The following is a 56,480-nucleotide window of genomic DNA, read 5'->3' as shown; positions in this document are numbered from 1 at the left end:
CGCTAATCACGTGGAAACCGTGGCTGGCAAAATCGAGATACTGTCCGGCCAGCGCCTCGCTGGCGGTCACGTCCAGCACGACTAAATCATCGTAAGGATGCGCACGCATCCACAGGAAAAGCGACTCTTCATCCTGCGCCACCGCTTCATCCTCAAAGAACGCCAAAGCACGGCTGGCGTCGAGGCCGTCATAGCTCAGCAGGCTGCGACGGCTGTCCACCACGCCCGCCAGCACAAATTCGAAGCCGGTGCGGGCAGAAAGGCTTTTCTGCTCACGGGCGAACAGCTCCAGCCAGCGCGAGCCGATATTGCCTTTGCCGAACAGCATCAGGCCAATGCGTTTTTCCGCGCGGAACAGCGACTGATGCAACCCCTGCACCAGATGCTGCGTCGGACCGACGCGCAGTACGGCGACCAGGCTGATGCCCTCTTCCGACTGCCAGATAAACTCCACTGGTTGATCCTTGATCTGCTGCCAGAAGCGGTGACTGTGCAGCGGATTGCGGCTAACGCCGGCGCCGACCAGCGCCACCAGCGCCAGCCCCTCGCGCAGCTGTAAATGACCCGGCAGACCCGCGTCCTGTAGCAGCTCAAACGCGCTGTTGACCACTTCTGAGGTGTAGCAAAGCTGTAACAGGCTGCGATCGCTGTGTACGCCGGTCGCCAGCGGGCGGATCTGCGCGCGCTTTAGCAGATGATCGACCTCTTTATGCAACGTTGCAAAATCATGCTGCGGCGGCACTTCAATCTCAATCAGGCAGACATCGTCATGGCTGGTGACAATCCGGGCGCCGGTGCCAGAAGCCAGCACGCGCTCAATGCGCGTTGAACCCTGCTCCGGCTGGTAGCTACAACGCAGCTGTAAATCGATATCGCTGTTGGAAACCGGCTGCAGCGTGCGGGCATGCAGCACCGGCGCGGCCAGGCGCGCCAGCTCGCTCGCTTCATCCAGACGCAGCAGCGGTAACAGGCAGGCGTCTTTTACTTTGCGCGGGTCGGCGCTGTAAACGCCAGCGACGTCGCTCCAGATGGTGACGCGGCTGACGCCTGCCAGCGCGCCAATCTGCGTGGCGGAGTAGTCGGAACCATTGCGCCCCAGCAGGACGGTTTCGCCCGCCTCGTTGCGGCAGATAAAGCCGGTGACCACCAGACGTTGATGCGCATGCTGCGCCATCAGCTGCTGCAACAGTGGCCAGGATTTGCCTTCATCCACCTGCGGCTGCGCCGCCCGCTCGGCGCGCAGAAATTCGCGCGCGTCCAGCCAGCACGCTTCCAAATCACGCTGTTGCAGCACCGCCGCCATCAGGCGCGCGGACCAGACTTCGCCATGACCGACCACTTCGGCATAAACCGCGTCGGTTATTTTGCCGTCCAGCAGCCCGGCCAGGTACTCCAGATCCTGAATAAACCGCGCCAGCAGAGGCTGCGCTAGATCCGGCGGCAGCAGACCGTTAATCAGATCGGACTGATAGCGGCGCAAGCTCTGCTGCACCTGATGTGCCGACAGCCGATCGCTCTGACTGAGCTTCAGCCAGCTAATCAGTTGATTGGTGGTGCTGCCAGCGGCGGAAACCACCATCAAATCGCCTGGCTGGCTGTAATCGGCCATAATGCCCGCGACGCGCTGATAACAACTGACATCGGCAAGGCTGCTGCCGCCAAATTTATGCAGCTGTCTGCTGGTTTGCGCGCCCGCTGCGGCTGAAATACTCATCTCTTAACCCTCGGCTGCCACCCGGAATGCATTATCCAGATCGGCGATTAAATCTTCATGATCCTCGATCCCTACCGACACGCGCAGCAATGTATCGGAGATGCCCGCTTCTGCGCGCGCTTCCGCCGACATCCCGGCATGAGTCATGGTGGCGGTATGGGAAATCAGGCTTTCTACTCCACCCAGCGATTCCGCCAGGGTAAACAGCTCCAGCGCCTTCAGAAAACGACGCAGGCACGCCTCGTCGCCATCAATTTCAAAACTTAACATGGCGCCGAAGCCGCGCTGTTGACGCACAGCATACTGGTGTCCGGCGTTTTCCGGCAAAGAAGGATGATACAGCTTTTTTACCAGCGGCTGTTGCTTCAGATACTCGACAAGCGCCAGCGCGTTACGCTGCGCCGCCGCCATACGCGGACCAAGCGTGCGCATGCCGCGCAGCAGCAGATAGCTGTCGAACGCCGAGCCGGTTACGCCGATATTGTTGGCCCACCAGGCCAGCTCGGTCGCCGTCGCCGCTTCTTTAGCGATAACCGCGCCGGCCACTACGTCGGAATGGCCGTTCAGGTATTTAGTGCAGGAGTGCACGACCAGATCGGCGCCCAGTGCCAGTGGATTTTGCAGCGCTGGACTCAGGAAAGTATTGTCCACCACGCTGACTGCGCCGACGGCGCGCGCCGCTTCACAGATGGCGGCGATGTCTACCACACGCAGCAGCGGATTGCTGGGGCTTTCCACCAGCACCAGCTTCGGCTTTTCCGCCAGCGCCGCTTGCAACGCCTGGGCGTCGCCCTGATCGACGAATTTCACACGGTAGATGCCGCGTTTGCTCTGGCTGTCAAACAGACGATAGCTGCCGCCATAGCAGTCGTGCGGCGCCACCAGCAGATCGCCAGGCTTCAGGAACAGTGTACAAACCAGATGGATTGCGGACATGCCGGTATTGGTCATCACCGCCCCAGCGCCGCCTTCCAGTTCCGCCAGCGCCCGCTGTACGACATCGCGCGTCGGATTACCGCGACGTGAGTAGTCATGGGCGCGCGGCTGGTTAAAGTCGGTGAAGTTATAGGTGCTGGAGAGGTGGATCGGCGGGACAACGCAGCCATATTGCTCGTCATCATTCAAACCGCTGCGTACTGCGATGGTTGCCTGTTTACGCGTCATGGTGCTTACTGTTCCTGAAAGGCTTGAAAGAAGGCTAACAGGATAGCATTACGTATCTGGACGTCAATACATCTGGACATCTAAATGTCTTTGCGTATAGATTGAGCAAAAGCGCAATAACCGCTAAAATTGCAGGCGATTGCTCCCGCAGTCAGGCGTCTGACCTAAACGGCAAAGTTACGTAGTAAATGCTGACTTTGATTAGTGAGACGCGGAAAGATCGGGCATAATTGGCTGATTTCCGGCACTTTCACTTTTATTAATTAAGGTAACTCATGGCTGAATGGAATGGCGAATATATCAGCCCTTATGCTGAGCATGGTAAGAAGAGCGAGCAGGTCAAAAAAATTACCGTGTCTATTCCGCTGAAAGTATTAAAAATTCTGACAGATGAGCGTACGCGTCGTCAGGTAAATAACTTGCGTCACGCCACCAACAGCGAACTGCTGTGCGAAGCGTTTCTGCACGCCTTTACCGGCCAGCCGCTGCCGGACGATGTTGATCTGCGTAAAGAGCGCAGCGATGAGATCCCGGAAGAGGCGAAGAAGATTATGCGTGAGCTGGGTAAAGACCCGGATACATGGGAATATTAATCCGTCTGTTTTGCCCATAAAAAAACCCAGCCGAAGCTGGGTTTTTCTTGCATCCGCTCCGTCGAAAAACGGTCGCGTCTGCCGGGAAACTTATTTGCTGCCCGGGATGCTGAAGCGTTTGTTGAAGCGCTCAACACGACCACCGGTATCAACAACACGCTGTTTGCCGGTGTAGAACGGGTGGCATTTACCGCACACGTCCAGGTTCAGATCGTGACCCACGGTAGAGCGGGTTTTGATCACATTACCGCAAGAACAAGTTGCAGTAATTTCAACATATTTAGGATGAATACCTTGTTTCATGGGATAACCTCAGTAAAGGCCGTGTCGCTCTCCCGCGCCAGGTAAAACCTGCGCCGGCACCACACGCGGATTAAAAATTCTGGTGATTTTTGATGCGCTGTTTTGCACCAAAGGCGGCGAACTATACAGAAAATAACCGGCTGATGCAATCGAATCCGCACAATGATGGCGACACAGTGTACACTACGCCGTCCAACTCTTTTTACGGATAACGTCATGCCCGTTGCTCAGGTCGCGCTGCCCGTTCCGCTCGCACGCCGGTTCGATTATCTGCTCCCCGCCCATTTGCGCCCCGTTGTCGGCGGGCGCGTGCGCGTGCCTTTCGGCAACCGCAAGGCGATCGGCGTCGTTGTGGGATTCAGCGAGCAAAGCGATCTGCCGGAAGCCCAGCTGAAAAACGTGCTGGAAGTCATCGACGACGAATCCCTGTTTCCCCCGTCTCTCTGGCGCATCCTGCACTGGGCCGCTGATTACTATCACTATCCGCTGGGCGAAGTGCTTTTTCACGCCCTGCCGGTGCTGCTGCGTCAGGGAAAGCCGGCGCAGGAAGCGCCGCTCTGGCAATGGTTTATTACCGAACTGGGGCGCGAAACCGCGCCGGAAAGCCTGAAGCGCGCGCCGAAACAGCAGCAGGCGCTGGCGATTCTGCGCCAGCAGCCGCTTTATCGACACGAGATCGCGCAGCATGATCTGGCCGATCAGGCGCTGCAGGCATTACGGGCGAAAGGGCTTTGCGATCTGCGCGAGCATCTGCCCGCACGTGAAGACTGGCGCGCCAGCTTTAGCATCAACGGCGAGCGGCTGCGGCTGAATACCGAACAGGCGATGGCGGTCGGCGCTATCCGCAGCGAGGATGAGGAGTTCGCGCCCTGGCTGCTGGCGGGCATTACCGGTTCCGGCAAAACGGAAGTTTATCTCAGCGTACTGGAAAATGTGCTGAGCCGCGGCCGACAGGCGCTGGTGCTGGTGCCGGAAATCGGGCTGACGCCGCAAACTATCGCGCGTTTCCGCGCGCGCTTCAATGCGCCCATCGACGTGCTGCATTCCGGCCTCAACGACAGCGAACGCATGGCCGTCTGGCTGCGCGCGCGTCAGGGAGAAAACGCCATCGTCATCGGCACCCGATCCGCGCTGTTTACGCCCTTTGCCCGTCCAGGCGTCATTATTATCGATGAAGAACACGACAGCTCTTATAAACAGCAGGAAGGCTGGCGCTACCATGCGCGCGATCTCGCCGTATTCCGCGCGCGCGAAGAAAATATTCCCATCGTGATGGGTTCAGCCACGCCTGCGCTGGAAACGCTGCATAACGTACAGAGCGGCAAGTATCGTCAGCTCAACCTGAGCAAACGCGCCGGCAACGCTCGCCAGGCGACGCAGCAGCTGATCGATCTCAAAGGCGTTCAGCTGCAGGGCGGTCTTTCTCCGGCGCTGATCCAGCGCATGCGTCAGCATCTGCAGGCGGATAACCAGGTGCTGCTGTTTCTTAACCGCCGCGGCTTTTCGCCCGCGCTGCTGTGCCACGACTGTGGCTGGATAGCCGAATGCCAGCGCTGCGATCACTACTACACGCTGCATCAGCAACAGCGCCAGCTACGCTGCCACCACTGCGACAGCCAGCGGCCGGTGCCGCGCCAGTGCCCGCAGTGCGGCTCCACGCATCTGGTGCCGGTGGGATTAGGCACCGAGCAGCTGGAGCATAATCTGCAAACGCTGTTTCCCGGCGTGCCGCTGTCGCGCATCGACCGCGACACCACCAGCCGCAAAGGCGCGCTGGAGCAGCATCTGGCCGACGTGTTTCGCGGCGGCGCGCGTATTCTGATCGGCACGCAAATGCTGGCGAAGGGCCATCATTTTCCTGATGTGACGCTGGTGTCGCTGCTGGATGTGGACGGCGCGCTGTTCTCCGCTGACTTTCGCGCCGCCGAACGTTTTGCCCAGCTCTATATTCAGGTGGCTGGCCGCGCCGGCCGCGCCGGTAAGCAAGGCGAAGTGCTGTTGCAAACTCATCACCCGGAACACCCCCTGTTGCAAATATTGCTGCATCAGGGATATGACGCCTTCGCTGCTCAGACGCTAAGTGAACGCAGAAGCGTTCAGCTGCCGCCTTTTACTAGTCACGCCCTGTTTCGCGCGGAAGATCATGATAACCAGCAGGCCGCCGCGTTCCTGCATCAGCTGCGCAATTTGCTGGAGGCGAGCCCGCTGCGCGACGAGGCGCTGTGGATCATGGGCCCGGTGCCGGCGTTGCAGGCAAAACGCGGCGGGCGCTATCGCTGGCAATTGCTGCTTCAGCACCCTGCCCGTCTGCGGCTGCAACAGCTGCTGAAAACGACGATGCCGTTGATCTCTACGCTGCCGCTATCGCGGAAGGTGAAATGGACGCTCGACGTCGATCCGACGGAAAGCTAAAGACGGCTAACGCAAAGGTTTGCGAGCTGGATCTAAAAACATCGAATAAGTCACACTTTTCATGCAAATTGAGTAACGGCGCCTTCTGCAATCTGATAAAAATGTGATGAACGTCAGCTTTGACCGCAACAGGCGCAGCATGACGAAACATGGCAAATAGTCGGGCCGGTACAACCCGTGCGAGGAGGAAAGCGTTGGAGCAGAACCAGGAGTCGACGGCAGCTACGATGAAACATGTGGCTGAACGTGCGGGAGTCTCAACCGCCACCGTATCCCGCGCGCTGATGAATCCAGAAAAGGTCTCAGCGGCGACCCGCCAGAAAGTAGAACAGGCGGTTATTGACGTCGGCTATTCTCCGCATGCCCTGGCGCGCAATGCTAAGCGCAGCGAATCACGCACCATTCTGGTAATTGTCCCCGATATCTGCGATCCCTTTTTCAGTGAAATTATCCGCGGCGTGGAAGTGACCGCGGCGGCGGAAGGCTATCTGGTACTGATTGGCGACTGCGCTCATCAGAATCAGCAGGAAAAAACCTTTCTCAGTCTGATGCTGACGCGCCAGATCGACGGCATGGTGCTGCTTGGTTCGCAGGTGCCCTTCGATACCGGCGTTGAAGAACAACGCAACCTGCCGCCGATGGTGATGGCGAACGAATTTGCGCCGGATTTGGAACTGCCGACGGTCCATATCGATAACCTGACGGCGGCTTTCGAAGCGGTGAATCACCTCTGGCAACTTGGGCATCGCCGCATCGCCTGCATTGCCGGGCCAGAAGAGATGCCGCTCAGTCACTACCGTTTGCAGGGCTACATTCAGGCGCTGCGTCGCCACGGACAGGAAGTAGAGCCGCGCTATATCGTCCGCGGCGATTTTACCTTTGAAGCGGGCGCCGCGGCCTTCAAGCGTCTGATGGCATTGCCGAAGCCGCCTGAGGCGCTGTTTTGCCATAACGACATTATGGCGCTGGGCGCGATGTCGCAGGCGAAAAGCATGGGGCTGCGTATTCCTCGGGATCTCTCGCTGGTGGGTTTTGATGATATTGAACTCGCCCGCTACAGCGATCCGCCGCTGACTACGGTGGCGCAGCCACGCTTTGCGCTGGGGCGGGAAGCGATGCTGCTGCTGCTGGAGCAGCTGCAGGGGAAAATCGTCCGCAACGGCTCGCGTCTGCTGGAGTTTGAATTAAAACTGCGCGGAAGCACAATACACGCCAGCTAAGCCGGAAAATGCCGTGTATCAGGCAATTTCAGCAGATTCTTAAACGACTCCCTGCTGGTCAAACTTCCAGCCCTTGAGTAACATGGCGGGCTGACAGCCGGATAGCTGCGCCGCCGCCCTCACTCAGCGCCCTCTTATCCGGCAGGCATTTTCTTCTTTGAATTAGCGGAACGATTAGTGGCACAAAAAGATTATGTAGGCCGCGGGCGTTCGACAGGGACGCGTCGCAAGAAAAGCAATAGCCGCAGCAAAAAGCGCAATGGCAGCTCCGGTGTTTCTAAAATTATGATAGGGCTGGCGGTTGCGGTGCTGGTGACTTTTGTTGGCGGGCTGTGGTTTATCGCTCACCATAAAAAAGAAGAAACGCCTGTTATCCCCGATCATAAAGTCAGCGGCAACGGTTTGCCGCCTAAACCGGAAGAGCGCTGGAAATATATCAAAGAGCTGGAAAACCGGCAGATCGGCGTACCGGTGCCGAAAGAACCGTCCGCCGGCGGGGAAGTCCATTCTCAGACGCAGCTTACCGATGAACAGCGCCAGCTGCTTGAGCAGATGCAGGCCGATATGCGTCAGGCGCCAACGCAGCTGAACGAAGTGCCGTGGAACGAACAGACGCCGGTGCAGCGTCAGCAGACGCTACAGCGTCAACAGCAGCAACAGATGCAACAACAGCGCGCCCAGCAACAGCTGGAGTTGCAGCAGCAACAGCAAATGCAGCAGCAGCGCGTCCTACAGCAACAACAGCGCGCACAACAGCAGCAGTTACAACAGCAGCGCGCTCAGCAGCAATATAATCCGCCTGCGCAAACGCAGCATATGCTGCCGCAAAACGCGCCGAAAACGCAGGATAACAACCGGGTTAAACAGCAGGAGACGGCGAAAGCCAAAGCGGTGGAAAAAGAGAAGTCTCAGCGCTGGATGGTGCAATGCGGCTCCTTTAAAGGCAGCGATCAGGCGGAATCGGTGCGTGCGCAGCTGGCGTTTGAAGGCTTTGAAAGCCGCATCACCAGCGGTGGCGGCTGGAACCGCGTGGTTATCGGTCCGTACAACAGCCGCGCCAGCGCCGACAGCACATTAAAACGCCTGCGCAGCGCCGGTCACTCCAGCTGCATTCCTCTCGCCCTTGGGGGTTGAAACCCTCTAAACCTGCCCCATATCTTGTTGCATTAGGCTCCGCGTCACGCTGCGCGGAGCTCTTTTTCCACTGTAACAAGGGGTCTGCCCGTGACAACGATAGTAAGTGTACGACGCAACGGCCAGGTAGTGATTGGCGGTGATGGCCAGGCTACGCTCGGTAATACCGTAATGAAAGGCAACGTCAAAAAAGTGCGTCGTCTCTACCATGATAAAGTGATTGCAGGTTTTGCCGGCGGCACCGCAGATGCTTTTACCCTGTTCGAACTGTTTGAACGTAAGCTGGAAATGCATCAGGGCCACCTGGTCAAAGCCGCGGTGGAACTGGCTAAAGACTGGCGCACCGACCGTATGCTGCGCAAGCTTGAAGCGCTGCTGGCGGTGGCGGATGAAAACGCGTCCCTGATTATCACCGGCAACGGCGATGTCATTCAGCCTGAAAACGATCTGATCGCTATCGGTTCCGGCGGTCCGTATGCCCAGGCCGCCGCCCGCGCGCTGCTGGAAAACACCGAGCTGAGCGCGCGCGACATTACTGAAAAAGCGTTGGGTATCGCAGGTGACATCTGCATCTACACCAACCACAATCTGACTATTGAAGAATTAGCGTCCAAAGCGTAAGGATCGAAATTATGTCTGAAATGACTCCGCGCGAGATTGTCAGCGAACTGAACAGGTTTATCATCGGCCAGGATGGCGCCAAGCGAGCTGTGGCGATCGCCCTGCGCAACCGCTGGCGTCGTATGCAGCTGGAAGAAGATCTGCGCCATGAAGTTACGCCTAAAAACATTCTGATGATCGGCCCAACCGGCGTGGGTAAAACTGAAATCGCCCGTCGTCTGGCCAAGCTGGCAAACGCGCCTTTTATTAAGGTTGAAGCGACCAAGTTCACCGAAGTCGGCTACGTCGGTAAAGAAGTGGATTCCATTATCCGCGATCTGACCGATGCGGCGATGAAAATGGTGCGCATGCAGGCGATTGAAAAAAATCGCTACCGCGCCGAAGAGATGGCGGAAGAACGTATTCTTGACGTGCTGATCCCGCCAGCGAAAAACAACTGGGGCCAGCCGGAGCAAAGCGCCGAGCCGTCCGCAGCCCGCCAGTCGTTCCGTAAAAAGCTGCGCGAAGGCCAGCTGGACGACAAAGAGATTGAAATCAATCTGGCCGCCGCGCCGATGGGCGTTGAAATTATGGCGCCTCCGGGCATGGAAGAGATGACCAGCCAGCTGCAGTCGATGTTCCAGAACCTGGGCGGTCAGAAGCAGAAGCCGCGCAAGCTGAAGATCAAAGATGCGATGAAGCTGCTGATCGAAGAAGAAGCGGCCAAGCTGGTTAACCCGGAAGAACTAAAGCAGGAAGCAATCGACGCCGTCGAACAGCACGGCATCGTATTTATCGATGAGATCGATAAAATCTGTAAGCGCGGCGAGACCTCCGGCCCGGACGTTTCGCGTGAAGGCGTACAGCGCGATCTGCTGCCGCTGGTGGAGGGCTGCACCGTCTCCACCAAGCACGGCATGGTGAAAACAGACCATATTCTGTTTATCGCCTCCGGCGCTTTCCAGGTCGCCAGCCCGTCAGACCTCATCCCGGAACTGCAGGGTCGTCTGCCGATCCGCGTTGAGCTGCAGGCGCTGACCGTCAATGATTTCGAGCGCATCCTGACCGAGCCAAACGCTTCTGTGACCGTACAGTACAAGGCGCTGATGGCGACCGAAGGCGTTAATATCAGCTTTACTGACGATGGCATCCGCCGTATCGCCGAAGCCGCCTGGCAGGTTAACGAAACCACGGAAAATATCGGCGCGCGTCGTCTGCACACCGTACTGGAACGTCTGATGGAGGATATCTCCTATGACGCCAGCGACCGCAGCGGCGACAGCATTACCATTGACGCCAATTATGTGTCTCAACATCTGGATGAGCTGGTGGCGGACGAAGATCTCAGCCGCTTCATTCTGTAACCGGCGGCTTTATCTTTCTAAGGAGGCTTCGGCCTCCTTTTTTATGACCGCTTTTTAACCCTCCTGCAATTTGACGAAGATTAAGGCGTCTGACAGGGTGCCGCCGTAGACTTCATCTACCCCTTTTTAATTAGAGTCGGCTGCGGTTACGCTTATGGAATATATTCAACGAATAACCACCTTTCATTTCCGGGGCTGGCTGGAAAGCCTGCGTTTGCGCACGCTGCCGCTGGCGTTCGCGTCTATTCTGACCGGCTCGGCGCTGGCGTGGTGGCAGGGTCAGTTCAGCCTGACCGTCGCCCTGCTCTGTTTCCTGACCAGCGGTCTGTTACAGGTGCTCTCTAATCTGGCCAATGACTACGGCGACGCGGTGAAAGGCAGCGACGGCAGCAACCGCCTCGGCCCGCTGCGCGGCATTCAAAAGGGCGCCATCACGCTGTTGCAGCTGCGCGCGGGCATTATCGCGGTGACCGGACTGGCGCTGATTTGCGGCGGCGTGCTGATCCGCTACGCGTGCCATACCATCGGCGACGTAGTGAGTTTTCTGCTGCTGGGCGCGCTGGCCGTCATTGCGGCGATTGCCTACACCGTCGGCAAAAAGCCTTACGGCTATCTTGGGCTGGGCGATCTCTCGGTGCTGATCTTCTTCGGCTGGCTGGGCGTCAGCGGCAGCTTCTATCTGCAAAGCCACAGCGTTCAGCCGTTAGTGCTGCTGCCCGCCACCGCCTGCGGCCTGTTGGCGGCGGCGGTGTTGAATATCAATAATTTGCGCGACATAGAAACGGATCGGCAGTGCGGCAAAATGACGCTGGCAGTGCGGCTGGGCGCAGACAATGCGCGACGCTACCATCTGCTGCTGCTGAGCGGCGCGCTGCTCTGTTTCGCCGCGTTTGCGTGGACCGGTCAGCACGGCTGGGGACGCTGGCTATTTTTGCTGACCGCTCCGCTGTTCTGGCGCCAGGGCCGCTATATTTTTCGTGAAAAGTCCCCCGGCGCCATGCGGCCGATGCTGGAGAAGACGGTAAAGGCGGCGCTGTTAGCTAACGTGCTGTTTTCTCTTGGCGTACTGCTTTGATCGTCTTATAGCTGATATAACGCAATTTTTGCGGGTTGATGATTTTGCCAACAACTTGAATAAAGCGATATACTTACCGCTCCTGTGGCAAACAGACGAAAATCCTATGAAATACGACACTTCCGAACTCTGCGACATCTACCACGAAGATGTAAACGTGGTTGAACCGCTCTTCTCCAATTTTGGGGGTCGCACCTCGTTTGGCGGCCAAATCACGACGGTAAAATGTTTCGAGGACAACGGCCTGTTATACGATCTGCTGGAAGAAAATGGCCGGGGTCGTGTGCTGCTGGTAGATGGCGGCGGTTCGGTGCGGCGCGCGCTGGTAGATGCGGCGCTGGCTCAGCTGGCGGTGCAGAACGAATGGGAAGGTATCGTCGTATACGGCTCCGTGCGTCAGGTCGATGACCTGGAAGAGCTGGATATCGGCATTCAGGCGATTGCGGCGATCCCCGCAGGCGCGGCGGGCGAAGGCATTGGCGAAAGCGACGTGCGCGTCAACTTCGGCGGCGTCACCTTTTTCTCTGGCGACCATTTATACGCCGATAACACTGGAATTATTCTGTCAGAAGATCCGCTGGATATTGAATAGCGCTGAATGTGATGCTCTTGCGCTGAGGCGCGAAGAATCACGTCAGCAAAAACGGGTGCCTGGGCACCCGTTTTTTATGGTTGATGAAAGCAGCATCCCAACGGATTACACTTCTTCCATCTTACCTAACAAAGCCCGCAGGCGATCCTGCCACTGCGTTTGCTCTTCTTTCAGCTGCTGGTTTTCACGAACCAGCGCTTCGCTGTTTCCCGAGGCCTGCTGTACCTCATGCTTCAGAGTATTGTTCTGCTCTTTCAGCTCTTCGATTTCCATCTGCAGCAAGGTGATGGTATCAATCGCCTGCTGTACTTTCGCTTCCAGTTTCTCGAATACTTCAAATGACATTCTATGACTTCTCCTAATCGCAAGGCGTTGATGATGCCAGCCGCAGACGACGAGACATCACAAAACTCCGTTAAAAACCGTAACACACCGATTGTAAGTAGCCGCACAGCCCAAGTCCAGCGGCGAACAGCGGTGAAGCGCAGTCTGTAACAATTTTCAGCTTATGCCGAAAGCGCTCAGGGCGCCGAATGGCCGATAATCGCGCTTTTGTTAATAAAATGAGCGTAACGCGATGCTTCCGTCGCCAAAAATGATGTTTAAGGAACAGTAAAAGACGCGAAAACGCGCATTTTTTTGATGGAGCACACAGATTTCAATTTCGCTATTTCTCGTTTATGCGCGTTAACGATAAATTTACAACAGCCCCACATTTGTTCGGGCGGTTCAATGGAATGAAAACAACGATTGATAAAATTTAACCTCGCCTTCAGGAATTTCATTATGAGTCAGACAGCAACTAGCACACTTAAAGGTCAGTGCATTGCCGAATTTCTCGGAACCGGCATGATCATCTTCTTCGGCGCTGGCTGTGTTGCCGCAATGAAGTTGGCTGGCGCCGCGTTCGGTCAGTGGGAAATCTGCATTATCTGGGGCCTGGCTGTTTCCATGGCTGCCTATATGACAGCGGGCGTTTCAGGCGCGCACCTGAACCCAGCCGTTACCGTCGCGCTTTGTCTTTTCGCCAACTTTGAAGGGCGTAAAGTCGTGCCTTACATTGTGGCGCAGGTAGCTGGCGCATTTAGCGCCGCAGCGCTGGTTTACGGGCTCTACTACAACCTGTTTATCGACTATGAAGCCAGCCATCAGCTGGTGCGCGGCAGCGTGGAAAGCCTTGATCTGGCCGGTATCTTCTCGACCTATCCTAACCCGCATATCAGCGTAGGTCAGGCGTTTTTAGTCGAGATGGTGATTACCGCCGTTCTGATGTCGGTGATTATGGCATTGACCGATGACGGCAACGGCGTGCCGCGCGGCCCGCTGGCCCCGCTGCTTATCGGTCTGCTGGTTGCCGTTATCGGCGGCGCGATGGGACCGCTAACCGGCTTCGCCCTGAACCCGGCGCGCGACTTCGGCCCGAAAATTTTTGCCTGGATGGCAGGCTGGGGCAGCGTCGCCTTTACCGGCGCGCGTGATATCCCTTATTTCCTCGTGCCGATTTTTGGCCCGCTGGTCGGGGCCTGTCTTGGCGCATGGGGATATCGCTCACTGATTTGCCGTCACCTGCCCTGTAACCTTAACGTGACGCAAAAAACCGAAGCCGATAAGCCCGTCGCGCGAGCTGAACAGCGTAAAGCGTAACCGTGTTCAATCTTTGCACATCAGGAAATGATTATGTCTACAGATAAAAAATATATTGTCGCGCTCGATCAGGGTACAACCAGCTCCCGCGCCGTTGTTCTCGATCATGACGCCAACATTATCGCGGTTTCCCAGCGCGAATTTACCCAGATCTACCCGAAAGCGGGCTGGGTTGAACACGATCCCATGGACATCTGGGCTTCGCAAAGCTCCACGCTGGTAGAAGTGCTGGCACATGCGGATATTCGCTCCGATCAGATCGCCGCAATCGGCATTACCAACCAGCGCGAAACGGCGATTGTCTGGGATAAAGAGTCCGGCAAGCCGATCTATAACGCTATCGTCTGGCAAGATCCGCGCACGGCGGACTACTGTGCGAAACTGAAGAAAGAGGGCCTGGAAGAGTATATCCAGCACACCACCGGCCTGGTAATTAACCCCTACTTCTCTGGCACCAAAGTAAAATGGATTCTGGATCATGTCGAAGGTGCGCGCGAGCGGGCGAAACGCGGCGAACTGCTGTTCGGCACCGTCGATACCTGGCTTATCTGGAAAATGACGCAGGGTCGGGTGCATATCACCGACCACACCAATGCGTCACGCACCATGATGTATAACATCCATAAGCTGGAGTGGGATCAGCGCATGCTGGATATCCTCGATATTCCGCGTGAAATGCTGCCGGAAGTGAAATCTTCCTCCGAAGTCTACGGCCAGACCAACATCGGCGGTAAAGGCGGCACCCGTATTCCTATCGCCGGCATCGCGGGCGACCAGCAGGCGGCGCTGTACGGCCAGCTGTGCGTGCAGCCGGGAATGGCGAAAAACACTTACGGCACCGGCTGCTTTATGCTGATGAACACCGGCACCGAAGCAGTAACCTCCACGCACGGCTTGCTGACCACTATCGCCTGCGGTCCGCGCGGTGAAGTGAACTATGCGCTGGAAGGTGCGGTGTTTATCGGCGGCGCCTCTATTCAGTGGCTGCGCGACGAGATGAAGCTGATCAGCGATTCCGCCGATTCAGAATACTTCGCGATGAAAGTGAAGGACTCCAACGGCGTCTATATGGTTCCAGCCTTTACCGGCCTTGGCGCGCCCTACTGGGACCCGTATGCCCGCGGCGCGCTGTTTGGCCTGACGCGCGGCGCCAATGCCAATCACATTATTCGCGCTACGCTGGAATCGATCGCTTATCAGACGCGCGATGTGCTGGAAGCGATGCAGAACGATGCCAATACTCGCCTGCAATCGCTGCGCGTTGACGGCGGCGCCGTAGCTAACAACTTCCTGATGCAGTTCCAGTCCGATATTCTTGGCACGCGTGTTGAGCGGCCGGAAGTACGTGAGGTAACCGCGCTGGGCGCCGCTTACCTGGCGGGTCTGGCGGTCGGTTTCTGGGAAGATCTGGATGAGGTGCGCGCAAAAGCGGTGATTGAACGTGAATTCCGCCCCAGTATCGAGACCACGGAGCGTAATTATCGCTACGCTGGCTGGAAAAAAGCCGTGGCCCGCGCTCAGGCATGGGAAGAACACGAGGAATAACGCTTCAGGCCCGCGTCGCCATCCGGCGCGGGCTTTTCTCCCGCCCTCCCCCGCTGTGATACACTTTCGCCTCATTTGTTTTCTTCAGAGGCTGGTCATGAAACGAGAACTCGCCATTGAATTTTCCCGCGTTACCGAAGCGGCCGCGCTGGCTGGCTATAAATGGCTGGGCCGCGGCGATAAAAACCAGGCGGACGGCGCGGCGGTCAACGCCATGCGCATTATGTTGAATAAAGTCGATATCGACGGCCGCATTGTTATCGGCGAAGGCGAAATCGATGAGGCACCGATGCTCTATATCGGCGAGAAGGTCGGCACCGGCAACGGCGATGCGGTGGATATCGCGGTTGACCCTATCGAAGGCACGCGAATGACCGCCATGGGACAGGCCAATGCGCTGGCGGTGCTGGCGGTCGGCGACCGGGGCACCTTTCTGCACGCGCCAGATATGTATATGGAGAAGCTGATCGTCGGCCCAGCGGCAAAAGGCCATATCGATCTGAACCTGCCTCTGGAAACCAACCTGAAAAACATCGCCGCCGCGCTGGGCAAATCCCTTAATGAACTGACGGTAACGATTCTGGCCAAGCCGCGTCACGATGCGGTTATCAAACAGATGCAGCAGCTGGGCGTGCGTATTTTCGCTATTCCCGATGGCGACGTCGCCGCCTCTATCCTGACCTGTATGCCCGACAGCGAAGTAGACGTGCTGTACGGCATCGGCGGCGCGCCGGAAGGCGTGGTGTCAGCGGCAGTTATTCGTGCGCTGGATGGCGATATGCAGGGCCGTCTGCTGCCGCGTCATGAAGTTAAAGGCGAAAGCGAGGAAAACCGCCGACTGGGCGAAGATGAGCTGGCGCGTTGCCGGGAGATGGGCATTAACGCCGGCGAACGGCTGACGCTGGAGATGATGGCGCGCAACGATAATGTGATTTTCGCCGCCACCGGCATCACCAGCGGCGACCTGCTGAAAGGGATCACGCGTCAGGGCAATATCGCCACCAGCGAAACCCTGCTGATCCGCGGCAAATCGCGCACTATACGCCGTATCCAGTCGATTCATTATCTCGACCGCAAGGATACGGCGCTGCATCAGTGGATTCTGTGATGGTTAAACCGCCTGCGGCTGCGGGCCTTTAGAAAGCGGCCACCAGCAGAACAGCATCAACAGGGCGGTGGCGCACATCAGCATGCCGAGACTGAACTGGCTGTTCTGCGGCAACTGCGCCGAAAGCCAGGCCACCAGCCCTGAACCGAGATTTTGCAGGCCGCCGATCAGCGCGCCGGCGGTGCCCGCCAGCCAGGCGTAAGGCTCCATCGCGCCGGAGGTGGCCAGCGGAAACATCATACCCGCCCCGAAGAAGAACAGAGACGCGGGCACCAGAAGCGTCCAGATATTCATAATGCCGAACCATGACGGCAGCCACATCAGCGCCGCCGCCAGCAGGCAGCTGTTCACCGCATACCACATCAACGTATGAAAGCTTTTATCATCCCGGCCCGCAAACCAGGCGCCGAAGAAAGCTGCCGGGATCGGCAGGATAAACAGAATGCTGATCGTCATCGCATCGAGACCCAGCACGCCGCCCATTAACACGCCGCAGCTTGATTCATACACCGCGATGCCCGCCAGCGCGCCAATCAGCATCAGCAAATAGCGCACAAAGATGCGATCGCTCAGCAGCGGTCGATAGCGGGAAAACAGCGGGCGCGTTTCGCTAACCGGCGGACGCGTTTCCGGCAACCAGCGCGCCATCGCGCCGGTAACTATCAGACAGAGCAGCAGCAGAAAAGCGAAGCAGGCATGCCAGCCAAACAGGCGCGTCAGCATCGCGCCGATCAGCGGCGCCACCAGCGGGCTGAACAGGATGCCCATATTCAGCAGGCTATTCGCCTGACGCAGCGCGCTACCGGAATAGAGATCGCGCGGCATGGTACGGGCCATCACGCCCGCTACGCCGGTGCCGAGCCCCTGTACCGCGCTCGCCGCCACCAGCCAGTCGATCGACGGCGCAAACAGCGCGCCAAGCGCGCCCACCATAAAGACAATCATGCCCGCGAGGATCACCGGCTTGCGGCCGATGCTGTCTGACAGCGGGCCGTAAAACAGCTGCGAGCCGCCGTAGGTCATCAGATAAGCCGCCATCACGCACTGCATCACGCCGTCGCGCACGTTAAACGCTTCAGCAATGGTGGCCATCGCCGGGACATAGATGGTTTGCGCCATTTGCCCAACCGCCACCAGAACGATAAGCATCAGCAACAGATGTCCGTTTTCTAATTTTTTCATAGCCACTTAGATGAAAATTACAGAATGAAAGCCTGCCGTTTAGCGTTTGAACAGCAAATCAGCAGGCGAAACAGGATTGATGGCGGCAAAAATAGCAGTTCGCGTAGAGAAAGAAATGACAGCGCAATAAAGATTTTTAGCCATTCTGTCAGCAGAAATTGACCTTCTTTGTAAAACTAACTGTACGGCAGCACAAAGTGCCGCCCCTTTTTGTCGCCCAGAGCTTTCGGATAACGCGCGGGCTGGAAAAAGCGCGCCCAAGTGACGAAGATAGGCACTACGTTAATGAGGTGGAGGAAGCGCAATGGCTGAATGGGTTAATGGCAACGTAAGCGAGGTCACGCACTGGACGGAGAATTTATTCAGCATCAAGGTACATGCTCCCGTCGCGCCTTTTATTGCCGGCCAGTTCGCTAAGCTGGCGCTGGAAGTAGAGGGTGAACGCGTTCAGCGCGCCTACTCTTACGTTAATGCGCCCGCCAGCCCCGATCTGGAGTTCTATCTGGTGAATGTGCCGGAAGGCAAGCTCAGCCCGCGACTGCACGCGCTGAAGCCTGGCGACAGCCTGATGATAACGAAAGAGGCCGCCGGTTTTTTCGTGTTGGATGAGATCCCTGAATGTCAGACGCTATGGATGCTGGCGACCGGCACGGCAATCGGCCCTTACCTTTCCATTCTGCAACAGGGAGAGGGCATGGCGCGCTTCGAACATATTGTGCTGGTGCATGCGGCGCGTTACGCCGCCGATTTAAGCTATCTGCCGCTGATGCAGCAGCTGGCGGAACGCTATAACGGCAAGCTGCGCATCCAGACAGTGGTAAGTCGTGAAACGGCGCCCGGCGCGCTAACCGGACGCGTGCCTGCGCTGATTGAAAGCGGCCAGCTTGAGCAGGCGGTGGGCCTGCCGATAACGGCGGAAAACAGCCATATTATGCTGTGCGGCAACCCGCAAATGGTGCGCGACACCCAGCAATTGCTGAAAGACACGCGAGAAATGCGCAAGCATCTGCGCCGCAAACCGGGCCATATCACCAGCGAACACTACTGGTGAGTACTATTCCCTGTGCCGCGCTTGCCGAAATAGTTCACCGGCTGCGCGGGCTGGCCAAAGCGGTTAGCGCCTGACGATCCGGTTAGCAGCCCCGACTCGATCAGTATCGCCGCCAGAATCAGCGTCGGCGCTAAACGGCCCAGCGCCAGCTGCCAACCCGACCCCAGCACCGCCCAGTTTCCCGCCAGCAGCATCCAGGCGACAATCAGCAGCAGCGCCCAATAGCCGCGGCGATTGCGATCGTGCAGCCGTTTCACCAGCACGGCGCTGGCTGGCCACAGCAAACACACCACGCCAAACGCCGCCATCTGCGTATCCAGCAAATCATTTCCCGCGAGGACGAAAAGCGCGGTCATGGTCAACAACCAGACTAACTGCCAAATCCAGAAATCTCGTCGCCCCAGGCGGCCGCGATAGGAGAAACACCATTGCTGTAGCGTCATTTTTTCGTCCCGAGGAAAACTATAAAATGGTTGCCGCAGTTTTTGACTTTGGCGGGTAAAAACCGTTCTAATCTTGGCTGAGTTTACTGGACAGGGCAGAAAAAATGAAGAAAGCGCCAGGCACTTTGCTGACGCCGCTGCTGTTACTGCTTGCGCTACTGACGAGCACGACGGCGCGAGCCGACGAGACGTCAACGCGTAGCGATGCAATGCCCACAGCGCCTTATCTGCTGCCGGGAGCGCCGACGTTTGATATGACCATCGCGCAGTTTCGGGAAAAATATAATGCGGCGAATCCTGATCTGCCGCTCAGCGAATATCGCGCCGTCGACAGTCGGCTCGATAAAAGCAATCTGACGCGCGCCGCCAGCAAAATCAGCGAAACGCTTTATGCCTCCACCGCGCTGGAGCCCGGTACCGGCAAAATAAAAACGCTGCAAATTACCTGGCTGCCGATTCCTGGCCCGGAAGAAAAGGCGGCGCAGGAAAAAGCGCAGGCCTATATGGCGGCAATGCTGCGCTTTTTCTCGCCGACGCGCTCGCAGGAAGAGAGCGGCAAGCGGCTGAGCGAGCTGTTAAACAAGGGCAAAGGATCGCGCTATTACGCCCAGACGGAAGGCGCGCTGCGCTTTGTGGTAGCGGATAATGGTGAAAAGGGGCTAACTTTCGCTGTTGAACCGATTAAGCTCGCGTTGTCAGCACCCTGAACATCGCGGCAAAAATGACGAAAAGCAAAGCCATTCAGGTTCAAGATCTCTATACTGTCTGGCAGACATCGCTGCCCGGCGGGCAGTGTACTTTACTGGTATAGCGTTACACGTGGAGGATATGATGCGACATCCGTTAGTTATGGGTAACTGGAAGCTGAACGGCAGCAAAAAAATGGTCAGCGAGCTGATCGACGGGCTGCGTAAAGAGCTGAACGCCGTTCAGGGCTGTGGCGTCGCCATCGCCCCACCAGTGATGTATCTGGATCAGGCGCAGCAGGCGCTGGGCGACAGCCAGATCGTACTGGGCGCCCAGAACGTTGATGTGAACCTGTCCGGCGCGTTTACCGGTGAAGTGTCTGCCGAGATGCTGAAAGATATCGGCGCGCGCTACATCATTATCGGCCATTCAGAACGTCGTACTTACCATAAAGAGAGCGATGAATTTATTGCGAAAAAATTCGCCGTTCTGAAAGCTGCGGGCCTGATCCCGGTGCTCTGTATCGGTGAGACCGAAGCGGAAAACGAAGCGGGTAAAACCGAAGAAGTTTGCGCGCGTCAGATCGACGCCGTGCTGGAAACTCAGGGCGCAGAGGCTTTCAACGGCGTTGTTATCGCCTATGAGCCAGTCTGGGCAATCGGCACCGGCAAATCTGCTACTCCGGCGCAGGCGCAGGCGGTGCATAAATTCATTCGCGACCATATCGCGAAGAAAGACGCGAAAGTGGCTGAGCAGGTCATCATTCAGTATGGCGGCTCTGTTAACGATAAAAACGCCGCGGAGCTGTTCGCGCAGCCGGACATCGACGGCGCGCTGGTCGGCGGCGCCTCGCTGAAAGCTGACGCCTTTGCCGTTATCGTGAAGGCAGCAGCCGCAGCGAAAGCCTGATGTTTCACGGGCGGTGAAGACGCCGCCCGTTTCTTTTCCGCTATGGCGATAACATCGCGCAGCGATGATCCTGCAACTCTTCCGCCGAACCCCGATTCAGTGCTAACCAGTTACGCTTAATCGCCATAAGCGCCAGTCTTCCGTCCGGCAACGACGCCAACGCCAGACCATATTTCCCCATCTCCTGCTGCGCCTGTGGCACTTCCTGCGACAAACGGATAAAACTGCTCTGCTGCGTCAGTTCGGCTGGCGTTAACGTGCGGATCAGCCAGCGATGCGCCGTCAACGTATACGGCCGCCACTGCCGATCAAGCTGCGGAGCAAGGCTGTCCAGCGCCTGACGCACGTCCGGGCGCAGGCAGGAGATATGAATATGCAACTGGTTCTGCGTGCGGCCAAATTCAGAATTTATGGTAAGCGAAGCCACGCTATCCGGCACCGCCGCGCCGTGCCGCATTGAAAGCAAACTACGTTGTTGCCAGGCGAGCGCGAAAAAGTCAGGCGTGGCGGCATCGAGCAGCGCCGGGCTCTCAATGCCGCTGATGCGCGCCACCGGCATGAGCAGATATTGTAAAGGGCCATTGCGATCTTTCAGCGTGACGAAACCCTGCGCAAAATCGACGCGCTGGCAGGGGCTGGGGTTATTTTTACTTTGCTGTCCGGGAATACACTGCTGACTAATCATCCGCCAGAGCGCATCGCCATTTTTATGAAAACGCCAGGCGGCGACGCCCAGCGCGATACAGAGAGAGACTACAACAACCGTAACGATCTTCAGAGCGCGTGCAGCAGTCGGCATAGCGGCTATTCCCTTGATGACTCGTGACAATCCTCGCCGCTTCCGCAAGCATTGTCACGTGAATCATTCAAGACGCTTTGCTTAACGCTTCATAATTTGATCGTACGTACCGCCATCGGCAAAGTGGGTTTTCTGTGCCGACGTCCAGCCGCCGAATTTATCATCAACGGTGAACAGCTTCAGCGGTGAAAAGACGTTGGCATATTTTTTCGCGACTGCCTCATCGCGCGGGCGATAGAAGTTCTGCGCGGCGATATCCTGTCCCTCCGGCGAATAAAGGTATTTCAGGTATTCAGTGGCCACTTTACGCGTGTCACGTTCGTCCACCACGCGGTCGACGACGGAAACCGTCGGCTCGGCCAGAATCGATTCGCTGGGCGTGACGATTTCAAACTGATCTTTGCCCAGCTTGTTCACCGCCAGATACGCTTCGTTCTCCCAGGCGATTAACACGTCGCCGATGCCGCGTTCAACGAAGGTGTTGGTGGCGCCGCGCGCGCCGGAATCCTGCACTTCCACATTTTTAAACAGCGATTTGACGAACGCCTGCGCCTTCGTCTGGTCGCCCTTGTTCTGATCGAGCGCATAGCCCCAGGCCGCCAGGTAGTTCCAGCGCGCGCCGCCAGAGGTTTTCGGGTTTGGCGTAATGACCGACACGCCGGGCTTCAGCAAATCAGGCCAGTCGTGGATCTGTTTAGGATTGCCTTTACGCACCAGGAAAACGATGGTTGACGTGTAGGGAGCGGAGTTCTCGGGTAGACGTTTCATCCAGGCTTTATCAATGCGGCCGCGCTCGGCGATAGCATCCACGTCTGACGCCAGCGCCAGCGTCACTACGTCGGCGCGAATGCCGTTGATTACCGAAGTAGCCTGTTTGCCGGAGCCGCCGTGCGACTGGCGGATCACAAGGTTATCGCCCGTTTCCTGCTTATAATGGGCGCTGAACGCTTTGTTATATTGTTCGTACAGCTCACGCGTCGGATCGTAAGAGACGTTCAGTAGCTGAATATCCTTCGCCAGCACGCTGGTTGACGCCAGTAAAACAGCCAGCCCTACACTCCACTTATTCATTGCATGCTCTCCCCAATTTAATTAGCGAAAGCGTGACATAAAGCGAGCAGCGATTTAAAGAATTAAAAATAAGAGTTTATTACTTTATAGAATATAGCGAGGAGATAAAAAGGCGCTGACGGTACAGCGCCCTGAAGAGCATCAGTAAAGTTTTTTCGCCGTTTCCAGCCAGTCGCGTTTAAACGGACGCTTCATGTTTTCAATCGCGTCAATGATGTCGTGATGCACCATTTTTTCGTTCTGGATGCCGACGCAGCGGCCGCCGTAGCCCTGCAGCAGCAGCTCAATCGCATAAGCGCCCATACGGGAAGCCAGAATACGGTCATAGGCGACCGGCGCGCCGCCGCGCTGAATGTGGCCCAGCACCGTGGCGCGGGTTTCACGCCTGGTTTCAGCTTCGATATATTTCGCCAGCTCATCAATGTCGCAAATATGCTCTGTGATAGCGACGATGGCGTGCTTTTTGCCTTTCGCGATGCCCGCTTTAATCTCTTCAACCAGCTCTTCGCGGGTATAAGGGATTTCCGGCAGCACGATAAATTCACAACCGCCGGCAATCGCCGCCGCCAGCGTCAGATCGCCGCAGTAACGTCCCATCACTTCAACAATAGAAATACGCTGATGCGAAGAGGAGGTATCACGCAAACGGTCAATGGCCTCAACCACCGTTTCCAGCGCGGTGAAGTAGCCGATAGTGTAGTCCGTACCCGCCACGTCGTTATCAATGGTGCCTGGCAGGCCGATGCACGGAAAGCCCATTTCCGTCAGTCGCTTCGCGCCCATATAGGAACCGTCGCCGCCGATCACCACCAGCGCGTCAATACCGCGCTTTTTCATATTCTCGATAGCTACCTGACGCGTTTCTTCATTACGAAATTCAGGAAAACGCGCGGAGCCCAGAAAAGTGCCGCCGCGGTTAATCATGTCAGAAACGCTGTAGCGGTCGAGGTTGATCATACGGTCTTCATACAAGCCGAGATAGCCATCATAAATGCCAAAAACTTCCAGGCCTTCACTCAGGGCGGAGCGGACTACACCGCGAATAGCTGCGTTCATCCCTGGGGCGTCGCCGCCGCTTGTCAGTACACCGATTTTCTTGATCATGGCTACCTCTGGACTCAATACTTGATGATGAATTCGTTACGCCGGAAAGTTTCGACGCCCGCTCAGTGTCCGATCTTACCGACTCATATTGGCAAATAGTATATCAAAGCCCTGATGCTGAATTGATTCAGGTCAGACTAGTTTCTGGAAAATCTTTCACGCAACCCGGTCTGGCGCTTTGCTCAAAGCCAGGCCGATATTATTTCACAATTTCGTCTATAAAAAACCCTGCGGCTCGGTTCGCGCCACGGAACACGGGTCCTGATGAATGATGATGTCAGAACCAGGGAACTGCTTTAACAGCGCCTGTTCAACCTGCTCGGCAACCCGATGCGCCTGGAATAGCGGCAGGCTGTCATCCAGTTCCAAATGTACCTGAATAAAGCGGGTAGGACCGGACTGACGGGTGCGTAAATCGTGCGCGCCCTGCACGCCGGGCCAGGTAGTGATGATTTGCACGATCTGTTGCCGCTCCGCATCCGGCAGCGCGCGATCGAGCAACGACTGTACGGCATCATAGCCCATACGCAGCGCACTAAACAGAATCCATGCGCCGATAGCTAACGCAAAAAGCGCATCGGCGCGCGCAAAGCCATACCAGCTCAGTGCCAGCGCCAGAAAAATCGCGCCGTTCATCAATACATCGGACTGATAGTGCAGCATATCGGCACGTATCGCCTGGCTCTGCGTCTTACGCACGACCCAACGCTGAAAAGTGACCAGCAGCAACGTGGAGAGCAACGCAATCAACGTCACCGCCATGCCGACCAGCGGCGCATGCAGCGTTTCCGGGCGCGCCAGATGTTGCAGGCCAGTAAGAAACAGGAACAGGGCGGAACCGGAGATAAACATGCTCTGCGCCAGCGCCGCCAGCGACTCCGCTTTGCCGTGGCCGAAGGTATGCTCCGCGTCGGCAGGCTGCAACGAATAGCGCACCACCAGCAGATTCGTTAGCGAAGCGGCGGTATCTACCAGCGAATCCACCAGCGCTGCCAGCACGCTCACCGATCCGGTATACCACCAGGCGAAGATTTTAATCAGCAGCAGCAGCAGCGCCAGTACCGTTGCCGCCAGCGCGGCCCGGTTAACCAGCCGCGCATAGGAAGCCATCATGCGCACCCCACGAAAGGTAAAAGCTAAGTATAAGAGCAGTATGGCAAAAAGGGGTGTCGCGGATCTAACCTAATCATCGATGGCGTAAGTAAGCTGACGCAACGGAACGCGCTTACCGCAGAAGAAAGGAAAAACAGGCAAAAAAAACCCCCGCATCATGCGGGGGAAGACAGGGATGGTGTCTATGGCAAGGAAAACAGGGATACTATGTTACTGGTTACTGCCGGTACTGCTCGCGTCATGCAGCGATGGAACCTGCTGCAGATTCGTTAGCTTGCGCAACTCATTCATGCGTTGCTCATGCCTTTGCTGCAAAACAGCCTGTTGCTGCGGCGTTAGCAGGTGATACATCTGGTTGCGGATACGGGACATTTCGACCTGCCGCGCAACCTGCGCCTGTGCTAACTTTTCTGCCTGAGCCCTGACGGCTGCTTCATTAAATTCTTCTGCAATCACTAAATTATGCAGTGTCTCTAAGTCTTTCACGTTGACGGGCGGACGCTCATATTGCGTTTGCTGCATCAGATCGCGCATCTGCTGACGCTGCTGTTCCGAAAGCTTAATGCCGTCAAACATATGGCTTTGCGGATTTTGCGCTATGCTGCCAGTCATCGTTTCAACCGGCTGATGCACCCCGTCAATCGTCGTAACGTCTGCTGCCCATGCGCTGGAGTAACTAAAAACCACCGAGGCTGAAGCAAAGACGACGGCGGTTACCTTGCGCATCGTTTACTCCCACATTCGTTTGCGTCATTTGATTTAACGAAGTCCAGACTACAGAGATAGCTGCAAACTAGCGTCAGGGGGTGTAAAACTACGTAAAGCGATGGAATGGGGTGTGCGATCACGCTATTTTGCCTGCGGAGGGCTTAAGAAAATGAATAAAATCCTGTTGGTAGATGATGACCGCGAATTAACTTCGCTGCTTAAAGAACTGCTTGAAATGGAAGGGTTTAATATTGTCGTTGCCTCTGATGGCGAACAGGCTTTGAACCTGCTTGACGACTCGATCGACCTGTTATTGCTCGATGTGATGATGCCGAAGAAAAATGGTATCGATACCTTAAAAGAGCTGCGCCAGCAGTACCAAACGCCCGTCATTATGCTGACCGCGCGCGGCAGCGAATTAGACCGCGTGCTGGGCCTGGAACTGGGCGCGGACGACTACCTGCCGAAACCTTTCAATGACCGTGAACTGGTGGCGCGCATCCGCGCGATTTTGCGTCGTTCCAGCTGGAGCGAACAGCAGCAGCAGCATGACAACAGCTCCCCCACGCTGGAAGTTGACTGCCTGCGTCTGAATCCAGGACGTCAGGAGGCCAGTTTCGATAACGTGACGCTGGATCTGACCGGCACCGAATTCACCCTGCTCTACCTGCTGGCTCAGCACCTGGGACAGGTGGTATCCCGTGAGCATCTGAGCCAGGAAGTGCTGGGCAAACGCCTGACGCCCTTCGACCGCGCTATTGATATGCATATCTCCAATCTGCGTCGTAAACTGCCTGAGCGCCGCGACGGCCACCCCTGGTTTAAAACGCTGCGCGGCCGTGGATACCTGATGGTTTCCGCATCATGATAAGCAGTTTGACCACCCGCATCTTCGCCATCTTCTGGTTAACCCTGGCGCTGGTATTGATGCTGGTGCTGATGCTTCCTAAGCTCGACTCGCGTCAGCTTACGTCGCTGCTGGAAAGCGAGCAGCGACAGGGCACCATGATTGAGCAGCACGTTGAAGCGGAACTGATGCAGGATCCGCCAAACGATCTGATGTGGTGGCGTCGGCTGTTTCGCGCCATCGATAAGTGGGCGCCGCCGGGGCAGCGTCTGCTGCTGGTCACCAGCGAAGGGCGCGTGATCGGCGCGCAGCACAATGAAATGCAGATTATCCGTAACTTTATCGGACAGTCTGACAATGCCGACCACCCGCAGAAAAAGAAATATGGCCGCGTCGAGCTGGTCGGTCCGTTCGCCGTGCGTGACGGCGAGGATAACTATCAACTCTACCTGATGCGTCCAGCCAGCAGTTCGCAGCTCGACTTTATCAACTTGCTGTTTGACCGTCCGCTGCTGCTGTTGATTGTCACCATGCTGATCAGTTCTCCGCTGCTGTTGTGGCTGGCGTGGAGCCTGGCGAAGCCGGCGCGTAAGCTCAAATACGCGGCGGATGAGGTGGCGAGCGGCAACCTGCGTCAACATCCAGAGCTGGAGGCGGGACCGCAAGAGTTTCTTGCCGCCGGTTCCAGCTTCAACCAGATGGTCAGCGCGCTGGAACGGATGATGACGGCGCAGCAGCGTCTGCTGTCCGATATCTCGCACGAGCTGCGCACGCCGCTGACGCGCCTGCAGCTGGCGACGGCGCTCATGCGGCGCCGTTATGGGGAAGGCAAAGAGCTGGAGCGCATCGAGCTGGAGGCGCAGCGTCTCGACGGCATGATCAACGATCTGCTGGTGCTGTCGCGCACTCAGCATAAAAATGCGCTGGTCAGCGAAGCGATGAAGGCCAACCATCTCTGGAACGGCGTGCTGGAAGACGCGAAATTCGAAGCGGAGCAGATGGGAAAAATGCTGGAAGTGCCCTATCCTCCGGGGCCCTGGCCGCTGTACGGCAACCCGCATGCGTTGGAAAGCGCGCTGGAGAATATCGTCCGCAACGCGCTGCGCTATTCGCACTCCCGTATCTCGGTCAGCTTCTCCGTTGATAATCAGGGCATTACGGCGCATGTGGATGATGATGGTCCGGGCGTCAGCGCGGAAGATCGCGAGCAGATTTTCCGTCCCTTCTACCGTACCGATGAAGCGCGCGACCGCGAATCAGGCGGGACCGGTCTGGGCCTGGCAATTGTGGAAACAGCCATTCAACAGCATCGCGGCTGGGTAAAAGCGGATGACAGCCCGCTCGGGGGCCTGCGCCTGACTATCTGGCTGCCGCTGTACTCTGTGCGCTAATTTGGTATGCTTCGGCCCTCGTTATCGGGGGCCTTATGCTGAATATCGTCTTATTTGAACCTGAAATACCGCCTAACACCGGCAACATCATCCGCCTGTGCGCCAATACCGGCTTCCAGCTGCATCTGATTGAGCCGCTGGGCTTCGCCTGGGATGATAAACGTCTGCGCCGCGCCGGACTGGATTACCATGAATTTACTGCGATTAAACGCCACGCCAGCTTCGAGGATTTCTGCCTCAATGAGAAGCCGGAACGTCTGTTTGCGCTAACCACCAAAGGCACGCCCGCCCACAGCGCGGTCAGCTACCAGGTGGGCGACTATCTTCTGTTTGGCCCGGAGAGCCGCGGCCTCCCGGACACCATTCTGGGCGCCCTGCCGCCGCAGCAAAAAATCCGTATTCCAATGCTGGCACAGAGCCGCAGCATGAATTTGTCGAATGCGGTTTCCGTGGTGGTATACGAAGCATGGCGGCAGCTGGACTATAGCGGCGCGCTGTTAAAAAGCTGACAGCGCGTTCTGAGTCGATTAGATGCCATCGCCGAATTCAAATCCCGGCACGGTGCCGTTAAAGTGCTGATCCATATCCATTGAGGGCTTTTCACTGGCAGGTTTGCCGACAATACGCGCCGGCACGCCAGCGGCGGTGGTATGCGGCGGCACCGGCTGCAACACCACCGAACCGGCGCCGATTTTCGCGCCGCGTCCGACTTCAATATTGCCCAGAATCTTCGCGCCCGCGCCGATCATGACACCTTCACGAATCTTCGGATGACGATCGCCGCTGGTTTTGCCGGTTCCGCCCAGCGTTACCGACTGCAAAATGGAGACGTCGTTTTCTACTACCGCCGTTTCGCCAATAACGATGCCGGTGGCATGATCGAGCATAATGCCGCAGCCAATGCGCGCCGCAGGATGAATATCCACGGCGAAAGAGACAGAAATTTCGTTTTGCAGGTAGACCGCCAGCGCCCGACGGCCTTCATTCCACAGCCAATGGCCGATGCGATAGGCCTGTAGAGCGTGGAAGCCTTTCAGGTAAAGCAGCGGCGTAGAATATTTATCAATCGCCGGGTCGCGCAGCAGCACGGCCTGAATATCGCGCGCGGCGGCGGCGATCATGGAAGGGTCCTGACGGTAAGCCTCTTCAACGATTTCGCGGATGGCGATGGCTGGCATAATGGCGTTAGCCAGCTTGTTCGCCAGCATATAGCTCAGCGCGCCTTCCAGATTTTCATGCTTGAGCAAAGTCGCATGGAAAAAGCTGGCCAACATCGGTTCACAATCCGCAAGGGCTCGCCCTTCTGCTTTGATGTTATTCCAGACCATGTTCAGTTCATCATCCGACATTGCTCTCTCCCGATAAAAAAATAGCGTCCGGTTAGCCCGGAACGCCACAGGTACGACAGCCGGGACTCCGCCTCAGCGACTGCTGTTTTCATCCTTACGGGCACGCCCCAGCAAACTCAATGCTGCCTCGCGCGGTGATTTTTCGCAATACAATACCTGATAAATTTGCTCGGTTATTGGCATTTCGACGCCGTAGCGCGCCGCCAGCGCTTTCACCTCTTTGGTGTTGCGATAGCCTTCGACCACCTGTCCGATCTGCGCCTGCGCGCTTTCCACATCAACGCCCTGGCCCAACATCATGCCGAAACGACGATTGCGCGACTGGTTATCAGTGCAGGTCAGCACCAGATCGCCCAGCCCCGCCATGCCCATAAAGGTGGTAGGATCGGCGCCCAGCGCCTCGCCAAGACGGCTCATCTCCGCCAGACCACGCGTAATCAGCGCGGTGCGGGCATTGGCGCCGAAGCCGATGCCGTCTGAGATGCCAGCGCCGATAGCGATAACGTTTTTCACCGCCCCGCCCAGCTGTACGCCGATAAAATCAGGGTTGTTGTAAACGCGGAAACTTTTGCCACAGTGCAGCAGCTGTTGCAGATCGTCGGCGAACTGCGGATCGGTGGCGGCCAGCGCAATGGCGGTCGGCAGGCCAGCGGCCAGTTCCTTAGCGAAGGTGGGACCGGAAATGACCGCCAGCGGCAGCGCATCGCCCACGATTTCGCGCGCAACATCCTGCAGCAGGCGACCGGTTTCACGCTCAAGCCCTTTCGTAGCCCAAACGATGCGCGAATCGGGACGCAGATGCGGCTTAATCTGGGCCAGCACCTCGCCAAATACATGGCTTGGCACCACAATCAACAGATCGCGGCTGGCGGCGACGGCGTCGGCCAGATCGGGGTCAGTCGAAAGGGTATCGGGGAAAGGCACATCCGGCAGAAAAGCGGCGTTGCAGCGATCGGCTTCCAGCTGCGCTAAATGTTGAGGATTATGACCCCACAACAGCACCTGATGGCCGTTGCGGGCTAAGGTAATGGCCAATGCGGTGCCGTAAGATCCGGCACCCAGCACGGTAACTGACGCGTTACGCTTATTCATCAGGCATCCTGACGAGGTTCGCCGCCTTCTTGCTGCTGCAGGTAGTTCATAAACAGCGCATCGAAGTTGACCGGCGCAAGGTTAAGCTGCGGGAAGGTGCCGCGAGAAACCAGACTGGTGATGCACTCACGGGCGTACGGGAACAAAATGTTCGGGCAATAGGCGCCGAGGCAGTGCGCCATCTGGGTGCCTTCAATACCGGAGATAGTGAAGATACCCGCCTGCTGCACTTCGCACAGGAAAGCGGTGTCGGTGCCGACGGACGCCGTCACGGTCACGCGCAGCACAACTTCAAAGACGCCTTCGGCCAGCTGGCTGGATGCGGTATCCAGATCCAGTTTCACTTCCGGCTCCCACTCTTTCTGGAAAACCTGCGGCGCGTTAGGCGCTTCAAAAGAAATATCTTTCGTATAGATACGCTGGATCTGGAATGACATTTCGCTGGTGTTTTGTTCTGACATTATTATTGAGTCCTGTTAGTTAAAAAAATCCATCGGTACGCCAGTGGCCATTACTTCAGCAGAGGATCAAGCCCTCCGCGGCTGTCCAGCGCGTAAAGATCGTCGCAGCCGCCAATGTGCTGCGCATCGATAAAAATCTGCGGTACGGTGGTACGGCCGCTGCGCTTGATCATCTCTTCGCGCTTGTTCGCATCGCCGTCAATCGGGATTTCCTCGAAAGCGACGCCTTTCTGGGTCAGCAGCGCTTTTGCCCGGTGGCAATAAGGGCAGGTTGCTTTGGTATAAATCTCTACGTTAGCCATATTCAGCACCTTATGAAGTTATTTGCCGCGCACCAGCGGCAGATTTTCACTGCTCCAGCCTGCGACGCCGTCTTTCAGCACGCTGACCTGTTCAAAACCCGCCGCACTCAGCTGAGCCGCGGATTCGAATGCGGAATTACCCGTCGCGCAAACTACAATTATGGGCTGGGCTTTATGCTTTTCCAGTTCGCTGAAGCTGCCCTTTTTAATATCCGCCGCCAGAATATTATGCGCGCCGGAAATGTGACCTTTACGAAACTCATCGCGGGAGCGGATATCGACGACAACCGCATCTTCCTTGTTAATCAGGCGTGTGGCTTCCCCACGGCTGATGGTTTTAACTTTGGAAAACATGCCTTTAAAGGTGGTCACGATTACCAAAACCAGCAACACGACCCATGCCATACACAGAATGGGGTGATTGCTTGCGAATTGCATAATTTCTTGCATGAGGGGTAACAACTCCCGACAGGGTTAATAAGCGAAAATGAGGTTTCTGAGTATACCTGCGCCACTTCTCATGTACAGTCGTGAAGCGGGCAGAGTGTCGTTTTCTGCGGCATAAAGAGGAAAAAAATTGCCGTGGCGCAAACCGGAAGGAAACCAAACGCGCAAAAGAGGCGGCAGAGCACATAATTATCCGCTAAGGTCCTTTTGACAGAACGAACGGCCTGTTTTTAACAGATATTGCGTGGTTAAAGCGCCAGCTTTGACATGAACAGAAACGGAAAAGCGCGGCCGATTGCTGGCAAGCCGCTATTCATCGTGGAATAATCGGTTCCTTATGAGGGAAAAAGCATCAGTTTCACACACATGGACTCCAGGTAACTTTATGCCCTGTTACGCGCCGTTACGCAGCAGTTTGTCCGCGCTTTCCGTCAGCCTGTTATGTGCTGGCGCGCTGCTGTTGCCGCTTTATGCTGGCGCGGCGGACGACAGCAAATCCCAGCTGAAATCTATTCAGCAGGACATTGCGGAAAAAGAAAAAAGCGTCCGTCTACAGAAGGAGCAGCGCAGCAGGCTGCTGGATCAGCTGCAAAGCCAGGAAAAAGTCATTGCCGAAGCCAGCCGCAAGCTGCGCCAGACGCAGCAGCAGCTGACGCGCCTGAACAAAGATATCGACGCCCTTACCCGCTCTATTGAGCGGCTGCAAAAGCAGCAGGCTCAGCAGGAAAAGCTGCTGGCGCAGCAGCTTGACGCCGCTTTCCGCCAGGGTAAGCACAGCGGCTTACAGCTGCTGCTGAGCGGCGAAGAGAGCCAACGCAACGAACGCATCCTTTCCTATTTCGGCTACCTTAACGAGGCGCGCCAGAAAACCATCGGCCAATTACAGCAAACGCGCAGCGATCTTGCGGCGCAGAAGGCCGATCTACTGAATAAGCAGAACCAGCAAAAGTCGTTGCTTAGCGAGCAGCAAACCCAGCAGGCGCGTCTGGAAGAGGCGCGCGCCGCGCGCAAGAAAACCCTGGCTACGCTGGAAAACGCGCTGGAGAAAGACCAGGCCGACCTGGTAGAAATGCGCCAGAACGAAAGTCGGCTACAGGACAAAATCGCCCGCGCCGAGCGCGAAGCCAAAGCGCGCGCCGAACGTGAAGCGCGCGAGGCGGAACAGGTGCGTAAACGTCAGGCGCAGGCGAAAGCGAAAGGCTCCACCTATAAACCGACCGAAAGCGAACGCTCGCTGATGTCGCGCACCGGCGGCTTAGGACGTCCTGGCGGACAGGCATTCTGGCCGGTGCGTGGCCGTATCGAACATCGCTTCGGCGAAACGCTGCAGGGCGAGCTACGCTGGAAAGGCCTGGTGATCGACGCGCCCGAAGGCGCAGAAGTCAAAGCGATCGCCGACGGCCGCGTGCTGATGGCCGACTGGCTGCAGGGATACGGGCTGGTCGTCGTGGTCGAGCATGGTAAAGGCGATATGAGTCTTTATGGCTATAACCAGAGCGCGCTGGTCAGCACCGGCGATCAGGTAAGAGCCGGGCAGCCGATTGCACTGGTCGGCACCAGCGGCGGACGCGGCACGCCGTCGCTTTATTTTGAAATCCGTCGTCAGGGACAGGCGGTCAACCCACTCCCGTGGTTAGGAAGATAGTTTTGTTCTCAGTAAAAAAAATTGCCGCCGCGCTGGGCGGCCTGCTGCTGGCCGCTTCGGCAAACGCCGGCAAACTGGCGATCGTGATTGATGATTTCGGCTACCGCCCGCAGCAGGAAAACCAGGTGCTGCAAATGTCTAACGCCATTTCGGTCGCGGTGCTGCCGACCGCCCCGCACGCGCATGAAATGGCCACCAAAGCCCACCAGCGCGGCCACGAGGTGCTAATCCACCTTCCGATGGCGCCGCTTAGCAAGCAGCCGCTGGAGCGCGATACGCTGCAACCGGAAATGAGCCAGGAGGAAATCGCGCGCATTATCCGCAGCGCGGTGGCGAACGTGCCCGGCGCCGTGGGCATGAATAACCATATGGGCAGCAAAATGACCTCCAGCCTGCCGGGCATGGTGAAAGTCATGCAGGTGCTGGATCACTACAATCTCTACTTTCTCGACAGCATGACGATCGGCAACAGCCAGGCGACGCGCGCGGCGGCGGGCACCCAGGTGAAGGTGATCAAGCGCCGCGTTTTCCTTGACGATAATCAGAACGAAGCGGAGATCCGCAAGCAGTTTAATCGCGCGGTGCATCTGGCGCAGCGCAACGGTTCCGCGATCGCTATCGGCCATCCTCATCCCACTACCGTGCGCGTGTTACAGCAAATGCTGCCGAACCTGCCCGCGGATATTACGCTGGTGCGTCCCAGCCAGCTGCTGAACGAGCCGCAAATCGATCGCCCTGCGCCTGCGCCGTCAACCCCCACGACGCCGAAGCCGAAGCCGCGTAATCCGTTCCGCGGCCTGGCCGTTTGTCAGACGCCGCAACCGGTCGCGCCGGTGCCGGCAACGCGCGCGCTGTCGGTCATCGCCGACAGTATTCAGCAGAGCGCGCTGGTGAAAAAAATAGGCAGCCTGTTCTGATCGGTTGCCCATCGTCAGGGCGGCCGTAAATCACTATAATGCCGCCCTGATATTTCACCTTCCGTGAGCGTAAGGACAGAGCGCGATGACGCAACCTCGACAAAAAATCCTGTTACTGGATAACGGCAGAGAATGGGGCGGCGGCACGAACAGCATGCTGGAGCTGCTCAGGCGCATCGATCGCGACCGTTTCGATATTACCTGCTGCTTTTATTACAACTATCAGCGCGGCGAAGGTGAAACTATTGAGTCGGTGCTGACGGAGCTTGGCATTCCGGTCATCTTTATTCCGCAACGCAAGCAGCCGCTTTCTGCCAAGCTGCAGAAAGAGCTGCTGCGTTCGCTGCTGTTTTTCAGCCGTCCGCTAAAAAAACGCGCCACGGATGCAGTTGATCGTCGCTGGCGCGTGGAGCCGAATGCCCGCAGTCTGCGCGCGCTGCTGCAACAGGGCGGCTATCACACGCTTTATATGAACAACCAGCCCAGCACCAACGTTGAAGGCTATCTGGCGGTAAAAGATCTGCCTGTTGGACTGGTGCAGCATTGCCGTATCGAACCGCAGCTGAATCCCGCGCTGGTGAAGATGATCAACCAGCGCGTCGACGCCATTATCGCCGTTTCTCACGGCGTCAATCAGACGCTGCGCGCTAACGGAGTCGATGCCGCACGCTGCTTTACGGTATCCAACGCGATTGATATTTATCAGCCGCTGCCCGATCGCGTGACCGTGCGTGCCCGGCTTGGCCTGCCGACCGACAGCTTCCTGTTTGGCAGTATCGGCTCGCTAATCGCGCGCAAGGCGACGCATCACACGTTACAGGCGCTCAGCGCCTTCCGCCGCGCCTGTCCGCAGATAAACTGGCATATGGTGGTGGTCGGCGCCGGTCCGGAACGGGAGAATCTGCAACAGCTGGCGGCGCGGGAAGGCATCGCCGATCGCGTAATCTTCACCGGCTTTCGTAATAATGCGCTTGATTACCTGGCGGCAATGGATGTCTTTGTGCTGGCGTCACGCAGCGAAGGCCTACCGCGCGTCGTGCTGGAAGCGATGCTGGTTAATACCGCCGTTATCGGCTCGCGCGTCGTGGGCACCGCCGAACTGATTGATGACGGACGCACTGGCCTGCTGTTTGACTATGGCGATACGGCGCGTCTCTGTGCGCATATGCAGGCGCTGTGTCAGAATAACGCGCTGCGCCAGCAGCTGATTTCACAGGCGAATGCCAACGTTAAAGCCCATTACGCTATCGAACATTATGTCGCAGGCGTCGAAGCGCTCCTGCAGAGCGTGGCAAAGGAACCCCTACCGCATGTTTAACTTTCTTAATCCGCAATACCGTTACATTACTTCTCGCCATAATATCCCTTACGCCCAGGCGGATGTGCAGGGCGAGGTGCCGGTTACCTCTGTGGTCATTCCCTGTACCGGCGCAGATTTTATTGAAGAAGCGGAACTGAGCGCGCTGTTCGCCGCTCGCTACGCCACGCAGGCTGAAGAGATCGTGATCGTCAGCGACCAGCCCGCCGAGCTGTTCCGTCAATTGCCGGAAAAAACCCGTGTGGTCACGCTGGATGTGCCGCAGCGTGAAGAAAATTACCGCTATAAGCAAATCTACCGCAGCCGCCTGATTAAGCTACAGGCGCCGTTGCAGGCACAGACTGACGGCATTTTGATGATCGATTCCGATCTGAATCTGCTGCAGATGCCTGATATCCGCATGAAAGAAGGCCACATTTACTCCAGCTTCCGTCAGGGGAAAATGATCGCCAAACTGGATAAGGCCGCGCCGGAAAAGCGCCCTGCTTACTATGCGCGCACTATCCGTCCTTTCCTGGTCGATCACGTTAACGGCGCATTTTTGGCAGCCACGCGCCAGACATGGAAACGCATTTGCCCGCTCTGGCTGACGCTGTTTCAGGATACATGGGAACTGATGGATGATTCACAGCCGCCGACCGATCAGCTGCCGCTGGCCGCCCTGCTGGATATGCTGGATATCAAAACCATCAACCTTGGCGAATGGATGAACTGGCCGGTTTCCAAACGGATTGGCGGCCAGGAGGCGGTGATTCCAAAAGAGGTGGTCGGCGCTCATGGCGGCTTTCCGCTATCGGAGTGGCAGAAATACCTCCAGTCCGCTGATGCTCCGCTGCTGTTTAAAGGCCAGGACTACACGCGTAAAGTGCGGTACCTGACCGACGCCGAGAAGAAAAAGCAGTAAACGTTCTACAGCCCGCAACGTCCGTTGCGTTGCGGGTAAAAATACAGCAGAGTTAATCCCAGCTCAGTACGACCTTGCCTGAACGGCCGGACCGCATCTCGTCGAAGCCCTGCTGAAACGCATCGATATGATAGCGATGAGTAATGATCGGCGTCAGGTCGAGCCCTGACTGAATCAGCGCCGCCATCTTATACCAGGTTTCAAACATCTCTCGTCCATAGATCCCTTTGATAAACAGACCCTTGAAAATTACCTGATTCCAGTCAATCGCCATATCTGACGGCGGAATGCCCAGAAGCGCAATGCGGCCGCCGTGATTCATCGCCTCCAGCATCGCGCGGAACGCCGGCGGCGCGCCCGACATTTCCAGACCGACATCAAAGCCTTCGGTCATGCCCAACTCGCTCATCACCTGTGACAGCGATTCACGACTGACGTCGACGGCACGCGTTACGCCCATCTGACGCGCCAGCTCAAGGCGGTAAGCATTCACATCGGTAATCACCACGTGGCGTGCGCCTACATGTTTACAGACCGCCGCGGCCATAATACCGATCGGCCCCGCGCCGGTAATCAGCACATCTTCACCGACCAGATCGAACGAGAGCGCGGTATGCACCGCGTTGCCGAAGGGATCGAAAATGGCCGCCAGCTCATCAGAGATATTTTCCGGGATCTTAAAGGCGTTAAAGGCAGGGATAACCAGATATTCGGCGAAGCAACCCTGTCGGTTTACACCGACGCCGACAGTATTGCGACAAAGATGGGTGCGTCCGGCACGACAATTACGACAGTGGCCGCAGGTGATATGCCCTTCGCCGGAGACGCGATCGCCGACAGAGAAGCCCTTCACCTCCTGCCCCATCGCCACCACTTCGCCCACATATTCATGGCCGACAATCATCGGAACCGGGATGGTTTTCCGCGACCACTCATCCCAATTGTAAATATGAATATCGGTGCCGCAGATAGCGGTTTTACGGATTTTAATCAGTAAATCGTTATGGCCAGGTTCAGGGATCGGCGCATCCGTTACCATCCAGATGCCTTCCGTCGCCTTGAATTTTGCAAGTGCTTTCATGACCGTACCCCTCAGGCAATCACGCCCAGCTGTTTGCCAATACGCGTAAACGCATCCACCGCCCGTTCAAGCTGCTGATGCGTATGCCCCGCTGAAATTTGCGTGCGGATGCGCGCTTGCCCTTTCGGCACCACCGGATAAAAAAAGCCGGTGACGTAAATGCCTTCGTTCTGCAATAAACGCGCAAACTCCTGCGCCACCTTCGCTTCTCCCAACATCACCGGAATAATGGCGTGATCGGCGCCGGCCAGCGTAAAGCCCGCCTTTGTCATCGCCTCGCGGAAATAACGTGCGTTCTCCCACAGGCGCTGCCGCAGCCCGTCGCCTTCGCTCAGCAGATCCAGCACCCGCAGCGATGCGCTGACGATAGCGGGCGCCAGCGAGTTAGAGAACAGATAAGGACGGGAACGCTGACGCAGCCACTCCACCACCTCTTTTTTCGCCGCCGTATAGCCGCCGGAGGCGCCGCCCAGCGCCTTGCCCAGCGTGCCGGTAATGATGTCGACGCGCCCCATCACGCCGCAGTACTCATGAGTGCCGCGCCCACCGGCGCCGACGAAACCGACCGCATGGGAATCATCCACCATCACCAGCGCGTCAAACTCGTCAGCCAGATCGCAAATGCCCTGCAAATTGGCGATCACGCCATCCATAGAAAAGACGCCGTCGGTAGCGATAAGGATATGACGCGCATCGGCCGCGCGCGCCTCTTCCAGCCGCGCACGCAGCTCCGCCATATCGTTATTGGCGTAGCGGTAACGGCGCGCCTTGCAAAGGCGAACGCCGTCAATGATGGAGGCGTGATTCAACGCATCGGAAATGACCGCATCCGCCGGCCCCAGCAGCGTTTCAAACAGGCCGCCATTGGCGTCGAAGCAGGAAGAATAGAGAATGGCGTCTTCCATGCCGAGAAAATCGGCCAGGCGCTGCTCCAGCTGTTTATGGATATCCTGCGTGCCGCAGATAAAACGCACCGAAGCCATGCCGAAACCGTGGCTATCCATGCCCTGCTTCGCCGCCAGCACCAGCGCCGGATGGTTGGCCAGTCCCAGGTAGTTATTGGCGCAGAAGTTGATCACGTCCTGGCCCGCGCCGATGCGGATATCGGCCTGTTGCGCCGAGGTGATGATACGTTCCTGTTTAAACAGGCCTTCCTGCTGCGTCACTGCCAGCTGTTCATTGATTTGACGATAAAAATCTGCAGGCATTTTTATTCTCCGTTACCGTCTTAGAGTCGGCACATCATACTGAACGGCCGCCGGTCAAACGATAATCGGCGCAACAGAATGTCAATTTTGCAGCATATATCACGCCTGCCTGGTTAGTTACATTCCGTTACGGACTCCTCTGGCTGCCTGCACGCCGATGAAATGTTATGATAATGGGTAATTAGGCGCGGAACCCCCTGTTCCGCCTCACTGTTTAAGGTTAAGTACATGATTATTGTGACTGGCGGCGCCGGCATGATCGGCAGCAATATTGTCAAAGCTCTGAATGAACAAGGCATTACCGATATCCTGGTGGTGGACAACCTGAAAGATGGCACCAAGTTCGTCAATCTGGTCGATCTCGACATCACCGATTACATGGATAAAGAAGACTTCATCGCCAGCGTGATGGCGGGCGACGATCTGGGCGATATTGAAGCGGTGTTTCATGAAGGCGCCTGCTCCGCAACGACGGAGTGGGACGGCAAGTACATGATGGACAATAACTATCAGTACTCCAAAGAGCTGCTGCATTTCTGCCTTGAGCGCGAAATCCCGTTCCTGTACGCCTCTTCCGCCGCCACCTACGGCGGACGCAACGATAACTTCATCGAAGAACGCGCCTACGAGCAGCCGCTGAACGTTTACGGCTACTCAAAAATGCTGTTCGATCACTATGTGCGTCAGATACTGCCGGAAGCGAACTCGCAGGTGTGCGGCTTCCGCTATTTCAACGTTTATGGACCGCGGGAAGGCCATAAAGGCAGCATGGCGAGCGTCGCTTTCCATCTGAACACGCAGCTGAATAACGGCGAGAACCCTAAGCTATTTGAAGGCAGCGATAACTTTAAACGCGACTTCATCCACGTCAGCGACGTCGCGGCGGTCAACCTGTGGTTCTGGAAAAACGGCGTTTCCGGCATCTTCAACTGCGGCACCGGCCGTGCGGAATCTTTCCAGGCGGTAGCGGACGCGGCGCTGGCTTATCATCAGAAAGGTCAGATCGAATACATTCCGTTCCCGGATAAGCTGAAAGGCCGCTACCAGGCTTATACCAAAGCGGATCTCACCAAACTGCGCGCCGCAGGCTACGACAAACCGTTTAAAACCGTGGCCGAAGGCGTGGCTGATTATATGGCCTGGCTGAACCGCGACGCATAACGAAAAGGAAGACGTACCGGCATGAAGATACTGGTAATCGGCCCTTCCTGGGTCGGCGATATGATGATGTCGCAAAGTCTCTATCGCACGCTGAAGGCCGAGCATCCTGATGCCGTGATTGATGTGATGGCACCAGCCTGGTGCCGCCCTCTGTTGTCGCGCATGCCGGAAGTCAACGAAGCGCTGGCGATGCCGCTGGGACACGGCGCGCTGGCATTGGGCGAACGTTATCGCCTGGGAAAAGCGCTGCGTCAGAAAAACTATCAGCGGGCCTGGGTATTGCCCGGCTCGTTTAAATCGGCGCTGGTACCCTTCTTTGCTGGCATTCCACTGCGTACCGGCTGGCGCGGCGAGATGCGCTACGGCCTGCTGAACGATCTGCGCGTGCTGGATAAACCCGCGTTTCCCCTGATGGTCGAGCGCTATGTGGCGCTGGCATACGACAAAACGCGCATCCGCAGCGCGCGCGATCTGCCGCAACCCTTACTGTGGCCACGTTTGCAGGTTGAGGAACAGGAAAAAATCGATACCGCTGCGCAGTTCGCGCTGACCGCCGACCGACCGCTTATCGGCTTCTGTCCCGGTGCGGAGTTCGGCCCGGCCAAGCGCTGGCCGCACTATCACTATGCGACGCTGGCGCAGCAGTTGATCGCGGCGGGTTATCAGGTGGTGCTGTTTGGCTCCGCTAAAGATCATGCTACCGGCGAAGAAATTCGCCAGACGCTGAGCGAGACGGACCGCCTCCACTGCCGCAATCTGGCGGGCGAAACCCAACTGGAACAGGCGGTGATTCTGTTAGCGCACTGCGACGCGGTAGTCACCAACGATTCCGGCCTGATGCATATCGCTGCCGCGCTCGATCGGCCGCTGGTCGCGCTTTACGGCCCCAGCAGTCCTGACTTCACCCCGCCGCTGTCACAGCGTGCGCGCGTTATTCGCCTGATTACCGGCTACCATAAAGTGCGTAAAGGGGATGCGGAGCAGGGTTATCATCAAAGCCTGATCGATATTCAGCCAACGCGCGTAATGGAAGAACTGCACGCCCTGCTGGGCCAGCGGGAGCATATATGAAGGTATTGATCGTAAAAACGTCCTCCATGGGCGATGTCCTTCATACACTGCCGGCTTTAACCGACGCAATGCGCGCGATCCCCACGATTCGCTTCGACTGGGTGGTTGAAGAAAACTTTGCGCAAATCCCGTCGTGGCATCCGGCGGTGGATCGCGTTCTGCCGGTGGCGATTCGTCGCTGGCGCAAGCACTGGTTTGGCAGTCAGCAGCGTGAAGAGCGTCTGCGTTTCAAACAGGCTTTGCAGTCACGTGAATATGATGTGGTGATCGACGCGCAGGGGCTGATTAAAAGCGCCGCGCTGGTGACACGCCTGGCTAAGGGCGTTAAACATGGTCAGGATAGCCGCAGCGCGCGCGAGCCGTTCGCCAGCTGGTGGTATGACAAACGTCATGAGATCAATAAACAGCAACATGCGGTAGAACGTACCCGTGAGCTGTTTGCCAAAAGCCTGGGCTATCAGAAGCCGCAAACGCAGGGCGATTACGCCATCGCGTCGCATTTTCTCGCCCGTCCGCCTGCGGACGCCGGTCGCTACCTCGTTTTCCTGCATGCCACGACGCGCGACAACAAGCACTGGCCGGAAAGTCACTGGCGCGAGCTGATTTCGCTGCTTGAACCTGGCGGCCTGCGCATTAAACTTCCCTGGGGCGCAGAACATGAGCATCAGCGCGCCCAGCGTTTGGCGGCCGGTTTCACTCACGTTGATGTCCTGCCAAAACTGACGCTGGAGCAGGTCGCCCAAACGCTGGCGGGCGCGAAAGCAGTAGTCTCAGTGGATACCGGCCTGAGCCACCTGACCGCAGCGCTCGACCGGCCAAACATTACGCTTTACGGCCCAACCGATCCCGGTTTGATTGGCGGCTATGGGTTGAATCAGCAGGCGCTGCGCGCGTCGGAAAAGGGTGATATGGCAACCATCAGCGCAGCTCAGGTCAATGCTGTGTTACAGCTATTATTAAGCACGGAAGCGTAATAATGATGCCGCCTCGTCTGAGTATTATTGTTACCGCTCATAACTGCGCAACCTGGTTACAGGATACGCTCGACAGCATCGTCGCCTCGGCAGGTAACACATTATCCAGCTGCGAGATCATTCTTGTTAACGATGCTTCAGAAGATGATACGCAGGCGATTATTGAGCGTTTCGCCGCCGTTTATCCCCAGACCCGACATCAACAAACCTGGCTGCGCAATATTGGTCAGGTTCGCAACCACGCCGTTGCGCAGGCGCGGGGGGATTATATTTTAATGGTCGATGGCGATGACAAAGTGTTACCTGGCGCTATAGCCGATCATCTGCCTCAGCTGGAAGCACAGAGACCGGATATCTATTTAAGCAAAATTATCGAAAAACGCAGCGCTGATATGAACCCTGTCCCCCCCTGGCATGCTGGAACGCCTGTCGTTTTAGCGCGGGATGAGGCGATTACGCGTTTTTTGATCCATCGTGATTTCCAGGCGCATTTTATCGGTCAATACTTCCGTCGCCATTTGCTGCAGGAAAACCCCTTCCCCTCTTTCATCTGCTACGAGGATGCCTGGCTTTTTCCGTTACTGCTGACCAAAAGCGAAAAAATCCTTTATTCAACCTGCGGCTTTTATCTCTACAGAAAGCATGCTGCCAGTCTCTCAACCACTATGCAGCCCGAAAAAATTGTCTGCTTGCTGGCTGCGACACAGCATATGGATGAGGTATTGCCGACACGTTTTCAGACTCTGATTACCTGCCACTGGCTGGATATCGTTAATCGGCATAGCACCGAACTGAAAAAGCAGGGGGTATGGGAACAGGTTAAAAAGCGTATCCACCAGCAGAGCCTGTGGGCATTCCTGCTTAATGGGAAGATACGGGTCAGCTATAAACGTAAGATGCTGAAGCTAAGGCGGCTAAACTAGCCGCCTGTAAACTATTATGGCTGAGGCGAAGACGCCGCGACAGGGCTTTTCCACATCACACATAAGATCAGCAGAAGCGAAATACAGATAGTGATTTCACGGCTGATAAATAACACGTCTGTCAGGCCGCTTACCACGGTCACCAGAATAACGGAAAGCAGCAACGCATTATTTTTACGCAGCGCTCTGAGTATTAGCGCTAAATAAAATGCCAACACGATCACCATTCCTGGAATGCCCTGTAGCGTTGCGCTGTCGAGCAATTCATTGTGCAAATGAATCGAAACAAACTCTAAGGCGCTGGCGTCACGGTGGTTTTCCTTCACATAATGCTTAAACCAAGCCGTTCGCTGCTCCATATTCATTCCCAACGGATTCGCTGCGAAGCAGGCGGCGCCAATATTCCACATCGCCAGCCGGCTGGTCAACGAACCGCTTTTATTCCCCTCCGCCTGTTCATATCGCGTGAGCTCCGCCATTGAAGCATCGATTCTGGGCTTAATCATCGGTTTATAGCACGCGGCGATTAATAAAACGATAGCGGTTAAAATGCCCAGCGCAGCTTTCCAGCCTAAATGACGAAAGCGTAGCAGCCCAACGAAAAAGATAATTAAGGGAAACGCGGCGATCATATTGCGAGTGCCCGTCTGGATGATAATAAACCAGGCGATGACAAATACGCCAAGGCATAACAACAGCTGGCTGGCGCTATGTCTTTTTGCTGCCAGCATAAACAGCGTTGCCGCAGCCAACATCGCATAACCATAGGCGGAAAGCGTAGCGCGATCGAGCGCAAACTCAACGCGCCGGGCACCATTTGTATATTGGTAAAAACCGTAGACCGTTGCGCCGACAAACGCGACAATCAATCCCCATTCAACCATACGGCGAGTTAGCTGAGGCAATCTTTCCTGCTGACTAAACAGGTAATAACCGATTACGGCCGCGATTAGCAGACGTTTACCCGCGTTCAGATAATCATTATAAGGGTCAAAATGGGGTTGTCCCAGATAATCCCAGTAAAACCAAACGACTTTACTACAGCCCAGTAACGCCAACCATCCTGCCAGCCAAAAATGGCGACGATTAACAGGACGCAAGTGGGTAATAATCCCTAAAAGGGAAAAATAAAAAGCCCAGTAAAAAGCAACCTTCGCCGTCTTTTCATGGATAAAGGTAAACATAACGGCCAGCAATACCGCCGTCAGCGCTAAAAGATAAAGCGCGTTGCGCCAATGAGTTTTGATCAGCGCGCTATTCATCCAGCCTGGGTAAGAGATATCCCTGTTCATTTTTATCGTGCCTGAAAGTATTGATAATATTCCGCCAGCGTCATGCCCTGCGTACGTGTTTGCAGCCAGCTAAACAGCGCCTCTAAATCCTGGTACAGTCTTTCAATATCCGCTTCGTTTTTAAAGGTCGGGCTGCCGTCCGGCATAAATTCTGAGGAGTGAAGCATAAACTCGACATAATCATTGCCTTCCGCCAGGCTCATCTCCGCCACGCGCTTCATCGCAGCCAGGTTGCCGCCTGAAGGCCGTAGCCAGTGAACGGAAGGCCCGCGTTTTTTACCGCGCAGGCGATCGTAGCCCTGCTTCAGGCGATTCATCAATGCGGTGTGCTTGTACTGAATGCTCATCGGTACTTCCAGCAATCCCGAATCGCCGCTGCGCGAGATATCTTTTGGATCAAGAAAATAGGCGTGATGCGGGAAATGCGTATAGTCTGTTCCGCCCTTTCCCTGCGGCGCGCCAGGCGAATTGCGCCAGCTTACCCGCGGCGTCACCGAGCAATCGACCTGATAGCCCAGCTCGCGCAGCACCGTCGCGTAACGCTCATCAAAGGCCCAGCGTCCGGCACGATGGCTCAGCATTTTCGTCTGGAAGGTTTCCTCCAGGAGATCGGTCATAAATTTAACTTTTTCACGCAGCAGATTATCTGGGTATTCAATCAGATAAGGCTGCCAGCGCCAGTCATCATCCGTCAGCGGCGCTTCCGGCGGGCTGTTCCAGGCGTGCAGATGCATGCCAACCTCCCCCTGACCGCGTGCAATAACATCTCGAGCGAACTCGACATAGGCAGGATCGCTGGCCATCTCATAGTTAGTCAACCAGGTCGGTTTAAAGCCATATTTTTCACAGAGCGCCTGAAAACGCGGCAAAAAAAGCGTATTGCGGGTAGTGATGGTACGGCGATTGCGCCACAGATTGTCGCCTTCAGTATCAATTGTGATGAGAAAAGCCGGTTTATTCATCTTCTTTCCAACGCTCCACTGGATGTCGCCGGTATGTTACGCAGGCGCTTTCTTAAGGGCAAAATAATTTCATTCCGATAAATCTCCTTCTTTTACTTTTCATGGCAAACTAAGCTTCGCTTGATTAAGCTCTTATACAGGCGTTGCCCGTTTCGTTTACCGGATGTCGTGAAGCGCGACGCCGATGAAAAAGGAAAGGTCCGGCACACAGCCTTATCGATATTAAAAGCGATAAAAAACTTAATTCCCAACAAAATAGCTTTTACACTTTTGCCAGTGGCCTTGCTGCACACATAAGGATTTAAACATTGTCCAGGCGTATCTTGATGATCATTGATGGCTTACCTGGAGGCGGCGCAGAAAAGGTAGTGCTGACGCTGGCGAAGGGGCTGTTGTCGCTGGGGCATCGCGTTTCGCTGTTCTCATTACGCAGCGTATGCGATTACCCACTTCCGGCAGGGCTGGACTATCAGGTGCTTCAGGATCGCTGCCGCAAACCGTGGCGTAAGCTCACAGAGCTACAGCGTCGCGCGTGTCAGTTGGATCGCGCCATTATCAAAGCCGAGCAGCAGAGCGGCGCGTTTGATTTAATCATTTCCCATCTGCATAAAACGGACCGAATCGTGAGTCGCTGTCGACATCTCGACCCGGCAAAAACCTGGTACTGCCTGCACGGCGTTTTCTCCGCGTCTTATCTGGCGCGACGCAAAGGCTTTTCCCGCTGGCTGAAGATTCAAAAAACCCGCCGGGTTTACCAAAATCGCAACGTTATCGGGGTGTCGCAGTTCGTTATTGACGATTTGAAGCAGCACTACAGCATCCAGCCGGCGCGCGAAGCGGTCATCTTCAATCCGTTCGACGCTGAACTGATTTTACAGCAGGCCAGCGAAGCGTGTGAGCTGTCTGGTCAGGACTATCTGTTGCACGTAGGCCGTTTCCATCCAACCAAGCGCCACGATCGCCTGCTCCAGGCCTATGCACGCAGCGGATTGCAAGCGCCGCTGGTGCTGATAGGCCAGGGCGATGCCGCGCGTATCGCCGCGCTGAAAGCGTTAGCTGACGAACTGGGCATTGCCGACCGCGTAATTTTCAAAGGTTTTACCCATAATCCCTATGCATGGATAAACCATGCACGTATGCTGATCGTCAGCTCAGACAGCGAAGGCTTTGGGAACGTACTGGTTGAAGCATTGTTCTGCCAGACGCCGGTGGTCAGCACTCGCTGTCCCGGCGGCCCGGAAACGATTCTACAAGGTGAACTGGCGCGCGGACTGGCGGAAATGTCCAGTGAATCACTGGCGGAAAAAATAAAGGACATTTATCATCAGCCCCCCGAACTTCATCAGCTCGATCTTTCGGCCTACCATATTGAGGCCATCTGTCAGCGCTACCTCGCGTTGATTGAGCGCTGATTACCATGCGCAACAATGGAATAATACTTTTTGCAGGGGATGGTTATGCTTTGCCCCGTTGCCAGACCGCTGAGGAAACGGTGTGAACTATATTTTTATTTTTATCTTACTACTGCCGCTAAAGTGGGTAAGAAAGCTTTTCCGTAAGAAGGAAGGGCGCAACCTGGTGATCCAGACCGCCAAGATCGGCGATTTTATTAATATCACGCCGCTGCTGGCGCATTTGCAACGCAGCGATGCGCTGCTGAGCCGTACCGTCGCGCCGCTGGCACGGCATGACGATACGCTGCAACACATCTGGTATATCGAAGATTATAAATCCGGCCTGCTGGCGAAAATTCGTCTTGCGCTGCAGCTGATGAACCGCTACGACAACGTCTACCTACTGCATCCTAATAACGTCAATTTGTTCTATGCGGCCTGCTGTAACGCCAGCAATAAGCAGTTCCTTTCCAACTACCGCCGCAAGTGGTATCAGGCGCTGTTCTACTGGACGGCCAGCGGCGTTGTGCAGCATGAGAAGAATACACTGACGCTGGAAAATTACCTCAAGCTGGCGGATCCGCAGCTGACCAAAGAGAGTTACCCAAAGCACGCCACCCGTCCGCTTTATCCCCTGGCCCCCGTTCCCGCCGCACTACAACGCCAGGATGGGATTAAGATCGGTTTAAGCATCTCCGCAGGTAATCAGGCGAAAACCATTCCCCCAGCCATCTGGAAAGATCTGTTTGATCGGCTGGCCGACCTGCCCTGTCTGTTTTATGTATTTGGCGCGCCTTCGGAAATGGATCGCTTGCAGGATCTGTATAAACTCACAGGGGAACGTGAAAATATTATCAGTATGATTGGCAACATTCCGCTGGAAGGCTTGCCGCATGCTATCAGCATGATGGATTTTTACGTTGCTTCCGATTCCGGCAACGTTTATATCGCCGACGCTGTCGGCGTACCGGTTATTTTAATTTACGGCCCCTGCTGTGTTGAAGAACAACGGCCTCTAGGTGATGTGCTGTTGATTGGACCGGACCATATTGCGCCTTCATCGTTTGTATTCGCCGCGCTTTATCAGTTCCATCATCCCGCAGAGCAGCTTTACGCACTGGATAGCCGCAAACTCGACGATATTCACGATTTTATTGCCGCACGCCAGCCGGAACGGCTGCGCCAAACCAAGCCCCATTAACATGACACAACACGCTGACACCGCTTCTCCTTTACTGAGCGTTATCATTCCGATGTATAACGCCGGCAGTATGTTCGATACGTTTATGGCGTCGCTTCTGGCGCAAACTTTTACCGATCTTGAAGTCATTATCGTTAACGATGGCTCGACGGACGGCAGCGCCGAGCGCGCGGCGGACTATGCCGCGCGTTACGCGCATATCAGCGTCATCAACCAGCAGAACGGCGGCGTTTCACGGGCGCGCAATGCAGGCCTGACGGTCGCGCGCGGCAAATATGTCACCTTCCCGGACGCCGACGATACGCTGTCGCCTGAGATCTATCAGACGCTGGTCGGGATGGCGGAACAGGACGATCTCGATGCGGCCCAGTGCAACGCGGAATGTTTTTATACCGGCAGCCAGCGCGTCAGAACGCTGATCCCGCACGACAGGCTGACCTCAACCGGCGTGCTGGACGGCGCCGCCTGGCTGAGCAAGGCGCTGGCGACCCGGCGCTATCTGCATGTCGTCTGGATGGGCATTTACCGTTTATCCGTGATCAAATCTCACGAACTGATGTTTGAACCGGGCCTGCATCATCAGGATATTCCCTGGACCACCGAATTTATGCTGAACGCGCGCCGGGTGCGCTACACCGACACCCCGCTCTATCGCTATCACGTTCACGATCAATCGATCAGCAACCGTAAACGCACCGGGCAGCGCAACGTAGAGTATCAGCGTCACTACCTGAAAATTGCGCGGATGCTGGAAGAGATAAATCAGCGCTACCGCGGCAAAGTGAAAATCTATCCGCAGTTTCACTATCAGATTACGCACGAGGCGCTTAGCGTCTGTCATGCGGTGCGGCGCGAGCCGGAAGCCGATGCGCGTCAGGCAATTATCGCCGATATCTTCTCGACGCAAACCCATCGTCGTATGCTGCGCAACGCGCGCGGCGTGAAACAGTGGTATCAGCTGCTGCTTTGGCTGAGCCGCCTTTACCGCTGGCGTCAGCGCTAACCGGGCAAAGCCGGGGAAGAAGCGGCATGCGACGCTTTTCCCCCTGGCGGCTTTGACCTAAAATCGGCTCACTTCTTTCTGAGACAGGTTTTGTATGGCAAGTCAGATCCCTGCATCTTTTACACCACGCAATATTCTGGTGATCAAACTACGTCATCACGGCGATATGTTGTTGACCACGCCGGTTATCAATGCGCTGCATCAGCGCTATCCCGGCGCCGCGATCGATGTGTTGCTCTATCAGGAAACGCGTCCGATGTTACAGGCGCATCCCGCGATTCGTCGGCTGCATCTGATCGATCGGAAATGGAAAAAGCAGGGCGTCTGGCGTCAGCTAAAGCATGAGCTGGCGCTGGTGAACGCCATTCGGGACAGTCATTACGACCTGGTGATTAATCTGGCCGATCAGTGGCGCAGCGCGCTGATAACTAAACTTACCGGCGCGCCGGAGCGCATCGGTTTCGCCTATAACAAGCGCGACAGCCATTTCTGGCGCGCCTGCCATAATCACCTGGTTTCAACGGCGAATTTTAGTCAGCTGCATACCGTCGAACAAAATCTGCTGGCGCTCTCGCCGCTTGATGTGCCGATGGAGAATGCGCCCGTTACGATGTATTACGCGAATGAAGACTGGCTGGCCGCCGAACAACAGCTTCAGAAGCAAGGCGTTACCGGCCCTTATATTGTGATTCAGCCCACCTCGCGCTGGACATTTAAATGCTGGGACGACGATAAGGTCGCCGCCTTAATCGATCGGCTTAATCAGCCCGGCCAGCATATCGTGCTAACCGCCGCCCCGGACCGTAAAGAGCTGGCGATGATTGAGCATATTCTTTCGCTCTGTAGTAACCCGCAGGTTGCCACTATTGCCGGGCAGCTCAGCCTGACGCAGCTGGCGGCGCTTATCGATCATGCGCGGCTGTTTATCGGCGTCGACTCGGCGCCGATGCATATGGCAGCGGCGCTGCAAACGCCCTGCGTGGCGCTGTTCGGCCCGACCAAACTACAGCAGTGGCGTCCGTGGGGCGCCCGTAACCGGGTCATTTGGGCAGGCGATTACGGCCCGCTGCCGACGCCCGATTCTATCGATACGAAAACCGAGCAGCGCTATTTAAGCGCCATCCCGGTTGACGATGTGGCCGCCGCCGCGAGGAGTTATCTGGATGCGTAATATCCGCCTGGCGATTGTGCGCCAAAAATACCGTCCCGACGGCGGGGCCGAGCGCTTTATTTCACGCGCGCTGGAAGCGCTGAACAACGAGCGGCTCGATCTGAATATCATCACCCGCAGCTGGCAGGGCACGCCGAAACCAGACTGGCATCTGCATATCTGCAACCCGCCAAAATGGAGCCGCGTGTCGCGCGAGCGCGGGTTTGCCGCGGCGGCGCGCGCCTGCTGGGAGCGCGAGAAATTCGACATCGTTCAGAGCCATGAACGCATCGCCGGCTGCGATATTTTTCGCGCCGGCGACGGCGTACATCGCGTCTGGCTGGAGCAACGCGCGCGCATCGTTTCACCGATGCAGCGTCTCAGCGCCTCGCTCAGCCCCTGGCATCGCTATGTACTGCGGGCGGAAGAGGAGATGTTTCACTCCGCCGCGCTAAAGAAAGTGATCTGTAATTCGGAGATGGTGAAGCAGGATATTATCCGCTGCTTCAATCTGGCGGATGATCGCATCACCGTGATCTATAACGCTATCGATTCACAACGCTTCCAGCCAGCGACAGAAGCCACGCGCCATGCGACGCGGCGGCAGCTCGCGATACCGGAGCAGGCGGTCGCGCTGATTTACGTCGGTTCAGGCTTTGAGCGTAAAGGTCTGAAGGCGGCGATTCAGGCGATCGCTAATAGCGATCGCTATCTGATCGTGGTGGGTCAGGATAAACATCAGTCGCGTTATCAGCAGCTGGCCAATCAGCTTAACTGCCTCGATCGTCTACGTTTCGTGGGCGTACAGCAGGATGTGCAGCCGTTTTATCACGCCGCCGACGGCTTAATTCTGCCAACGCTATACGATCCCTTCCCCAACGTGGTGCTGGAGGCGATGGCTTGCGGCCTGCCGGTGATCACCAGCACCGGCTGCGGCGGCGCGGAATTTATTGTGGAGGGGCAGCAGGGGTTTGTCTGCGATGCGCTGGATATCAAGGCGTTGCATGAAGCAGTGCAGAACATTCCCGCTAAAGTGCAGGAGTCGTCGATGGGCGAGGCGGCGCGCGCCAGAATTATGCCTTATACCCCGCAGCGGCTGGGCGCGGAGTTACATTCCCTTTATCAACAGCTACTTTCAGGCGCGGCGGAAGATAGATGAGTGCAGGAGAGTTATCTGCTAACATGCCGCATTCCGCATATTTTGCTTAGGTTTGACGCATAAGTGTCGTAAAGATCGGTATGACGACGATTTACACCGCCCTGCTTTACCTTATACAGCCTCTGATTTGGCTGCGCCTCTGGCTGCGCGGCCGCAAAGCGCCTGCCTATCGTAAGCGCTGGGCGGAACGCTACGGTTTTTGCGTCGGCAAAGTAAGCCCAGGCGGAATCCTGCTGCATTCGGTTTCCGTTGGGGAAACGCTGGCGGCGGTGCCGCTGGTGCGGGCGTTACGTCACCGCTATCCTACGCTGCCAATCACCGTCACCACCATGACGCCGACCGGATCGGAGCGCGCCCAGTCCGCTTTCGGCAAAGATGTGCATCACGTCTACCTGCCCTACGACCTGCCCGATGCCATTAACCGTTTTCTGAATACGGTCGATCCCAGACTGGTGATCATTATGGAAACCGAGCTGTGGCCCAACTTCATCAAAGCGCTGCACGATCGGCAGGTGCCGCTGGTTATCGCCAACGCGCGGCTGTCGGCGCGCTCGGCGAAAGGCTATAAAAAGCTGGGTAAATTTATGCGTCAGCTGTTGCAGCGCATCACGCTTATCGCCGCGCAGAATGAGGAGGATGGCGCGCGCTTCGTCGAGCTGGGCCTGAAGCGCTCCCAGCTGGCGATCACCGGCAGCCTGAAATTCGATATTTCCGTGACGCCTGAGCTGGCGGCGCGCGCGGTAACGCTGCGTCGTCAGTGGGCGCCGCGCCGCCCGGTCTGGATCGCCACCAGCACCCATGAAGGCGAAGAGAGCATTATGCTGGAGGCGCATCGCCGTCTGCTGGCGCACTTCCCCGACCTGCTGCTGATTCTGGTGCCGCGCCATCCTGAACGTTTTGAAGACGCCCGTGAAATGACGCAGAAAAGCGGCTTCAGCTATACGCTGCGCAGCAGCGGCGAAATTCCATCCAGCAGCACCCAGGTAGTGATCGGCGATACCATGGGCGAACTGATGCTGCTCTACGGCATCGCCGATCTGGCGTTCGTCGGCGGCAGTCTGGTGGAGCGCGGCGGTCATAATCCGCTGGAGCCGGCCGCGCACGCGATTCCGGTGCTGATGGGCCCGCATACCTTCAACTTCAAAGATATCTGCAGCAAACTGAAGCAGGCCGACGGCCTGATTACCGTGACGGACACTGCCTCGCTGGTGCATGAAATCGGTAACCTGCTGGTGGATGATGACTATCGACGCTATCACGGCCGCCACGCCGTTGAGGTGCTTCATCAGAACCAGGGCGCGTTGCAACGTCTGCTTCAGCTGCTTGAACCTTACCTTCCGCCACGGAATCATTAAATGACCGAACGCCAACGTCTGTCAGTCGTGATGATCGCCAGGAATGAAGCTGAGCTGTTGCCCGACTGCCTGGACTCCGTCAGCTGGGCCGACGAGATTATTCTGCTCGATTCCGGCAGTGAGGACGCCACGCTCTCCATTGCGCAGCGATATGGCGCGAAAGTGTTTCAGTCTCACTCCTGGCCGGGCTATGGCAAACAGCGCCAGCAGGCCCAGGCGCATGCCAGCGGCGATATGATTTTGATGATCGATGCGGACGAGCGGGTCACGCCGGAACTTCGCGCCGCGATTGAGCAGGTGCTGAACGGCACGCCGCAGGCGGATAAGGTTTACAGCCTGGGACGGCTCAATCTGTTTCTCGGCCGCTTTATGCGGCACAGCGGTTGGTACCCGGATCGCGTGGTGCGTCTCTATCCGCATACCTACCGCTATAACGATAATCAGGTGCATGAATCGCTGGAAACCGGCACGGCGCAGGTGATTGCGCTGCCGGGCCATCTTCAACACCTCACCTGTCGCGATTTCTCCGCTTTTCAGCGCAAGCAACTCGCCTATGCCGAAGCCTGGGCGCAGCAGCGCCATCAGCAGGGTAAACGCTGCGGCGTTTTCTCCATCTTCAGCCATACGCTGGGCGCGTTCTGCAAAACGCTGCTGCTGCGCGCTGGCTTTCTTGACGGCCGACAGGGCTGGATACTGGCGATGGTGAATGCGCAATATACTTTTAATAAGTACGCGGCGCTGTGGGCGCTCGGTCAGTCAGCTACCGGAGGCAAATCATGAGTACCAGAGCTATCTACCCCGGCACCTTCGATCCGCTGACCAACGGTCATCTGGATATTTTAAGCCGCGCCGCGGTGATGTTTGACGAAGTGATTCTGGCTATCGCCGCCAGCCCAGGTAAGAAGCCGATGTTCAGCCTGAACGAGCGCGTGGCGCTGGCGCAGCAGGCGACGGCGCATTTAGCCAATGTGGAAGTGGTCGGTTTTAGCGATCTGATGGCTAATTTCGCCCGCGATCGTCAGGCGAACGTGCTGGTTCGCGGTCTGCGCGCGGTATCAGATTTCGAGTATGAGCTACAGTTGGCGCACATGAACCGGCACTTGCTCCCCTCGCTGGAAAGCGTGTTCTTAATGCCTGCGGAAAAGTATTCCTTTGTTTCTTCTTCGCTGGTGAAAGAGGTGGCGCGCCATGGGGGAGAAGTAGAAGCTTTCCTGCCTGAGCCTATTTACCAGGCGCTGCTGGCGAAGCTGTCCGCATAAAGCGCAGCCTCAGAAAGGCACGTATTCTGAGGCTATAGACGAAGCCAATTTAATCGCTACTTCTGGCAACTGCGGCAAAAAAAGGTGCTGCGCTGTCCATGCTTCGCGCTTTCAATCGGCGCGCCGCACGCGCGACAGGGCTCTCCGGCGCGACCATACACCTGCAGCTCCTGAGCAAAATAGCCCGGCTTGCCGTCGCTTTGCAGAAAGTCTCGCAGCGTCGTACCGCCCTGCTCAATAGAGCGCAGCAGCACCGCCTTGATGGTTTTCACCAACAGCGCAGCCTCTTCATGCGTCAGCGACATCGCCGGACGATCGGGCAGGATCCCAGCGGCGAAAAGCGACTCGCTGGCGTAGATATTGCCCACGCCAACCACCAGCTTATTATCCATCAGCCAGGGTTTTACGGCGGTACGCTTGCCGCGCGATTTTTCAAACAGATAATCCGTATTAAACTGCTCGCTAAGCGGCTCCGGCCCAAGATGCGCCAGCACATTGCTGCCCTGCAGGTCGCTGCTCCATAGCCAGGCGCCGAAACGACGCGGATCGGTGTAGCGCAGCACTTTGCCGTTGCTCATCACCAGATCGACATGATCGTGTTTCGCCGCCGGGATCTCTTCCGACAGTACGCGCAGGCTGCCTGACATGCCCAGATGAATGATGATCCACCCCTTCGGCAGCTCCAGCAGCAGATATTTCGCGCGCCGCTGGACGCTCAGCACCGGCTGATCGCTCAGGGCGTGAATCTCCTGAGAAACGGGCCAGCGCAGGCGCGGATTACGCACCACCGCGTGCAGAATCGTCTCTCCCACCAGGTGCGGTTCAATGCCGCGACGGCTGGTTTCTACCTCAGGTAATTCAGGCATGGCAGCTCCTCACGTTTTACGGTTTCATAAAAAACAAAAAACCCGGCCGGAGCCGGGTTTTTCATGGAAGCCGCAATTATTTAATTTTAGCTTCTTTGTACATCACATGCTGACGCACAACCGGATCGAACTTTTTCAGTTCCAGTTTTTCCGGCTTAGTACGTTTGTTCTTCGTGGTGGTATAGAAGTGACCTGTACCAGCAGAGGAAACCAGCTTGATCTTCTCACGAATACCTTTAGCCATGATTCAGTTCCTTAGTACTTCTCACCACGGGCACGCAGATCGGCCAGAACCGTATCAATGCCCTTCTTGTCAATTACACGCATACCTTTAGCAGATACGCGCAGAGTAACGAAACGCTTCTCGCTCTCAACCCAGAAACGGTGAGAGTGCAGGTTCGGCAGGAAACGGCGTTTCGTCGCGTTCATTGCGTGGGAACGGTTGTTACCGGTCACCGGACGCTTGCCAGTTACTTGGCAGACTCGTGACATGTCAATTCTCCAAAAATCAAATCAGCTCGAGCTTTAAAAATTAGGTTTTGGCCGCCTCGTCAGGCTTGTAGCCCATCCAGGCGAGTTCCATGCGAACCCGCTGAGCAGGCCTAAACGCCAAACCCGAGATTCTCAAAGGTGGCGTAGTATACGCCTTGTCGCGCCAGCGCTCAAGTCCCGAACAGATAAAGATCCCAGGGGATCGCCGAAACTGTACAGAAAAGAGCCGTTTTTCTTCTTACAGCCAGCCTCTTTCGGCAAAAGAAACGTATTCGCCCTTTCCAATGACCAGATGGTCAAGCAGACGAATGTTCATCAGCTGGCAGGCCTGGCGGATCTGCTGGGTAATATCGCGGTCGGCGGCGCTCGGCTCGGCGCAGCCGGAGGGGTGATTATGCGCCAGGATCAGCGCCGCCGCATTAAGCTTAAGCGCCGCGCGCACGATTTCACGCGGATGCACCTCCACGCTGGCGATGCTGCCGGAAAACATCTGCTGCGCCTCTAATACACGGTGCTGATTATCGAGAAAAAGGGCCATAAAGATTTCCCGCTCCTGATGAGCCAGCACGCTTTGCAAATAACGCCGTGTCACCTGCGGGCTTTCCAGCGCGTTTTCCTGCATCATCTGCGCGCTGAAAAAACGGCGCGCCAGTTCCGCCACCGCATGCAGCTGCGCCAGCTTGGCGTCGCCTACGCCTTTTATCACGCTGAACGCGCTTTTATCAGCGCTCATTAAGTGATAAAGCGAACCGAACGCCTGCAGCAGCTCATCCGCCAACGCCATTACCGGTTTGCCGCAGGCGCCGGTGCGTAGAAAAATCGCCAGCAGCTCGGCGTCGCTTAGCGCCGACGCGCCCAGCTTATGCAGCTTTTCGCGAGGTTTTAACACGTTCGTCTCCGCTCGGCATGTTAGTTTGCCAGGTCGCCACTTTGCGCCGGTCAGGGTAAAGACGCTACCAAACGTGCTTAACTTTTCGGGACGGCTCGCAAAGGTGGCGGGATGCTAAACGGCGCCACGGGAAGAGTGTGGTAAAATCGCCGGATGATGTCACCGCCTGGCATGGCCAAAGGCGATTAAGGGCAGGAGTAAAAAATGATGGGATTAACCGGGAAACATATCGTATTAGGCGTAAGCGGCGGTATTGCGGCGTACAAAACGCCAGAGCTGGTGCGGCGTTTACGCGATCGCGGCGCGGAAGTGCGCGTAGTGATGACGGAGGCCGCCAAAGCCTTTATTACGCCGCTGACCTTACAGGCCGTTTCCGGCTACCCGGTCTATGACGACCTGCTCGACCCAGCGGCGGAAGCGGCGATGGGGCATATCGAACTGGGCAAATGGGCCGACCTGGTGATTCTCGCGCCCGCCACCGCAGACCTTATCGCCCGCGTAGCGGCGGGCATGGCCAACGATCTGGTGACGACGCTCTGTCTGGCGACCGCCGCGCCGCTGGCTGTGGTGCCGGCGATGAACCAACAGATGTATCGCGCGCTTCCAACCCAGGAAAACCTACAACGTCTCGCCGGACGCGGCGTCATGCTCTGGGGGCCGGACAGCGGCAGCCAGGCGTGCGGCGATGTCGGGCCTGGACGGATGCTCGACCCGCTGGAGATTGTCGATCGCGCTGTCGCCTGGTCAATGCCGGTCAACGATTTGCAACATCTGAATATTATGATCACAGCTGGTCCGACGCGCGAAGCGCTTGATCCGGTGCGCTATGTTA

Annotated in this window: 58 protein-coding genes (1 of these 58 running past the window's edge); 34 read left to right on the top strand and 24 right to left on the bottom strand. The window is 56.7% G+C overall.

Annotated features, from left to right (window positions below; all coding sequences use genetic code 11):
• Together MYY08_RS07300 and metB are read right to left on the bottom strand one after the other, a co-directional pair.
• A protein-coding gene (locus MYY08_RS07300; protein ID WP_038629039.1) for a bifunctional aspartate kinase/homoserine dehydrogenase II crosses the window boundary here: on the bottom strand, positions 1-1,714 show its 5' portion. The gene continues 722 nt to the left of window position 1, outside the view; 1,714 of the gene's 2,436 nt are visible here — the first part of the coding sequence; its start codon is at positions 1,712-1,714; its stop codon lies beyond the left edge, outside the window.
• A 3-nt stretch (positions 1,715-1,717) separates the two neighbouring features.
• On the bottom strand, positions 1,718-2,878 hold the full coding sequence (gene metB, locus MYY08_RS07295) for a cystathionine gamma-synthase (protein ID WP_038629041.1): 1,161 nt from the start codon (positions 2,876-2,878) through the stop codon (positions 1,718-1,720).
• Between the two features lie 275 nt (positions 2,879-3,153).
• Between metB and metJ the strand changes: the two genes are divergently transcribed.
• The gene (gene metJ / locus MYY08_RS07290; RefSeq protein WP_038629044.1) at positions 3,154-3,471 is read left to right on the top strand and encodes a met regulon transcriptional regulator MetJ; all 318 of its coding nucleotides are present in this window, start codon (positions 3,154-3,156) and stop codon (positions 3,469-3,471) included.
• Between the two features lie 90 nt (positions 3,472-3,561).
• On the opposite strand, the gene rpmE is transcribed toward metJ, so the two are convergent.
• Positions 3,562-3,774, bottom strand: coding sequence for a 50S ribosomal protein L31 (gene rpmE / locus MYY08_RS07285; RefSeq protein WP_038629045.1), 213 nt, complete (start codon positions 3,772-3,774; stop codon positions 3,562-3,564).
• A gap of 216 nt (positions 3,775-3,990) precedes the next feature.
• On the opposite strand from rpmE, the gene priA reads away from it, so the two are divergent.
• The 7 genes from priA (at position 3,991) to rraA (ending at position 12,171) form a co-directional block, all read left to right on the top strand.
• The gene (gene priA / locus MYY08_RS07280) at positions 3,991-6,186 is read left to right on the top strand and encodes a primosomal protein N' (RefSeq protein WP_038629047.1); all 2,196 of its coding nucleotides are present in this window, start codon (positions 3,991-3,993) and stop codon (positions 6,184-6,186) included.
• Between the two features lie 194 nt (positions 6,187-6,380).
• Positions 6,381-7,406, top strand: a complete 1,026-nt coding sequence (cytR, locus tag MYY08_RS07275; RefSeq protein ID WP_190296281.1) for a DNA-binding transcriptional regulator CytR — start codon at positions 6,381-6,383, stop codon at positions 7,404-7,406.
• A gap of 177 nt (positions 7,407-7,583) precedes the next feature.
• Positions 7,584-8,540 (top strand): cell division protein FtsN, encoded by a 957-nt coding sequence (ftsN, locus tag MYY08_RS07270; protein ID WP_038629051.1) that lies wholly within the window; start codon positions 7,584-7,586, stop codon positions 8,538-8,540.
• Positions 8,541-8,630: 90 nt separating this feature from the next.
• Positions 8,631-9,161, top strand: a complete 531-nt coding sequence (hslV, locus tag MYY08_RS07265; protein ID WP_038629052.1) for an ATP-dependent protease subunit HslV — start codon at positions 8,631-8,633, stop codon at positions 9,159-9,161.
• Between the two features lie 11 nt (positions 9,162-9,172).
• Entirely contained in the window at positions 9,173-10,504 is a 1,332-nt protein-coding gene (gene hslU / locus MYY08_RS07260) for an ATP-dependent protease ATPase subunit HslU (protein ID WP_038629053.1), read from the top strand.
• 154 nt (positions 10,505-10,658) lie between these two features.
• Positions 10,659-11,579 carry a 1,4-dihydroxy-2-naphthoate polyprenyltransferase gene (locus MYY08_RS07255; RefSeq protein ID WP_052133972.1) on the top strand — a complete coding sequence of 307 codons (921 nt, stop codon included), beginning with the start codon at positions 10,659-10,661 and terminating at the stop codon, positions 11,577-11,579.
• A gap of 106 nt (positions 11,580-11,685) precedes the next feature.
• The gene (gene rraA / locus MYY08_RS07250; RefSeq protein ID WP_038629056.1) at positions 11,686-12,171 is read left to right on the top strand and encodes a ribonuclease E activity regulator RraA; all 486 of its coding nucleotides are present in this window, start codon (positions 11,686-11,688) and stop codon (positions 12,169-12,171) included.
• Positions 12,172-12,276: 105 nt separating this feature from the next.
• Here rraA and zapB read toward each other — a convergent pair whose 3' ends face one another.
• Entirely contained in the window at positions 12,277-12,516 is a 240-nt protein-coding gene (gene zapB, locus MYY08_RS07245; protein WP_038629057.1) for a cell division protein ZapB, read from the bottom strand.
• Positions 12,517-12,957: 441 nt separating this feature from the next.
• On the opposite strand from zapB, the gene MYY08_RS07240 reads away from it, so the two are divergent.
• The 3 genes from MYY08_RS07240 (at position 12,958) to glpX (ending at position 16,468) form a co-directional block, all read left to right on the top strand.
• Positions 12,958-13,815, top strand: coding sequence for an MIP/aquaporin family protein (locus tag MYY08_RS07240; RefSeq protein WP_084969901.1), 858 nt, complete (start codon positions 12,958-12,960; stop codon positions 13,813-13,815).
• Between the two features lie 30 nt (positions 13,816-13,845).
• Positions 13,846-15,360, top strand: coding sequence for a glycerol kinase GlpK (gene glpK / locus MYY08_RS07235; RefSeq protein WP_038630181.1), 1,515 nt, complete (start codon positions 13,846-13,848; stop codon positions 15,358-15,360).
• Positions 15,361-15,457: 97 nt separating this feature from the next.
• Complete coding sequence (gene glpX, locus MYY08_RS07230; RefSeq protein ID WP_038629060.1) at positions 15,458-16,468, top strand: class II fructose-bisphosphatase; 1,011 nt, start codon at positions 15,458-15,460, stop codon at positions 16,466-16,468.
• A 3-nt stretch (positions 16,469-16,471) separates the two neighbouring features.
• Here the strand turns inward: glpX and emrD are convergent, their stop codons facing one another.
• Positions 16,472-17,650: a multidrug efflux MFS transporter EmrD gene (gene emrD / locus MYY08_RS07225; protein WP_288013861.1), complete on the bottom strand. Its 1,179-nt coding sequence runs from the start codon at positions 17,648-17,650 to the stop codon at positions 16,472-16,474.
• A gap of 304 nt (positions 17,651-17,954) precedes the next feature.
• Between emrD and fpr the strand changes: the two genes are divergently transcribed.
• Positions 17,955-18,701 carry a ferredoxin--NADP(+) reductase gene (gene fpr, locus MYY08_RS07220; protein ID WP_038629063.1) on the top strand — a complete coding sequence of 249 codons (747 nt, stop codon included), beginning with the start codon at positions 17,955-17,957 and terminating at the stop codon, positions 18,699-18,701.
• On the opposite strand, the gene MYY08_RS07215 is transcribed toward fpr, so the two are convergent.
• On the bottom strand, positions 18,692-19,144 hold the full coding sequence (locus MYY08_RS07215) for a DUF805 domain-containing protein (RefSeq protein ID WP_052133973.1): 453 nt from the start codon (positions 19,142-19,144) through the stop codon (positions 18,692-18,694). The genes fpr and MYY08_RS07215 overlap by 10 nt on opposite strands.
• Positions 19,145-19,248: 104 nt before the next feature.
• Between MYY08_RS07215 and MYY08_RS07210 the strand changes: the two genes are divergently transcribed.
• Both MYY08_RS07210 and tpiA read left to right on the top strand, forming a co-directional pair.
• Positions 19,249-19,851 (top strand): DUF1454 family protein, encoded by a 603-nt coding sequence (locus MYY08_RS07210; RefSeq protein WP_038629065.1) that lies wholly within the window; start codon positions 19,249-19,251, stop codon positions 19,849-19,851.
• Between the two features lie 124 nt (positions 19,852-19,975).
• Positions 19,976-20,740, top strand: a complete 765-nt coding sequence (gene tpiA, locus MYY08_RS07205) for a triose-phosphate isomerase (protein ID WP_071883720.1) — start codon at positions 19,976-19,978, stop codon at positions 20,738-20,740.
• A gap of 40 nt (positions 20,741-20,780) precedes the next feature.
• Here tpiA and MYY08_RS07200 read toward each other — a convergent pair whose 3' ends face one another.
• The 5 genes from MYY08_RS07200 to cpxP form a co-directional block, all read right to left on the bottom strand.
• On the bottom strand, positions 20,781-21,539 hold the full coding sequence (locus tag MYY08_RS07200) for a CDP-diacylglycerol diphosphatase (protein ID WP_288013860.1): 759 nt from the start codon (positions 21,537-21,539) through the stop codon (positions 20,781-20,783).
• Positions 21,540-21,620: 81 nt separating this feature from the next.
• On the bottom strand, positions 21,621-22,610 hold the full coding sequence (locus MYY08_RS07195) for a sulfate ABC transporter substrate-binding protein (protein ID WP_038629071.1): 990 nt from the start codon (positions 22,608-22,610) through the stop codon (positions 21,621-21,623).
• Positions 22,611-22,751: 141 nt separating this feature from the next.
• Positions 22,752-23,714, bottom strand: coding sequence for a 6-phosphofructokinase (pfkA, locus tag MYY08_RS07190; RefSeq protein WP_038629072.1), 963 nt, complete (start codon positions 23,712-23,714; stop codon positions 22,752-22,754).
• Between the two features lie 216 nt (positions 23,715-23,930).
• Positions 23,931-24,827 carry a CDF family cation-efflux transporter FieF gene (gene fieF / locus MYY08_RS07185; protein WP_038629073.1) on the bottom strand — a complete coding sequence of 299 codons (897 nt, stop codon included), beginning with the start codon at positions 24,825-24,827 and terminating at the stop codon, positions 23,931-23,933.
• Between the two features lie 210 nt (positions 24,828-25,037).
• The gene (gene cpxP / locus MYY08_RS07180) at positions 25,038-25,553 is read right to left on the bottom strand and encodes a cell-envelope stress modulator CpxP (RefSeq protein WP_038629076.1); all 516 of its coding nucleotides are present in this window, start codon (positions 25,551-25,553) and stop codon (positions 25,038-25,040) included.
• A gap of 151 nt (positions 25,554-25,704) precedes the next feature.
• Here cpxP and cpxR point away from each other — a divergent pair, with 151 nt between their 5' ends.
• The 3 genes from cpxR to trmL are packed head-to-tail and all read left to right on the top strand — an operon-like array spanning position 25,705 to position 28,282.
• Positions 25,705-26,403 (top strand): envelope stress response regulator transcription factor CpxR, encoded by a 699-nt coding sequence (gene cpxR / locus MYY08_RS07175; protein WP_038629079.1) that lies wholly within the window; start codon positions 25,705-25,707, stop codon positions 26,401-26,403.
• The gene (gene cpxA / locus MYY08_RS07170) at positions 26,400-27,773 is read left to right on the top strand and encodes an envelope stress sensor histidine kinase CpxA (RefSeq protein ID WP_038629082.1); all 1,374 of its coding nucleotides are present in this window, start codon (positions 26,400-26,402) and stop codon (positions 27,771-27,773) included. Before cpxR ends, cpxA begins: the two co-directional genes overlap by 4 nt.
• A 35-nt stretch (positions 27,774-27,808) precedes the next feature.
• A complete protein-coding gene (trmL, locus tag MYY08_RS07165) occupies positions 27,809-28,282 on the top strand; it encodes a tRNA (uridine(34)/cytosine(34)/5-carboxymethylaminomethyluridine(34)-2'-O)-methyltransferase TrmL (protein WP_038629084.1) in 474 nt (157 codons plus the stop codon).
• A gap of 18 nt (positions 28,283-28,300) precedes the next feature.
• Here the strand turns inward: trmL and cysE are convergent, their stop codons facing one another.
• From cysE to MYY08_RS07140, 5 genes are all read right to left on the bottom strand, one after another.
• Positions 28,301-29,122: a serine O-acetyltransferase gene (cysE, locus tag MYY08_RS07160; protein WP_038629086.1), complete on the bottom strand. Its 822-nt coding sequence runs from the start codon at positions 29,120-29,122 to the stop codon at positions 28,301-28,303.
• A gap of 72 nt (positions 29,123-29,194) precedes the next feature.
• Entirely contained in the window at positions 29,195-30,214 is a 1,020-nt protein-coding gene (gene gpsA, locus MYY08_RS07155; RefSeq protein ID WP_038629087.1) for an NAD(P)H-dependent glycerol-3-phosphate dehydrogenase, read from the bottom strand.
• Positions 30,214-30,675: a protein-export chaperone SecB gene (secB, locus tag MYY08_RS07150; RefSeq protein WP_038629089.1), complete on the bottom strand. Its 462-nt coding sequence runs from the start codon at positions 30,673-30,675 to the stop codon at positions 30,214-30,216. Before secB ends, gpsA begins: the two co-directional genes overlap by 1 nt.
• Before the next feature lie 50 nt (positions 30,676-30,725).
• Positions 30,726-30,977, bottom strand: coding sequence for a glutaredoxin 3 (grxC, locus tag MYY08_RS07145; protein ID WP_038629091.1), 252 nt, complete (start codon positions 30,975-30,977; stop codon positions 30,726-30,728).
• 18 nt (positions 30,978-30,995) lie between these two features.
• On the bottom strand, positions 30,996-31,427 hold the full coding sequence (locus tag MYY08_RS07140) for a rhodanese-like domain-containing protein (RefSeq protein ID WP_038629093.1): 432 nt from the start codon (positions 31,425-31,427) through the stop codon (positions 30,996-30,998).
• A 334-nt stretch (positions 31,428-31,761) separates the two neighbouring features.
• Here MYY08_RS07140 and envC point away from each other — a divergent pair, with 334 nt between their 5' ends.
• From envC to MYY08_RS07120, 4 genes are all read left to right on the top strand, one after another.
• Entirely contained in the window at positions 31,762-33,069 is a 1,308-nt protein-coding gene (envC, locus tag MYY08_RS07135) for a murein hydrolase activator EnvC (RefSeq protein ID WP_038629095.1), read from the top strand.
• Between the two features lie 2 nt (positions 33,070-33,071).
• A complete protein-coding gene (locus MYY08_RS07130) occupies positions 33,072-33,986 on the top strand; it encodes a divergent polysaccharide deacetylase family protein (protein ID WP_038629097.1) in 915 nt (304 codons plus the stop codon).
• Positions 33,987-34,071: 85 nt separating this feature from the next.
• A complete protein-coding gene (locus tag MYY08_RS07125; protein ID WP_190296283.1) occupies positions 34,072-35,304 on the top strand; it encodes a glycosyltransferase in 1,233 nt (410 codons plus the stop codon).
• A complete protein-coding gene (locus tag MYY08_RS07120; protein ID WP_038629102.1) occupies positions 35,297-36,208 on the top strand; it encodes a hypothetical protein in 912 nt (303 codons plus the stop codon). Before MYY08_RS07125 ends, MYY08_RS07120 begins: the two co-directional genes overlap by 8 nt.
• 52 nt (positions 36,209-36,260) lie before the next feature.
• Here the strand turns inward: MYY08_RS07120 and tdh are convergent, their stop codons facing one another.
• Positions 36,261-37,289, bottom strand: coding sequence for an L-threonine 3-dehydrogenase (gene tdh, locus MYY08_RS07115; RefSeq protein WP_288013859.1), 1,029 nt, complete (start codon positions 37,287-37,289; stop codon positions 36,261-36,263).
• Positions 37,290-37,300: 11 nt separating this feature from the next.
• Positions 37,301-38,497: a glycine C-acetyltransferase gene (kbl, locus tag MYY08_RS07110; RefSeq protein ID WP_038629108.1), complete on the bottom strand. Its 1,197-nt coding sequence runs from the start codon at positions 38,495-38,497 to the stop codon at positions 37,301-37,303.
• Between the two features lie 228 nt (positions 38,498-38,725).
• Here kbl and rfaD point away from each other — a divergent pair, with 228 nt between their 5' ends.
• The 4 genes from rfaD to MYY08_RS07090 are packed head-to-tail and all read left to right on the top strand — an operon-like array spanning position 38,726 to position 42,626.
• Positions 38,726-39,658, top strand: a complete 933-nt coding sequence (gene rfaD / locus MYY08_RS07105; protein ID WP_038629111.1) for an ADP-glyceromanno-heptose 6-epimerase — start codon at positions 38,726-38,728, stop codon at positions 39,656-39,658.
• A gap of 21 nt (positions 39,659-39,679) precedes the next feature.
• Positions 39,680-40,729 carry an ADP-heptose--LPS heptosyltransferase RfaF gene (gene rfaF / locus MYY08_RS07100; protein ID WP_038629113.1) on the top strand — a complete coding sequence of 350 codons (1,050 nt, stop codon included), beginning with the start codon at positions 39,680-39,682 and terminating at the stop codon, positions 40,727-40,729.
• Complete coding sequence (gene rfaC, locus MYY08_RS07095; RefSeq protein ID WP_038629115.1) at positions 40,726-41,703, top strand: lipopolysaccharide heptosyltransferase RfaC; 978 nt, start codon at positions 40,726-40,728, stop codon at positions 41,701-41,703. The genes rfaF and rfaC overlap by 4 nt, the downstream gene beginning before the upstream one ends.
• A 2-nt stretch (positions 41,704-41,705) precedes the next feature.
• Positions 41,706-42,626 (top strand): glycosyltransferase family 2 protein, encoded by a 921-nt coding sequence (locus tag MYY08_RS07090; protein ID WP_190296284.1) that lies wholly within the window; start codon positions 41,706-41,708, stop codon positions 42,624-42,626.
• A gap of 14 nt (positions 42,627-42,640) precedes the next feature.
• Here MYY08_RS07090 and MYY08_RS07085 read toward each other — a convergent pair whose 3' ends face one another.
• The gene (locus tag MYY08_RS07085) at positions 42,641-43,918 is read right to left on the bottom strand and encodes an O-antigen ligase family protein (RefSeq protein WP_288013858.1); all 1,278 of its coding nucleotides are present in this window, start codon (positions 43,916-43,918) and stop codon (positions 42,641-42,643) included.
• 2 nt (positions 43,919-43,920) lie between these two features.
• Complete coding sequence (locus MYY08_RS07080; protein ID WP_038629120.1) at positions 43,921-44,880, bottom strand: polysaccharide deacetylase family protein; 960 nt, start codon at positions 44,878-44,880, stop codon at positions 43,921-43,923.
• 326 nt (positions 44,881-45,206) lie between these two features.
• Between MYY08_RS07080 and MYY08_RS07075 the strand changes: the two genes are divergently transcribed.
• From MYY08_RS07075 to coaD, 8 genes are all read left to right on the top strand, one after another.
• Positions 45,207-46,292, top strand: coding sequence for a glycosyltransferase (locus MYY08_RS07075; RefSeq protein ID WP_084969895.1), 1,086 nt, complete (start codon positions 45,207-45,209; stop codon positions 46,290-46,292).
• Between the two features lie 82 nt (positions 46,293-46,374).
• On the top strand, positions 46,375-47,475 hold the full coding sequence (locus MYY08_RS07070; protein ID WP_038629123.1) for a glycosyltransferase family 9 protein: 1,101 nt from the start codon (positions 46,375-46,377) through the stop codon (positions 47,473-47,475).
• A 1-nt stretch (position 47,476) separates the two neighbouring features.
• The gene (locus MYY08_RS07065) at positions 47,477-48,478 is read left to right on the top strand and encodes a glycosyltransferase (protein ID WP_071883721.1); all 1,002 of its coding nucleotides are present in this window, start codon (positions 47,477-47,479) and stop codon (positions 48,476-48,478) included.
• 94 nt (positions 48,479-48,572) lie between these two features.
• Positions 48,573-49,649 (top strand): putative lipopolysaccharide heptosyltransferase III, encoded by a 1,077-nt coding sequence (rfaQ, locus tag MYY08_RS07060; RefSeq protein ID WP_038629125.1) that lies wholly within the window; start codon positions 48,573-48,575, stop codon positions 49,647-49,649.
• Positions 49,642-50,787, top strand: coding sequence for a glycosyltransferase family 4 protein (locus tag MYY08_RS07055; protein WP_038629127.1), 1,146 nt, complete (start codon positions 49,642-49,644; stop codon positions 50,785-50,787). The genes rfaQ and MYY08_RS07055 overlap by 8 nt, the downstream gene beginning before the upstream one ends.
• A gap of 80 nt (positions 50,788-50,867) precedes the next feature.
• Positions 50,868-52,142, top strand: a complete 1,275-nt coding sequence (gene waaA, locus MYY08_RS07050) for a lipid IV(A) 3-deoxy-D-manno-octulosonic acid transferase (protein WP_038629129.1) — start codon at positions 50,868-50,870, stop codon at positions 52,140-52,142.
• On the top strand, positions 52,143-52,922 hold the full coding sequence (locus MYY08_RS07045; protein ID WP_038629131.1) for a glycosyltransferase family 2 protein: 780 nt from the start codon (positions 52,143-52,145) through the stop codon (positions 52,920-52,922).
• Positions 52,919-53,401, top strand: coding sequence for a pantetheine-phosphate adenylyltransferase (gene coaD / locus MYY08_RS07040; protein ID WP_038629134.1), 483 nt, complete (start codon positions 52,919-52,921; stop codon positions 53,399-53,401). The genes MYY08_RS07045 and coaD overlap by 4 nt, the downstream gene beginning before the upstream one ends.
• A gap of 56 nt (positions 53,402-53,457) precedes the next feature.
• Here coaD and mutM read toward each other — a convergent pair whose 3' ends face one another.
• The 4 genes from mutM to radC form a co-directional block, all read right to left on the bottom strand.
• Positions 53,458-54,267, bottom strand: a complete 810-nt coding sequence (gene mutM / locus MYY08_RS07035; protein WP_038629136.1) for a bifunctional DNA-formamidopyrimidine glycosylase/DNA-(apurinic or apyrimidinic site) lyase — start codon at positions 54,265-54,267, stop codon at positions 53,458-53,460.
• A 76-nt stretch (positions 54,268-54,343) separates the two neighbouring features.
• The gene (rpmG, locus tag MYY08_RS07030; RefSeq protein ID WP_013094893.1) at positions 54,344-54,511 is read right to left on the bottom strand and encodes a 50S ribosomal protein L33; all 168 of its coding nucleotides are present in this window, start codon (positions 54,509-54,511) and stop codon (positions 54,344-54,346) included.
• Positions 54,512-54,522: 11 nt separating this feature from the next.
• A complete protein-coding gene (gene rpmB, locus MYY08_RS07025) occupies positions 54,523-54,759 on the bottom strand; it encodes a 50S ribosomal protein L28 (protein ID WP_038629143.1) in 237 nt (78 codons plus the stop codon).
• Between the two features lie 238 nt (positions 54,760-54,997).
• Positions 54,998-55,648 carry a RadC family protein gene (gene radC / locus MYY08_RS07020; protein WP_038629145.1) on the bottom strand — a complete coding sequence of 217 codons (651 nt, stop codon included), beginning with the start codon at positions 55,646-55,648 and terminating at the stop codon, positions 54,998-55,000.
• A gap of 204 nt (positions 55,649-55,852) precedes the next feature.
• On the opposite strand from radC, the gene coaBC reads away from it, so the two are divergent.
• The coding region (gene coaBC, locus MYY08_RS07015; RefSeq protein WP_288013857.1) for a bifunctional phosphopantothenoylcysteine decarboxylase/phosphopantothenate--cysteine ligase CoaBC at positions 55,853-56,480 on the top strand (628 nt) is incomplete at its 3' end.

The sequence above is a fragment of the Mixta sp. genome, assembly GCF_024610815.1.
In the GTDB taxonomy this organism is placed as follows: domain Bacteria; phylum Pseudomonadota; class Gammaproteobacteria; order Enterobacterales; family Enterobacteriaceae; genus Mixta; species Mixta calida.
Note: the sequence above shows the minus strand (reverse complement) of the source record. Positions and strands in the feature narration are given on the sequence as shown.

Coding starts and splice junctions, on each gene's coding strand:
- MYY08_RS07085 (WP_288013858.1), bottom strand. CDS start 43,918: ATGAACAGGGATATCTCTTACCCAGGCTGGATGAATAGCGCGCTGATC.
- secB (WP_038629089.1), bottom strand. CDS start 30,675: ATGTCAGAACAAAACACCAGCGAAATGTCATTCCAGATCCAGCGTATC.
- cpxA (WP_038629082.1), top strand. CDS start 26,400: ATGATAAGCAGTTTGACCACCCGCATCTTCGCCATCTTCTGGTTAACC.
- rfaC (WP_038629115.1), top strand. CDS start 40,726: ATGAAGGTATTGATCGTAAAAACGTCCTCCATGGGCGATGTCCTTCAT.
- rfaF (WP_038629113.1), top strand. CDS start 39,680: ATGAAGATACTGGTAATCGGCCCTTCCTGGGTCGGCGATATGATGATG.
- zapB (WP_038629057.1), bottom strand. CDS start 12,516: ATGTCATTTGAAGTATTCGAGAAACTGGAAGCGAAAGTACAGCAGGCG.
- MYY08_RS07065 (WP_071883721.1), top strand. CDS start 47,477: ATGACACAACACGCTGACACCGCTTCTCCTTTACTGAGCGTTATCATT.
- MYY08_RS07255 (WP_052133972.1), top strand. CDS start 10,659: ATGGAATATATTCAACGAATAACCACCTTTCATTTCCGGGGCTGGCTG.
- MYY08_RS07195 (WP_038629071.1), bottom strand. CDS start 22,610: ATGAATAAGTGGAGTGTAGGGCTGGCTGTTTTACTGGCGTCAACCAGC.
- MYY08_RS07055 (WP_038629127.1), top strand. CDS start 49,642: ATGCGTAATATCCGCCTGGCGATTGTGCGCCAAAAATACCGTCCCGAC.
- MYY08_RS07140 (WP_038629093.1), bottom strand. CDS start 31,427: ATGCAAGAAATTATGCAATTCGCAAGCAATCACCCCATTCTGTGTATG.
- MYY08_RS07125 (WP_190296283.1), top strand. CDS start 34,072: ATGACGCAACCTCGACAAAAAATCCTGTTACTGGATAACGGCAGAGAA.
- MYY08_RS07215 (WP_052133973.1), bottom strand. CDS start 19,144: ATGACGCTACAGCAATGGTGTTTCTCCTATCGCGGCCGCCTGGGGCGA.
- coaD (WP_038629134.1), top strand. CDS start 52,919: ATGAGTACCAGAGCTATCTACCCCGGCACCTTCGATCCGCTGACCAAC.
- cpxR (WP_038629079.1), top strand. CDS start 25,705: ATGAATAAAATCCTGTTGGTAGATGATGACCGCGAATTAACTTCGCTG.
- rraA (WP_038629056.1), top strand. CDS start 11,686: ATGAAATACGACACTTCCGAACTCTGCGACATCTACCACGAAGATGTA.
- MYY08_RS07240 (WP_084969901.1), top strand. CDS start 12,958: ATGAGTCAGACAGCAACTAGCACACTTAAAGGTCAGTGCATTGCCGAA.
- tpiA (WP_071883720.1), top strand. CDS start 19,976: ATGCGACATCCGTTAGTTATGGGTAACTGGAAGCTGAACGGCAGCAAA.
- metB (WP_038629041.1), bottom strand. CDS start 2,878: ATGACGCGTAAACAGGCAACCATCGCAGTACGCAGCGGTTTGAATGAT.
- kbl (WP_038629108.1), bottom strand. CDS start 38,497: ATGCCTGCAGATTTTTATCGTCAAATCAATGAACAGCTGGCAGTGACG.
- priA (WP_038629047.1), top strand. CDS start 3,991: ATGCCCGTTGCTCAGGTCGCGCTGCCCGTTCCGCTCGCACGCCGGTTC.
- rfaD (WP_038629111.1), top strand. CDS start 38,726: ATGATTATTGTGACTGGCGGCGCCGGCATGATCGGCAGCAATATTGTC.
- envC (WP_038629095.1), top strand. CDS start 31,762: ATGAGGGAAAAAGCATCAGTTTCACACACATGGACTCCAGGTAACTTT.
- MYY08_RS07210 (WP_038629065.1), top strand. CDS start 19,249: ATGAAGAAAGCGCCAGGCACTTTGCTGACGCCGCTGCTGTTACTGCTT.
- metJ (WP_038629044.1), top strand. CDS start 3,154: ATGGCTGAATGGAATGGCGAATATATCAGCCCTTATGCTGAGCATGGT.
- rpmE (WP_038629045.1), bottom strand. CDS start 3,774: ATGAAACAAGGTATTCATCCTAAATATGTTGAAATTACTGCAACTTGT.
- pfkA (WP_038629072.1), bottom strand. CDS start 23,714: ATGATCAAGAAAATCGGTGTACTGACAAGCGGCGGCGACGCCCCAGGG.
- rpmG (WP_013094893.1), bottom strand. CDS start 54,511: ATGGCTAAAGGTATTCGTGAGAAGATCAAGCTGGTTTCCTCTGCTGGT.
- MYY08_RS07090 (WP_190296284.1), top strand. CDS start 41,706: ATGATGCCGCCTCGTCTGAGTATTATTGTTACCGCTCATAACTGCGCA.
- waaA (WP_038629129.1), top strand. CDS start 50,868: ATGACGACGATTTACACCGCCCTGCTTTACCTTATACAGCCTCTGATT.
- glpX (WP_038629060.1), top strand. CDS start 15,458: ATGAAACGAGAACTCGCCATTGAATTTTCCCGCGTTACCGAAGCGGCC.
- grxC (WP_038629091.1), bottom strand. CDS start 30,977: ATGGCTAACGTAGAGATTTATACCAAAGCAACCTGCCCTTATTGCCAC.
- MYY08_RS07120 (WP_038629102.1), top strand. CDS start 35,297: ATGTTTAACTTTCTTAATCCGCAATACCGTTACATTACTTCTCGCCAT.
- emrD (WP_288013861.1), bottom strand. CDS start 17,650: ATGAAAAAATTAGAAAACGGACATCTGTTGCTGATGCTTATCGTTCTG.
- tdh (WP_288013859.1), bottom strand. CDS start 37,289: ATGAAAGCACTTGCAAAATTCAAGGCGACGGAAGGCATCTGGATGGTA.
- fpr (WP_038629063.1), top strand. CDS start 17,955: ATGGCTGAATGGGTTAATGGCAACGTAAGCGAGGTCACGCACTGGACG.
- MYY08_RS07075 (WP_084969895.1), top strand. CDS start 45,207: ATGATCATTGATGGCTTACCTGGAGGCGGCGCAGAAAAGGTAGTGCTG.
- trmL (WP_038629084.1), top strand. CDS start 27,809: ATGCTGAATATCGTCTTATTTGAACCTGAAATACCGCCTAACACCGGC.
- cpxP (WP_038629076.1), bottom strand. CDS start 25,553: ATGCGCAAGGTAACCGCCGTCGTCTTTGCTTCAGCCTCGGTGGTTTTT.
- fieF (WP_038629073.1), bottom strand. CDS start 24,827: ATGATGGCTTCCTATGCGCGGCTGGTTAACCGGGCCGCGCTGGCGGCA.
- cysE (WP_038629086.1), bottom strand. CDS start 29,122: ATGTCGGATGATGAACTGAACATGGTCTGGAATAACATCAAAGCAGAA.
- MYY08_RS07045 (WP_038629131.1), top strand. CDS start 52,143: ATGACCGAACGCCAACGTCTGTCAGTCGTGATGATCGCCAGGAATGAA.
- gpsA (WP_038629087.1), bottom strand. CDS start 30,214: ATGAATAAGCGTAACGCGTCAGTTACCGTGCTGGGTGCCGGATCTTAC.
- mutM (WP_038629136.1), bottom strand. CDS start 54,267: ATGCCTGAATTACCTGAGGTAGAAACCAGCCGTCGCGGCATTGAACCG.
- MYY08_RS07080 (WP_038629120.1), bottom strand. CDS start 44,880: ATGAATAAACCGGCTTTTCTCATCACAATTGATACTGAAGGCGACAAT.
- rpmB (WP_038629143.1), bottom strand. CDS start 54,759: ATGTCACGAGTCTGCCAAGTAACTGGCAAGCGTCCGGTGACCGGTAAC.
- MYY08_RS07200 (WP_288013860.1), bottom strand. CDS start 21,539: ATGCCGACTGCTGCACGCGCTCTGAAGATCGTTACGGTTGTTGTAGTC.
- rfaQ (WP_038629125.1), top strand. CDS start 48,573: ATGGCAAGTCAGATCCCTGCATCTTTTACACCACGCAATATTCTGGTG.
- hslU (WP_038629053.1), top strand. CDS start 9,173: ATGTCTGAAATGACTCCGCGCGAGATTGTCAGCGAACTGAACAGGTTT.